The following is a 46,064-nucleotide window of genomic DNA, read 5'->3' on the forward strand; positions in this document are numbered from 1 at the left end:
TTTCAGGTAGTAGACCACCAGGCCGCCGATCATGCCGGCGATCAGCGCGCCGAAGAAGCCGGCGCCGAAGCTGTTGCCCACCCAGGCGCCGATGGCGCAGGGCGCCAGCGCGGCGCGGTCGGCGATGGAGTACCCGATGTAGGCGGCGAGAAAAGGGACCATCAGCGTCAGCCCGGCGACGCCGATGTCAAACAGCTTCTTCAGGTTGGGATCGGTGGCGGCATCGGGAACTGCGCCTTTGCCATACAACATGACGGACACCGCCAGCAGGATCCCACCGGAGACCACAAAGGGGATCATGTGTGACACGCCGGTCATCAGATGCTGGCGGGTATTTTTTAGTATTTGCACCAGTTCGTTCATTGTTTGCTCCTGAGCGCTGTAGGGCCCGTGACAGTATTGATGGCTCAACATTAGAAAAAGGGCGCCGCATAAAACAGTAGAGAAAAAGTGCATTTACTGGACATTTGTAATGTTAGAAAGGAATTGCGATCCACCTCAAATCTTAATGATGGCAGGAAGGATGAGCGCTAAATGGATGGAATTGTGATGGCGGGCATAAAAAAGTATCGTGTGTACAATAGTCCAGTAATTGCCAGTTTTATCACCTAGTCCCCGGCCCCTTCATTCATTACCTTTTGGGTAAATAATGGATTGCTCAGGAGGAAGGCGATGGCTCTGGTCATTGAGTTTACATGTGATTTGCCAAACGGCGTGCATGCGCGTCCGGCCAGTCTGGTCGAAACGCTGTGTAACCGTTTTTCATCGGCGATTGAGTGGCGCAATCTGCGCCGCGAGACCAGCGGAAATGCCAAGAGCGCGCTGGCGATCATCGGCAGCAATACCCTGAAGGGCGACGCCTGCCAGCTGGTCATTCACGGCGAAGATGAAGCTGAGGCATTCGCCGCGTTAACGGCCTTTATGCGCGATGAGTTTCCTCACTGTGACGCGCCGCTGCCCGCTGCGCATACGCTGGAGATCCAGCCGGTGCCAGAGTCGCTTTCACGGCTGAACCCGACGCTGTTTCATGCCCATCCGGTGTGCGCCGGCAGCGCGGGGGGCAGGCTAATACACCTGAAATCCCGCGATCTGCATGCGCTGGGGGAACTGCCGGGCGCCGTCGCTCCCGAACAGGAGCAGGCGGCGCTGGATAATGGCCTGCGCCTGCTGGTAAAAGACATTGAGCTGCGGCTGCTGGACAATGACGGTACCGCCAGCGCAATCCTCGATGCCCACCGCTCGCTGGCGACGGATGCCTCGCTGCGCCAGCACCTGCTCGACGGCATTCTTACCGGCCTCAGCTGCGCGCAGGCGATTGTCGCCACCAGCGACCACTTCTGCGCACGGTTCCGCGACTCCGGCAACACTTATCTACAGGAGCGGGTGCTCGATGTGCGCGATGTCTGCTTCCAGCTGTTGCAACATATCTATGGCGAAGCCCGCTTTCCGCCCCCGGGCCAGCTGCGGGAGGCCACCATTTGCCTTGCCGACGAGCTGACCCCCAGCCAGTTTCTCGAACTGGATAAAGCGCATCTCAAAGGGCTGCTGCTGCGCGGCGGCGGCACCACGTCGCACACCGTGATCCTCGCCCGCTCGTTCAATATTCCGACCCTGGTGGGGGTTGACCTCGACGCACTGTTGCCGTGGGAGGGTACCCAGGTGCAGATCGACGGCACCGCCGGACTGCTGGTGGTGGATCCGAGTCCGGCGGTGGCGCGCTACTATCAGCAGGAGGGGTGGGTTCAGGCGCAGATCCAGCAACAGCAGCAGGTATGGCTGGATAAGCCAGGGCAGACGGAAGACGGTATCCGCGTCGAGATCGCGGCGAACATCGCCCATTCGGTAGAGGCGGTGGCGGCATTCAACAATGGTGCGCAGTCGGTTGGCCTGTTCCGCACAGAGATGCTGTATATGGACCGGCCCGGCGCGCCATCGGAAGATGAGCTTTACAACATCTTCTGTCAGGCGCTGGAGCCTGCCGCCGGGCGCAGCATTATTGTGCGGACTATGGATATCGGCGGTGATAAGCCGGTGGCCTATCTCAACATTCCTGCGGAAAATAACCCCTTCCTCGGCTACCGCGCGGTGCGCATCTATGAAGAGTACCAGGCGCTGTTTCATACTCAGCTGCGGGCGATTCTACGTGCCTCGGCGCACGGCGCGCTGAAGATCATGATCCCGATGATTTCCTCCATGGAAGAGATCCTGTGGGTGAAAGAGCGGCTGGCGGAGGCCAAACAGTCGCTGCGCGTTGAACAGATCCCGTTTGATGAAAAAATCCCGCTGGGCATCATGCTGGAGGTGCCGTCGGTGATGTTCATCATCGATCAGTGCTGCGAAGAGGTGGACTTCTTTAGCATCGGCAGCAATGACTTAACGCAGTATCTGCTGGCGGTCGACCGCGATAACGCGAAAGTGACGCGCCATTACAACAGTCTCAACCCGGCCTTCCTGCGTGCGCTGGACTATGCCGTGCAGGCGGCGCACCGGCAGGGGAAATGGATCGGCTTGTGCGGCGAGCTGGGGGCCAAAGGTTCGGTGCTGCCGCTGCTGGTCGGTCTCGGTCTGGATGAACTGAGTATGAGCGCGCCGGCGATCCCGGCGACCAAAGCACGTCTGGCGCAGCTGGACAGCCGCGCCTGCCGTCAGCTGCTGAATCAGGCGATGCAGTGCCGTACCTCGCTGGAGGTGGAGCATCTGCTGGCCCAGTTCCGTATGCGCCAGCAGGAGGTGCCGCTGGTGAGCGCCGAGTGCATTACGCTCAACAGCGACTGGCGTAGTAAGGAAGAAGTGCTGAAGGGGATGACGGATAACCTGCTGCTGGCCGGTCGCTGCCGCTACCCACGCAAGCTGGAGGCTGACCTGTGGGCCCGTGAGGCGGTGTTCTCCACCGGGCTTGGCTTTAGCTTCGCCATACCGCACAGTAAATCCGAGCATATTGAGCAGTCGACCATCAGCGTCGCCCGGCTGGCGCAGCCGGTGATGTGGGGCGATGAAGAGGCGCAGTTTGTGATTATGCTGACGCTGAATAAGCACTCGGCGGGCGACCAGCATATGCGCATCTTCTCGCGCCTGGCGCGACGCATTATGCATGCGGAGTTCCGTCAAGCTCTGGTCTCCGCGCAGAGCCGCGAAGATATCGCGCAACTGCTGCGCCGCGAGCTGGAGCTATGATCGGTTTTCCGGCCAGCGGCGCTGGCCGGAGAGCGAGCTATAAATCCAGCACTAACCGGCCGCCTTTGGCGCGCGAGCAGCAGATCAGCATACTCTGTTGGCTGGCTTTCTCTTCCTCGCTGTAATACTGATCGCGGTGGTCCGCTTCCCCTTCCAGAATCATCGTTTCGCAGGTGCCGCAGACCCCTTCGCGGCACAGACATTCCACCTTCGCCGCTTTGTTATTCTCAATAACCTGCAAAATGGTCATGTCCTGCGGTACGGTAAATTCGCGGCCGGAACGCGCCAGCACCAGGGTAAACGCCTCTCCGCCTTTATCCTCAACGATAAACTGCTCAAAGTGCAGCTGACTGGCGGGCACCTGATGGCGTTCGGCGGCGGCTTTCACCGCCTCGTTAAGCGCCGCCGGGCCGCAGGTATACACGTGGGTTCCGGGCTCGAGGTCGGCGAACAGGCGCGGCAGGTCGAGACGGCTGCCGAGCGCTGATACATGAATATTGACCCGATCGCGCCACGGCGCGGCGCTGAGCGCATCGACGAAAGCATTATTGTCGGCGTCGTGGAAACAGTAGTGCAGCTGCCAGTCGGCCTGCTGTTGTTCCAGTTCCGGAATATGCGACAAGAATGGCGTAATGCCGATACCGCCGGCGATCAGCAGATGTTTTCGCGCCTGTGGTTCGATGGCGAACAGGTTGTTGGGCGTGGACACCGTCAGGGTATCGCCCGGGCGCACCTGCTGGTGCATAAAGCGCGAGCCGCCTTTGGAAGGCGACTCAAGACGCACCGCAATCTGCCAGCTGGTGGTATCCAGCGGCGAGCTCATCAGCGAATAAGCATTGCTGTAGCGCTGCTCGCCATCCTGCATCTGGACGATAATATGGCTACCGCCGCTGAATCCCGGCAGCGGGGCGCCGGTCGGCGACACCAGCGTAAAACGCTTCACCTGGGCGGTGATCTGTTCAACATCGCGAACGATCGTCTCAAACATTTGATAATCAGACATCGCTGAACTCCATCAAAAATCCCGGCGTGGCCAGAGCCGCCGCCGGGAGAATACATTTATAACCCCTGGCAGAGATACTTCATCTCCAGGTAATCTTCGATTCCGTGTTCCGAGCCTTCGCGGCCAAGACCCGACTGTTTCACCCCGCCAAATGGCGCGACTTCGTTGGAAATCAGTCCGGTATTGATGCCGACCATGCCGTATTCCAGCTGCTCGGAGACGCGCCAGATACGGGCGGCATCGTTGCTGTAAAAATAGGAGGCGAGACCGTAGATGGTGTTATTCGCCTGCTCGATGACCTGCTGCTCATCGTCAAATTTCACCAGCGCCGCCACCGGGCCGAAAATCTCTTCCTGCAGCAGCAGTGACCCCGGTTGTACGTCGCCGATCACCGTAGGGGTGAAAAAATTACCGCCCAGTGGGTGCGCTTTACCGCCGGTTAACAGCGTGGCGCCGCGGCTCAGGGCGTCGTCGAGCAGGGACTGGACTTTGCGCCCGGCGTCGGCGTTGATCAGCGGGCCAATCTGGACATCGGACTCGCTGCCATCGCCCACTTTCAGGGCGGCGACGCGGGCGACGAATTTATCGCAGAATTGGTCGTAGACGGCGCGATGAATATAGAAGCGATTGACGCAGACGCAGGTTTGCCCGGCGTTGCGGAACTTGGCGATCAGCGCTCCCTCGACCGCTTTATCGATATCGGCGTCATCAAAGACGATAAACGGCGCGTTACCCCCGAGCTCTAAAGAGAGCTTTTTGATGGATTCCGCGCACTGGCGCATCAGCACGCGGCCAACTTCGGTCGAGCCGGTAAAGGAGAGCTTACGCACCCGTTCATCGCCGGTGAACACCGCGCCAATCTCACGCGACTGTCCGGTGACAACGTTAATAACGCCCTGCGGGATCCCGGCCTGATTCGCCAGTTCCGCCATCGCCAGCGCGGTAAACGGCGTTTCGTTGGCGGGCTTTATCACCATCGTACAACCCGCGGCCAGCGCCGGGCCGGCCTTACGGGTGATCATCGCCGCCGGGAAGTTCCACGGGGTGATCGCCGCGCAGACCCCCACTCCCTGGCGGATCACCATCAGGCGTTTATCGGCGCCGGGGGAGGGGATTATCTCGCCGTTGGCACGTTTCCCTTGTTCGGCAAACCACTCGATAAATGAGGCGGCATAGGCGATTTCGCCTTCCGCTTCCGCCAGCGGCTTGCCCTGCTCGGCGGTCATTATCTGCGCCAGCGCGGTCTTGTTTTCGAGGATCAGGCGGTGCCAGTTCTTCAATAACGCGGCGCGCTGGGCGGCGGTAAGCGCGCGCCATGCCGGCAGCGCGGCAGCGGCAGCATCCACCGCCTGCTGCGCTTCCGCCCGACCCATATTGGGGATCTGGCCGAGCGTCGCGCCGGTGGAAGGGTTGCTGACGGCAAGCGTCGTGCCGTCGGCGGCGTCGCGCCAGCTTCCGGCAATCAGCGCCTGCTGGCGAAACAGATCTGAGTGAAACACGGACATAGCCAACTCCTTCAACGATTACGGCTGGAACACCTGGGCCACCAGATTGTGGAAATGCGCGATACCGTGCTCGGAGATACCGCTGCCGCTGTTATCCGCCATAATGCGCCCCTGGCCGCGATAGCCGCGGGACTTCAGCCCCTTCTGCACGCTTTCCACCAGGCGTAAATCTTCCGGGCGGAACACGTCGCGATACCACTCAATCAGCGCTTTCTGATCGTCAGTCAGCTTTTCGTTGGTGAAATAGATGTCGTAATTCTGCAGAGTGGTCTCTTCATCCACCGGGAATTCATAGATCACGGTCATCATGCCCTTGATCGGCGTCACGTTGAACATGGTGCACGGCCACAGCCAGAAACCGTGGAACGCGGCGTCGGTACCTTCTTCGAATTTAAATGACTGCTCGGACGGCTTGGCGAAGCCATACTGCAGCGTCCATTTGCCGTGCATGGTGTGCCAGTAACGGTCAACCTGTACGGAATCCGAGAAGCCCGGGTGCGCCGGGCCGCAGTGGTAACATTCCAGATAGTTATCGACGATATTTTTCCAGTTCGCCGGGGTGAGAGTGGTAAAGCGCGCCGCCAGTTTCAGATCATGCACGTCCGGGCAGGCTTCCAACACTTTGTCCTGCAGGCCCGGCAGCTGCGTTTCCACGCTCTCTGCTTGCGGGTTCATATTGATAAACACAAAGCCGGCATACTCTTCCAGGCGAACCGGCACCAGCTGCGCCTTTTCGCTATCGAAATTCGCCACGTTTTCGCAGTTGCGGGCGTGGGCGAGATTGCCGTCAAGCTTGAAGGCCCAGGCGTGATAGGGGCAGGTAATCACGTTTTTGGCTTTACCTTCACCGCTCAGCAGCTGGTGGCCGCGGTGCGGGCAGACGTTATAGAAAGCGCGCAGAATGTTGTCGCGGCCGCGGACGATAACGATATTTTCGCCAATGATCTCCCGGGTGATGTAGTCGTTCGGCCGGGCGACCTCGCTGCCGTGGGCGACGCAAATCCAGCTATTGGCGAAGATGCGCTCTTTCTCGTGTTCAAACGCCTGGCTGTCGGTATAAAAACGGGCCGGAATGGTCCAGGCATCCTGCGGATTGGCGCAAAAGTTAATCGGCAGAGTAAAGTCAGGGCTCAAATTGCTCATGTAAGGTCACCTTGTGATTATTGTCAGTAAGAGGTTTTACAGCGACTGGCCGTCGCCTTTGAGTACCGTGCCAACCGGTAGCGTCTCGGCTTTAATCATTGGCTCGGGCGTATGGGTTTCTATCTGATTGACCGGCACGTGGGCGTAGTCCTGTTTTAGCCAGCGCACGAAGCCGCCGGTTTTAATCAGTAAAATGGCCAGGAATGGTAGGGCGGTCAGCACCACGGTGGTTTTCATGGTCTCAAGCGAAGCGCCGGTAAACAGAATCGATAGCGGGATGAGGGTAATTACCACGCACCAGAACAGGCGCATGCCGCGATCCGGATCGTCGCCTTCGCGCAGGTTGCGGGTGCTGGTCGCCGCCATGGTGTAGGCCACCGCATCCATATGCGAGGCGAGGAAAACAATCATCACGAACAGATAGGCGGCGAGGAACAGCTTACCTGCCGGCAGCGACATCAGGACCTGCTGGACGGCGGTTTCGCCGCCAAGAGTTTGCATCACCTGCGGTACGTTAATCACGCCGTTAACGAACTGGTGCATGGCGTAGCTTTCCATCACCCCAAAGAAGAACCAGCAGCCGGCGGTGCTACCAAGGAGCAGTCCCCATATCACCTCTTTGATTTTGCGCCCGCGGGAGACGCGGGTGACGAACATCGCCACGCCCGGGGTATAGGAGATCCACCACAGCCAGTAGAAGACGGTCCAGTTGCGGGTAAAGGCGCCGTCGCCGAGGGGATCGGTAAACAGGCTCATCTGCAGGAAGTTCTGAGTCGTCAGGCCGACGGCGTTAATGATGTTATTGGTGATGAATTCGGTTGGGCCAACCAGTAATACCACCAACGGCAGCAGAAATGCCCCCCAGCCGACCATTTTGCTCAGGCGCTGCAGGCCGTTGTTGATGCCAATCCACGAACTCATGCAGAAAATACCGCCGGAGAGCAGGATCACAAACGCCTGCACGGTGAAGTTATCCGGCAGCCCGGTCAGCGCTGACAGGCCGCGGGTGAAGGTGGCGGCAGTGACCACCAGCGAAATGGTTAACGCGCCGACGGTAGCGATCAGGAACATCAGATCGACCAGACGGCCCCAGAAGCCCTGCGGACTCACTCCGGTGATCGCTGAAATGATCCCGGAGAGGCTGAGGCCTTTATTTTTCCGCACGTGGAAGTGATAGGCCATGATCAGCGAGGCGAGAGTGTAGGTCGCCCAGGCGCTAACCCCCCAGTGGAAGAAAGAATAAGGGATGCTGTATTCCAGCGCTTTCGGCGATTGCGGGGCAATGTTCAGGCCCGGGGTCTGGTAGTAATAAGCCCATTCGGCGACGCCCCAGTACAGCGTGGAGGAGCCGAGCCCGGCGCAGATAAACATAAACAGCCATGAGAGGGTACTGTATTCGACTTTACCTTCGCCGAGACGGATATTGCCGTATTTGCTGGTCGCCAGATAGAGCACCAGTCCCAGCGCCAGCAGCACCAGTACCTGTACCGTGGAACCCAGCAGGCGGGTCACGCCGTTAAAAATCGAATCAGCCGCCTGCGCGGTTTGCTGCGGGAAGAGACTTAATGTAGCGGCGATGAAAACAATGGCCGCCAGGCTGATGGCAATCAGCGGCACATCTTTTTTCTTTACGTTGCTCAACATGGGTGATCTCCTGGGCATGATTGCCCGTCGGTGGCTTTAGCCTGTCGTTGTTATCACGCTGTAGGGTCAAGGTTCGTAGCAAAAGCTATTAACAATCGGATTATTTCTTCGTTACATGAATTAAACAATTGGCCGTTTCGTGAAGCAATAAAACACGGAACGGAAATAATAAAAGGTGAATTGGCGCAGGTTCTGTCTTTTCAGGAATTAATAAAGTTTGACGCTGTGATGCGGTCCACTTGTCAATCGTGGGGGATTCTGCATAGCGAAAAGAGAGGGAAGTTGGCGCAGGTCTTCCCGGGTAGCGGCTGCGCCTTACCCGGGCTACGGTCCGTGCGGCCTGCCTTTAATGTATTCACCATTGTTGCTGAAACTGCCGGTGTTGGTGGCCTCAACATCGCTGAGACGTTCCCGGCAGGTCGGGGCAGCCCGCAGGGATGCGGGCTGAGGGCCGTGTTTTTACATTATTGTGCCTTTTGTAGCCCCGGTAAGCGCCGCGCGACCGGGGAGCGGCTTGGGTAATTACGCCAAAATGGCTTTGCAGATAGCGTCGCTGACCTGTTGCGTTGACGCGCTGCCTTTCATATCCGGGGTTTTCGGCCCGCTGGCAATCACCTGCTCAATCGCCGCCAGAATGCCGTTGTGCGCGGCGTGATAGCGCGCATCGCCGTTGCCGAGAAAATCGAGCATCATCGCCCCGGCCCATATGGTGGCGATCGGGTTGGCGATATTTTTACCATAGATATCCGGCGCCGACCCGTGAACCGGTTCGAACAGCGACGGGAAGGTGCGCTCCGGGTTGAGATTCGCCGATGGCGCAATACCGATGGTGCCGGTACAAGCCGGGCCGAGATCGGAGAGAATATCACCGAACAGATTGGAGCCGACGACCACGTCAAAACGCTCCGGCTGCAGCACGAAGCGGGCGCACAGGATATCGATATGCTGCTTGTCCCAGCGAATATCCGGATAGTTTTTGGCCATCTCTTCCACCCGCTCATCCCAGTAGGGCATGCTGATCGCCAGACCGTTGGATTTGGTTGCGGAGGTCAGCGTTTTGCGTGGGCGGCTTTGCGCCAGTTCGAAGGCGTAGCGCAGGATCCGGTCCACGCCGCGGCGGGTAAAGACCGACTCCTGAATCACCACTTCATGCTCGGTGCCTTCATTGGCGCGCCCGCCGAGGGCGGAATATTCGCCTTCGGTATTTTCGCGCACCACGTAAAAATCGATATCGCCGGCCTTTTTGCCCACCAGCGGGCAGGGGACGCCGGGGAACAGACGCACCGGACGCAGGTTGACGTATTGGTCAAACTCACGGCGGAACTTCAGCAGCGACCCCCACAGCGAAATGTGGTCGGGAACGGTATCCGGCCAGCCGACGGCGCCGAAGTAGATGGCATCGAAGCCCTGCAGCTGCTCGCGCCAGTCGTCCGGCATCATCTTGCCGTGATGGGCATAATATTCGCAGCTTGCCCACTCCATCTGCTCGAAGCTCAATGACAGATCCCAACGCTGTGCGGCGGCTTGCAGCACGCGAATCCCTTCAGGCAGAACTTCTTTGCCAATTCCGTCACCCGGGATGGCGGCAATACGATAGTTTTTTTTCATTCCGGTTCTCACTTTTTAGCGATGATGTTTGACCACCTGCCTATCCTATAATTGACTGGTTCATAATTAATCACGCTAACTGGTGAAACATAAAACACAGATCATGAATAATCTGCCGCTGCTAAATGATTTACGCGTCTTTATGCTGGTCGCTCGCCGGGCCGGGTTCGCCGCCGCCGCCGAAGAGCTTGGCGTATCACCGGCGTTCGTCAGCAAGCGGGTTTCGCTGCTGGAGCAAACCCTGAATGTGGTGTTGTTGCACCGGACCACCCGCCGGGTCACCATTACCGAGGAGGGGGAGCGGATCTACGAATGGGCGCAGCGCATTTTGCAGGATGTCGATGAGATGATGGACGAGCTTTCCGACGTGCGCCAGGTGCCGCAGGGAACGCTGCGTATTATCAGTAGCTTCGGCTTTGGCCGCCGGGTGGTGGCCCCGGCGCTGTCGGCGCTGGCCCTTCAGTACCCGCAGCTGGAACTGCGTTTCGATGTCCAGGACCGGCTGGTGGATTTAGTCAATGAAGGGGTGGATCTCGATATTCGTGTGGGCGATGATATCGCGCCGAATCTGATTGCCCGCCAGCTGGCGGCCAACCACCGCGTGCTCTGCGCCTCGCCGCAATTCCTTGCCCGCCATCCACCGCCGAAACAGCTGAGCGATCTGGCCGCCTTACCCTGCCTGGTGATTAAAGAACGCGATCATCCGTTTGGCATCTGGCAGTTGCACAGCAAAGAGGGGCAGCATGCGATCAAGGTGACCGGGCCGCTGTCGTCCAACCATGGTGAAATTGTGCATCAGTGGTGTCTGGACGGGCAAGGAATTGCGTTACGTTCATGGTGGGACGTCCGGGAGAATATCGCCAGCGGCCATCTGGTGCATGTGCTGCCGGAATTCTTTCAGCCTGCCAACGTCTGGGCAGTCTATGTTTCCCGGCTGGCGACGTCGGCTAAAATTCGCACCACTGTGGAGTTTCTGCGCCACTACTTTCAGCAGCACTATCCGCAGCATGAGCCGACGGCCAGCGCCGTCGGCAGAGGCGATTAAACCCCCAGGCGGTCGCGCAGACTGTAGTAGGCGGCGCCCATGGCGGTGAAGGGAATGCGCAGGCTGCGGCCGCCCGGGAACGGGTAGTGCGGCAGTTTGGCAAAGGCGTCGAAACGCTCAGCGTCACCGCGCAGCAGTTCCGAAATCAACCGTCCGGCGAGGTGGGTACAGGTGACCCCATGCCCGCTGTAGCCCTGCATGTAGTAGATGTTGGTATCGAGGCGACCAAACTGCGGCATCCTTGAGAGGGTCAACAGGAAGTTGCCGGTCCAGCGGTAGTCGATTTTCACCCCTTTCAGCTGCGGGAAGGTTTTCAGCAGCTTCGGCATAATCAGCCGTTCCACATCGTCCGGGTCGCGGGCGCCGTAGACCACGCCGCCGCCATACAGCAGGCGGTTGTCGCCGGTGAGGCGGTAGTAATCCAACAGATAGTTACAGTCTTCCACACAGTAGTTTTTCGGGATCAGCGAGCGAGCGACCTCCTCCGACAGCGGAGCGGTGGTGACCACCTGGGTGCCGCAAGGCATGCTGCGCTTCGCCAGCTCCGGCTCCAGTTTGTCGCCGAGATAGGCGTTGCCGGCGACGATCACATAGCGGGCAGTGACCTGGCCGCGGGCGGTGCTGACCACTGCCGGAGTGGAGTGCTGAATGCGGGTGACCGGCGACTGCTCATAGACCCGGCCGCCGTTCAGGCGAATGGCGTCCGCTTCGCCGATGGCGAGGTTGAGCGGATGAATATGGCCGCCGCTGTGGTCGAGCAGGGCGCCGACGTAGCGGTCGCTGTCCACTTCGCGACGAATCGCCTCTCTGTCCAGCAGCTCCAGCTGCGTGTTGCCGTAGCGCTCCCAGTTGGCTTTCTGTTCTTCCAGCGTCTCCAGCTGTTTGTGATTCATCGCCACGAACAGGCCGCCCGGGCGATAATCGCACTGGATCTGGTAGCGCTGGATACGTTCGCGAATAATATCGCCGCCTTCGAACATCATGCTGCCGAGCATTTTAGCGGCATCCGGGCCGTAGTTTTTTTCAATCACGTCGATATCGCGGCTATAGGAGTTAACCAGCTGACCGCCATTGCGGCCGCTGGCGCCGAAGCCGATGCGCGCCCCTTCCAGCACCACCACGTCGTAGCCCATTTCGGCCAGATGCAGGGCAGACGAGAGTCCGGTGTAGCCGCCGCCGACGACGCAGACGTCGCAGCTTATCGATTCGTCCAGCGTCGGAAAGGGTTCATATTTGTTGGCGCTGGCGGCGTAATAGCTGGTGGTATGTTCGGTCATGATTAAGACTCCAGGGCAATCCAGATGGTTTTCAGTTCGGTGAATTTTTCCAGCGCGTGCAGCGACTTATCGCGTCCGTTGCCGCTCTGTTTGTAACCGCCGAAGGGGACGGTCATATCACCATCGTTATAGTTGTTGACGAAGACCGAACCGGCCTTCAGGCGGCGGCTCATGCGGTGGGCGCGTGAGAGATCGCGGGTCCATACCGCAGCGCCGAGGCCGTAGTCGCTGTCGTTGGCAAGCCGCAGCGCCTCGTCTTCGCTTTTGAAGCGAGTCACCACCAGCACCGGGCCGAAGATCTCTTCCCGGCTGAGGGTGGAGGCCGGGTCGACGTCAACAAAAATGGTCGGGCCGACGGCGGCAGGCCACGGATTTTTCCGCCCGTCGAGGAACAGCGTGCTTTTGCTTTCGCCGCCGCGAATAAAACTGTGCACGCTGTCGGCATGGGTGTTGTCAATCAGCATGCCCATGGTGGTGTTTGGGTCGAGCGGGTTGCCCGGCTGCCAGTGTTGCGCTTCGGTTTTCAGTCGTGCCAGGAACTCGTCGGCGATGCTCTCCTCCAGCAGCAGGCGAGTGCCGGCGATGCACACCTGCCCCTGGTTGTAGAAGATGCCGCCGGCGGTGGCGCTGACCGCTTTTTGCAGATCCGGGCAGTCGGCGAAGACGATGTTGGCGCTCTTGCCGCCCGCTTCCAGCCACACGCGCTTCATATTGCTGTCGCCGGCGTCTTTCAGCAGCTGCTTGCCGGTGCGGGTGGAGCCGGTAAAGGTAAGGACCTCCACGTCTGGATGCAGGGCCAGCGCCTGTCCGGCTTCGTGACCAAAGCCGCTGACCACGTTCAGCACGCCGTCCGGCAGGCCCGCCTCTTTCGCCAGCCCGGCGAGGCGCAGCGCGGTGAGCGGCGATTTTTCCGAGGGCTTAAGGATCACGCTGTTGCCCGCCGCCAGCGCCGGGCCGAGCTTCCAGCAGGCCAGCAGCAGCGGGAAGTTCCACGGCACCACCGCGGCGATGACGCCAATCGGTTCGCGGACGATCATCGCCAGCTCGTTGCTGCCGGTAGGAGCCACTTCGCCATAGACTTTATCCAGCGCTTCGGCATACCAGCGGATGGCGCGGGCGGCGCCGGGAATATCGTCGCGCAGGCTGTGGCGAATCGGCTTGCCGGTATCCAGCGTTTCCAGCAGCGCCAGCTCTTCGCAGTGGGCCTCCATCAGGTCGGCAAAGCGTGTGAGAACCGCTTTACGCTGCGTGGGAGCGGCCTGTGACCAGTCGCCGTTATCAAAGACCCGACGCGCGGCCTTCACCGCCAGCTCAACGTCGGCTTTTTTGCCGCGAGCGACATGGGCTAACGTGTGCTGCGCGGCAGGGTCAATGGTTTCAAAGGTGGTATTATCGACCGCGGCGCAATATTCGCCGTTAATAAATAATCGTGTTTCAATGGCCAGGCTTTTCGCTTTTTCCTGCCAGTAAGCCAGGTGCTGAAAATTCATCATGACTCCTTAAAAAACATTATCGGCAAATTAATCACATCGGCGTTTTCAGGCTGCACGGGGGCGCTGCGCCAGGCGCAGGGCATAGTGTATCCCCGGAGTTGAATACCGTTTTATCACCCTAAATTTCGACAGGTTGTCTGCATGCCGAATAATTCAGGGGTGAGTCGCCATTCACGGCGTTAATTATTTCAGGGCCAGCAGAAAATAAGATTCCCTTCCGGCACCAACGTTATGACTGCGAGTTTTTCGCGGCGACGAAAATAAAATTTCCGCCGCCGCAGGTCTGAAGAAAGCCTGAAGCTCGTTCAGGCTAAATATTCAGAATGTGGTGGGGGTGTGGGCACTGATGATGCGGCAGATGCCTGCCGAGGTGTTGCTGAAGCTGTGCGGGATGCCGGTATTAATGGCATAGCTCTGTCCAGCCACCAGGTGGTACGACTGACCGTTAATCGTCAGCACAATCTCACCCTCCAGTATGGTGCCTATCTCCTCACCCTGATGCTTAATCCTCTCCCCGGTCGTGGTTCCAGGCTGGTAAGTTTCAAAAATCATCGCCAGCGTACGGTTCGGATTTCCGTTATGAACCAGCTTCATGGAAACGCCCTGACTGCCCATTTCGATAAGGTCATCCTGATTAATGACCACCTGGGGTTCGTCCGGCTTTTCGGGTTCAGAAAAGAATTCCGAGAGCGACAGCCCATAGACTTTCAGCAGCTTTTGCAGCGTACTGATGGCAGGACTGACTTTGTCCTGCTCTATGGTGCTGATGGCACTATGTGTTAACCCAGACAGTTCGGCGGCACGACGCTGCGAAAGACCCAGCTGTTGGCGGATCTCTGACAGACGTTTCCCTGGCGCCAGTCCGTCATCGCTCATATTTGCATTTCCTTAACGGTAGTGGTCAGCGCCGCCGCTTTTCAGCATGATGGCCCTGACAGGCGGTGATAAAACCATCAAACAACATACGCGACAGGGCGTATTCGCTACTGTTCCATTCAGGATGCCACTGTACGCCCAGCGCGAAAGGGTGATCGTTCACGCTGACCGCTTCCACCAGTCCATCCGGCGCTCGCGCCTCCACGCGCAGCTGCGGACTGAGGGTTTTTGCCCCTTGCCCATGTAGCGAGTTTACCCAAAACGTGTTGCAGCCCGGTATCAATTGCGACAGCAATCCTCCTTCCTGAACCTCAACCTGATGGGACGGCGCATACTGCTGCTCGACGGGCAGTTCAGGATCTTCGCGATGCTCCAGCAGCTCAGGCTGCTCGAACAGACGACGATACAGAGTCCCACCGGTGGCGACAACCAGTTCCTGCAGTCCACGACAGATGGCGAAAATGGGGATGCGCCTTTCAAGTGCGGCGTTAATCAGCGCCATGCTCAGAAGATCACGCCCGGGGTCGGCGTCAGGCTCATCGCCGTTTTCACCATAAAGGTGCGGCTGCACGTTACTGGGGCTGCCTGGCAGGTATATCCCATCCAGTTTATCGACTAACGCGTTCAGCAGATCCGGCTCTGCCAGCGCATGTGGCAGGGCGATCGGCAGTCCGCCGGCGTTAACAATTGCATTCAGGTACTTTTCTTGCAAGGTTTGGGTCTGGTGACCCTTAAGCCTGTTTCTACACATCACGACGCCAATAACTGGCTTGTACATTATATTTTCCATGATCGCCCTCACAAAGTGGACTAAATTATGACCGCTATAGCGGGTTTAACGGCCATATCGTTCAATATTTTCTCAATCTAGCAGTGGAAATAGCCCTTTGCAAACTTAATTTAACATTTGACAAACAATTTATTTGCATACACAGTCGATGGGGTGGACATTATATTTAACGGTCTGAGTGCAGGACCGAAACCAAACCAACGGCGGTGAATCATGGAAACCAATATCGTAGAAGTTGAGAATTTTGTTCAGCAAACGGAAGAGAGACGGGTCAGCGCGTTCGCGAAAGAAGTGAAGCGCTACCTCGAAACCTACCCTGATACCCAATATGTTGATGTCCTCCTCACTGACCTGAACGGCTGCTTCCGCGGCAAGCGCATCCCGGTTGCCGGCCTGAGCAAGCTGGAGAAAGGCTGTTATTTCCCGGCTTCGGTGTTTGCGATGGATATTCTCGGCAACGTCGTGGAAGAGGCCGGTCTGGGCCAGGAGATGGGCGAGCCGGATCGCAGCTGCATTCCGGTGCCCGGCACCTTAACGCCTTCAGCGGCCGATCCGCAGTCGATAGCCCAGGTACAGTTGACCATGGTTGATGAAGATGGCGCTCCCTTTGACGTTGAGCCGCGGAACGTACTCAACCGCCTCTGGCAGCAGTTGCGCCAGCGCGGGCTGTTCCCCGTGGTAGCGGTAGAGCTGGAGTTCTATTTACTGGACCGCAAACGCGATGCCGAAGGCTACCTGCAGCCGCCGTGCGCGCCGGGCACCGACGATCGCAACACCCAAAGCCAGGTCTACTCGGTCGATAACCTGAACCACTTTGCCGACGTGCTCAACGACATCGACGAGCTGGCGAAACTGCAGCTGATCCCCGCCGACGGCGCGGTGGCCGAAGCCTCGCCGGGCCAGTTTGAAATCAACCTCCACCATACCGATAACGTGCTGGACGCCTGCGATGATGCGCTGGCGTTAAAACGTCTCGTGCGTTTAATGGCGGAGAAGCATAAGATGCACGCCACTTTTATGGCTAAGCCTTATGAAGAGCATGCGGGCAGCGGAATGCATATCCACATCAGCATGCTGAACAATAAAGGGGAAAACGTGCTGGTGGACGGCGACGGGGAAGACTCCGCGCTGCTTAAACGCGCGCTGGCCGGGATGATCGATCTGATGCCGGCCTCGATGGCGCTGCTGGCGCCGAACGTGAACTCGTATCGCCGCTTCCAGCCAGGGATGTATGTCCCGACGCAGGCTTCCTGGGGGCATAACAACCGTACCGTGGCGCTGCGGATCCCATGCGGCGAGCGGCAGAACCACCGCGTGGAGTATCGCGTGGCGGGGGCGGACGCCAACCCGTATCTGGTGATGGCGGCGATTTTCGCCGGCATTCTGCACGGGCTGGATAACCCTCAGCTGCCTTTGCAGGAAGAGGTGGAAGGTAACGGCCTGGAACAAGAGGGTCTGCCGTTCCCGATCCGCCAGAGCGATGCGCTGTGGGAGTTTATGCAGAACGATCACCTGCGTGAGCGTCTCGGCGAGCGTTTCTGCCACGTTTTCCATGCCTGCAAGCATGATGAATTACTGCAGTTTGAGCGTCTTATCACAGAAACTGAAATTGAGTGGATGTTGAAAAACGCCTGATGGTCGCCCCGCAAGGGGCGCATGAGTTGAGTCATGAGTAGCATCATACGGCCTGAGCGGAGCCTGGTCGTCCTTTTTGCTGGGAGCCCAGCCATTTCCCGGATGTCGCGTTAAGGAGCGCAGGCGGCAACGGGGCTTCAGTTAACGACACAGTGTGTGACGAGGAAATGAGATGATGCAGATGTTCAAATATCCGCAGGGAGAGGGAGGCCGCTCAGGCCGCATTGGATGCCAGCCAGCAACCGCTCACCGGTCCGTCTTACCCTTTTATTTATGCCTTATCCCCTTGCTAAGCAGGTTTGTCACGCGAACGTTGTGTCCGCAAACTGTTATCCGCAAGGGGGGAATGGGCGATGGCTATTAATCTTCCTGCGCATAACGCCGCTCAGGCGGGCAGACCGCGTCTGCGTAAATCCCTCAAACTCTGGCAAGTGGTGATGATGGGGCTGGCCTATCTGACGCCGATGACGGTGTTTGATACCTTCGGCATCGTCTCCGGTATCAGCAACGGCCACGTCCCGGCGTCTTATTTGCTGGCGCTGGCTGGCGTGCTGTTCACCGCCATCAGCTACGGCAAACTGGTGCGCCAGTTCCCGGAAGCCGGCTCCGCCTACACCTACGCGCAAAAATCCATCAGTCCGCACGTCGGCTTTATGGTCGGCTGGTCCTCGCTACTGGATTATCTGTTCCTGCCGATGATCAACGTCCTGTTGGCGAAGATCTATCTCTCGGCGCTGTTCCCTGAGGTGCCGCCATGGGTGTGGGTGGTGACCTTTGTCGCCATTCTGACCGCCGCAAACCTGAAAAGCGTTAATCTGGTGGCGAACTTCAACACCCTGTTCGTGCTGGTGCAGATCTCGATTATGGTGGTATTCGTCATTCTGGTGGTTCAGGGGCTGCACAAAGGCGAGGGGGTAGGGACCGTCTGGTCGCTGCAGCCGTTTATCAGTCAGAATGCGCATCTGATCCCGATTATTACCGGGGCGACCATCGTCTGCTTCTCGTTTCTTGGCTTCGACGCCGTGACCACACTGTCGGAAGAGACGCCTGACGCCGCGCGGGTGATCCCGAAGGCTATTTTTCTCACCGCGATGTACGGCGGCATTATTTTCATCGTCGCGTCGTTCTTTATGCAGCTGTTTTTCCCGGATATTCATCGCTTTAAAGACCCGGACGCCGCGCTGCCGGAGATTGCGCTGTACGTGGGCGGCAAGCTGTTCCAGTCAATATTCCTCTGCACCACCTTTGTTAACACCCTGGCGTCCGGCCTGGCGTCCCATGCCAGCGTCTCCCGTCTGCTGTACGTGATGGGTCGCGATAACGTCTTCCCGGAGCGCATTTTCGGCTATGTGCATCCGAAATGGCGCACCCCGGCGTTGAACGTGATTATGGTGGGTATCGTCGCGCTGTCGGCGCTGTTCTTCGACCTGGTGACCGCCACCGCGTTAATTAACTTCGGCGCGCTGGTGGCCTTCACCTTCGTTAACCTGTCGGTGTTCAACCACTTCTGGCGTCGCAAGGGGTACAACAAAACCTGGAAGGATCGACTGCACTATCTGCTGCTGCCGATGGTCGGGGCGTTGACGGTAGGGGTGCTGTGGATCAACCTCGAGGCCACTTCCCTGACGCTCGGCCTGGTGTGGGCGGCGCTTGGTCTGCTGTATCTGGCTTATCTGACCCAACGTTTCCGTAAACCGCCGCCGCAGTTCGATGCCGCCAAGGCGGAGCAGGCCTGGGAGTCCTAGAACCTGACGCTGAAACCGAACGAAGGCAGGCCCGCAGGCCTGCCTTTGTTTTTGGTTCGGTAAGGGACAGTACAGGATGGTAAAGAAATCAGCAGAAAACGGCGGAGAACGGAAGGTATTATTTCTTCTTTTTATGGACAGGTAACTGACTGGCGCGCCGCTCTTTGAGGTACGACACCAGGCTGTAGATGGCGACGCCCAGCAGCGCCACCGCGACGATAAAGAGAATAAGACCCGACATAGACCAACCTAATATTCTGTTTAGAAAGGGAAAAAGATACAGGGCTCTGTGTGAAGATAACATCGGGATATGTCTGAAAGATGACGCCTCATCGCGAGAATATCTGCTGTCGGGGTTGTGATAAAATATTTCCCGCAGGAATGTGACAGCCTGGCTTTCAGCTGAAATGGCGTAACACTCCGTTAAGTGATTTTACAGAAGTGCGGCCAGCAACGGGTTACGCTGACCGCGAATAAGAATGATCTGAGAGTAAGACATGTATAAGACAACCCTCAGCCTGCTGGGCGTGGCGCTGGCGCTGACGGCCTTCGCCAGTCAGGCTGAAAATGAACGTCAGGCGAGCCGCGAGCGGATCGTGGAGCAGGTCCTGAAACCCTGTGAAGGCAAAAAAGCGGGCGATAAGGTAGTGATCACCGATCGCCGCGGCGGGGAGCACGAGGCGATCTGTACCCTGGCGGCGGTTCCGCTGCCGGAATAATGCCCGCCGCCGGGGCGAGTTAGCGATACCGCGGCGCCGGTTGCCCGGTTCGCGCGCTGGTAAACAGCGCCAGTCGCGTCTGCTCGAAAGCCTCCCACAGTCCCAGATCATGCACTGGCGGTAAGGTGACCTTTTCCCCCATTTCGAGTCCCCTGAGAGCGGCGTCAACCAGATCCTCGGTGGTCATTACCGTACCGGTGGGCAGGGCGTCGAGCGCCACGCCGGAGGTCGGCCACAGATCGGTGGCGGTCGCCGCCGGCAATACTGCCTGAATACGCACGCCGCTGTCGGCGAACTCATCCTGCAGGCCACGGGTAAAGCTCAACACCCAGGCTTTGCTGGCGCTGTAGACCGCGCTGCCCGGCAGCGTATGCAGCGCAAGAATAGAGGCAATATTGATCAGCGTTCCGCGGCCCCGGGGAGCGAAAGCGGCCAGTGCGGCATAGCTCAGGCGCAGAAGCGCGGTGGTGTTGAGCGTATGAATCGCCTGGTGCTCGCGCGACGTGCTGGCGAGAAAGGCCGCCATTTTTGCCGTTCCGGCGTTGTTGATGAACAGGTCAACGGCGGGATCCTGCTGCAGACGCTGCTCTACGGCTTCAATGCCTTGCTCCTCGCTCAGGTCGGCCTTGAGGATGCTGGCCCGGATGGCGTAGCGCGCCTGCAGTTGCCCGGCGAGCGCCTGCAGCCGATCTTCACGACGGGCGGCGAGGATCAGATCGTAGCCGCGGGCGGCAAGTCGTTCGGCATAGATCGCGCCGATACCTGAGGAAGCGCCGGTGATAAAAGCAGTGTGCGATGACTGGGACATGAGTATTGCCTCTTAAAAGGTTGCATTATTAAACCAAATTCAGCATGAGATATCTGGTTTAATAATGCAACCATTTTGCCGGGCTTTTTTTATTTCTGCCTGCCGCAGGGAGCGATTAGTCGTTCAGCGGGAGGGCGATGGTGATATCCGCTGGGGACAGCTCACGGCCATCGGCCGCCTGCAGCACCAGTTTACGCAGAGGCTGGCGCTGCTGGCGGTCAATGAGCCGCGTCGCCGGTTCGTCCGGGTCGAACAGATAGTCGTCCGCCCACTGGGAGAGGGCGACCAGCACGGTCTGCAGGGCGCGGCCCTTATCCGTCAGGACATACTCCTGCCAGGCGCTGCCGTCGGAGGCCGGCTGCAAATGCAGGATGCCTTCATCCACCAGCATTTTCAGGCGTCCGGCGAGCATATTTTTGGCAATGCCGAGGTTTTTCTGGAATTCGCTAAAACGGCGTACCCCGCGGAGGGCATCACGGACGATAAGCAGCGACCACCAGTCGCCGATAACGTCGAGGGAGCGGGCGACAGGACAGCAGCTGTTTTCCAGACGGGTACGTTTCACGAAAGCCTCCAGGTTAGTTGTTTCATTATAAAACTATTTGGTCGGCAGAGGAAATTTTCGGCTCCGGTCTAAGTTTGCGAGCGAATGCCAGGAAAAATGGCCTAAATCCGTCACAATTAACCCGATGATAATAAATGACTAAGGATGAAGGGATGAAAATACGTCTACTCGCCGCCGCCGTAGCCGGCGCGGTCATGTTATCCGCTGGCGCCCAGGCGCAGGACACGGCCGCCCCAGAGGGGTATCAGCTGCAGCAGGTGCTGATCATGAGTCGTCACAACCTTCGCGCGCCGCTGGCCAATAACGGCAGCGTGCTGGAGCAGTCCACCGCCAAAGCCTGGCCGCAGTGGGATGTGCCGGGCGGCCAGCTGACCACCAAGGGAGGCGTGCTGGAGGTGTATATGGGCCACTATATGCGCGAATGGCTGGCGCAACAGAAGCTGGTGACCAGCGGGGAGTGCCCGCCGGAAAACGCCGTTTACGCCTACGCTAACAGCCTGCAGCGCACCGTCGCCACTGCGCAGTTCTTTATCACCGGCGCGTTCCCGGGCTGCGGCATTGCGGTGCATCATCAGCCGCAGATGGGCACCATGGACCCGACCTTCAACCCGGTTATCACCGACGACTCCCCGGCGTTTCGCGAGAAAGCGCTGCAGGCGATGGAAAAAGAGCGCCAGGGGATGCAGTTGACCGAGAGCTACAAGCTGCTGGAGACAATGATCGATTACCGCAACTCGCCCTCCTGCAAAGAGAAGCAGGTCTGTTCCCTGAGCGAGGGTAAAGATACCTTTAGCGCCGGTTATCAGCAGGAGCCGGGGGTATCCGGGCCGCTGAAGGTGGGCAACTCGCTGGTGGACGCCTTCACCCTGCAATACTATGAAGGCTTCCCGAAAGATCAGGTGGCGTGGGGGGAGATCACCAGCGATAAGCAGTGGCAGGTGCTGTCGAAGCTGAAAAACGGCTACCAGGATAGTCTGTTTACCTCGACGGCAGTGGCGCAAAATGTGGCCAAACCGCTGGTTAAATATATCGATAACGCGCTGGTGGGTGAGGGAGCCAGCAAGGCGAAAGTCACCCTGCTGGTGGGACACGACTCGAATATCGCCTCACTGCTGACGGCGCTGGACTTTAAGCCCTATCAACTTCCTGGCCAGTACGAGCGCACGCCTATCGGCGGCAAACTGCTGTTTCAGCGCTGGCACGACAGCGGCAGCAACCGCGATCTGATGAAGATTGAGTATGTCTATCAGAGCACTGAGCAGCTGCGTAATGCCGACCCGTTGACGTTGCAGACCCCGCCACAGCGGGTCACGCTGGCGCTTAACGGCTGCCCGGTCGATGACCAGGGATTCTGCCCGCTGGAGACCTTTAAAAAGGTGATCAACGAGGCAGCGAAATAATGAAAAAACCCGGAGCAATCCGGGTTTTTAGCAGGTTAGGGTGAGACTCTGCAGGGATAAACACCCTATACGTTTTTACGCTCAATCGTCTGTTCACCCCAGAACAGCGCATCTTTATCGGTTTTGGCAAAGGCCAGCGCCAGCACTTCGTCGCTGCCTTCCTCCCAGATTTGCTCAGCCAGTTTTTCATCGTAGTGGGCAACTTCGAAAATCGCCTCGGCGATCTCCGGCGAGGTGTTACGTAAACTTGCCCATTCGCCGACGCGATGTGCTTTTGCTTCTTGAGTTGGCATAGTGCTCCTCCTGCGGAAGATTAGCCGTGCAGTTTAACGGCCAGTTTGGCGACATGTTCACCCTGATAGCGGGCGATGGCTAACTCTTCCTCGCTTGGCTGACGCGAGCCGTCGCCGCCGGCAATAGTGGTGGCGCCATAAGGCGTCCCGCCGCGGACCTGGGAGATGTCGAACAGCTCCTGTGCGCCGTAGCCAATCGGGACGATGATCATCCCGTGGTGGGCCAGCGTCGTCCAGGTGGAGGTAATGGTTTGTTCCTGGCCGCCACCGGTGCCGGTTGAGCTGAATACGCTGGCGATCTTGCCGTACAGCGCGCCGGATGCCCACAGGCCGCCGGTCTGATCGAGGAAGGTGCGCATTTGTCCGGACATATTGCCGAAACGAGTCGGGGTACCAAAGATGATGGCGTCATACTCAGCCAGCTCCTGCGGCGTGGCGACAGGCGCGTTTTGCGTTTTCCCGCCTGCTTTGGCAAACGCTTCTGCCTGCATGGTTTCCGGCACGCGCTTCACAACCACCTCAACGCCGTCCACCCGGTTCGCCCCATCGGCGACGGCGTGAGCCATGGTTTCAATGTGTCCATACATGGAATAATAAAGCACCAGAATTTTAGCCATTTCCATCACTCCTCGGTTGCATTATAAGCCAGCCAAATAGCTGGTACCTTTAAAGATAAAGCCTCTGCCGAAGAGTGCAAATCCAACGGGCATTTATTTGATTTATAACAAAATGACAAAACATTATTTACTTTTCCTTGCGCAGCGCGGCCTGAGCGGCTGAGAAGCGGGAAGCGATGCCTCCGCTATACCGGCCGGTGCGGCGAGGATGTAGCATCAGGATACATTTTTTGCTGACTATTTTTTCTTCGGCAGCAGAGCAGGTTAGCGCCATCAGGCGGCGCGAGGGGATTTTTTTCGCCAGGCTTTGTTTCTGAATGTGACATTTGCCATCGTCAGCGGCAGTCATTCACTAACCTTATAGATACGCGGCAGAACAGCGGCGTCGCCGCTCCCGCGTAATGCACTATGATGTCTAACCTAATGGAGGTCAGTAATGGCAAACCATCGTGGCGGTTCTGGCAACTTTGCTGAAGACCGTGAAAGAGCATCAGAAGCAGGACGTAAAGGTGGCCAGCATAGCGGGGGGAATTTTAAAAATGACCCTCAGCGCGCCTCAGAGGCTGGCAAAAAAGGGGGTAAAAACAGTCATGGTAGTCGTGAGAGTTAACGCGCGACTGGCACTGTTCTCTTTGATGCGGTGTTAATCTCCCCGACCCAACCGCATCGCCCTCGCCGCCGGCATCTGCCGGCGGTTTTTTTTAGCTGTCGGAGGTTGCGCTCCCGCCGGGCCGATTGCACACTGGTCGCCCGTTTATTGTCATGGCTGTCTTATGTCTTCGTTAAAATTCTCCGTTAGCCGCCAGGAAGCGCTCCTTATCATGATCACCATGTTCTGGGGAGGGACGTTCCTTGCCGTACAGTATGCGGTCAGCCTCAGTGGGCCGCTGTTTTTTGTCGGCCTGCGTTTCGCGACCGCCGCGCTGGCGGTGGGCCTGCTCTCGCTCCGCACCCTGCGCGGCCTGACGTGGCTGGAGGTGAAGGCGGGGGTGGCAATTGGCGTGGCGATTGCGCTGGGGTATGGCCTGCAGACCTGGGGGCTGCAGTCGATCTCCAGCAGCAAGTCTGCCTTTATCACGGCGATGTATGTGCCGCTGGTGCCGCTGCTGCAGTGGCTGTGCCTGGGGCGTATGCCGGGGGTGATGTCCTGCGTGGGGATTGTGCTGGCCTTTATCGGTTTGATCCTGCTGGCCGGGCCGGAAAACAATCTGTTGGCGCTTGGCGTGGGGGAGATGATCACTCTGGCGAGTGCGCTGGCGATCGCCGCGGAGATTATCCTTATCAGCGCCTGGGCCGGAAAAGTGGATGTCCGACGGGTGACGGTGGTGCAGCTGGCGACCGCGTCGCTGGTGGCTTTCGCTGCCATGAAGCCGGCCGGTGAGTCGGTGCCGCCGTTGACGCCGACGCTGCTCGGCGTGGCGTTGGGGCTGGGCATTTTCAGCGCGATCATTCAGGTGACCATGAACTGGGCGCAGCGCAGCGTCTCGCCGACGCGGGCCACGCTGATCTATACCGGCGAACCGGTATGGGCCGGTATTTTTGGCCGGCTGGCCGGCGAGCGTCTGCCGCTGCTGGCCCTCCTTGGCTGCTTCTTTATCCTCGCGGGAGTGCTGGTGAGCGAGCTGAAGTGGAAGCGCAAACCGCCGCCGAAGTTGTCAACGAATGACGATGCGCAGCCGCTCCCGGACCTGGCCGATCGTCGCGAGCCGTAATTTTACGCTTCTGATCCTACAGCGGCGCTTATCCTGGCTGGCCTGCTCGTCCGGCTCTGATCGTCTCCAGGCCCGCGCAAGCGCAGCGCCGCCTGGCAAGATATCAGGCACGGTATCCATGATTTCGCCGGGTGGCGGCTGCGCCTTACCCGGCCTACGTTCGTACGACCTGTTATTAATTTAACCACTTGCGCGACTGAAACTGCCGGTGCTGACGGCCTCAACATCGCTGAGACGTTCCCGGCAGGCCGGATGGCGGTATAAATGCCTTATCCGGCCCACCCGCTCCCTGCGCCAACGCCGCGCTAATGTGGCTTAAACCGGCGTTACTCTGGCCTCCTTCGCCTCCCGCGTCCCGCGATGAAGCAGCGCGTGCAGCAGGATCGCCCCGAAGGTGGCGGTACCAATCCCGCCCAGCGTAAAGCCGCCCAGCGACAGCGCGAAATCGCCGGCGCCCAGCACCAGGGTCACAGACACCATGATCAGATTGCTGTTCTGGCTGAGGTCGACGCGGTTTTGCACCCAGATCCGCGCCCCGGCGACGGCGATCAGGCCAAAGACCACGATCGAGGCGCCGCCGATCACCGGCCCGGGAATGGTGTGGATTAATGCGCCGAATTTCGGCGAGAAGCCCAGCAGCATGGCAATCAGCGCCGCGGCGACAAACACCAGCGTCGAGTAGACCTTGGTCACCGCCATGACGCCGATGTTCTCCGCATAGGTCGTGACCCCGCTGCCGCCCACCGAGCCGGAGAGCATGGTCGCCAGACCGTCGCCGACGAAGGCGCGCCCCATGTATGGATCCATATTGCGCCCGGTCATCCCGGCGACGGCCTTCAGGTGCCCGAGGTTCTCGGCCACCAGGATCACCGCGACCGGGGCAATCAACATCATCGCCTGGCCGTTAAAGGATGGGGGGGTAAAGTGCGGCAGCCCGAACCACGCCGCCTGGGCGAGGGGGGAGAAGTCCAGCGGTTTGCCGAGGCCAAAACCGTTAGCCAGCAGGGCGTACAGCGCGCAGGCGACGATCAGGCCGACCAGGATCAGCAGACGCTGCAGCATCCCGCGGGTAAATACCGCCACTATGCCGATACAGAGTACGGTCAACACCGCCATCCAACTGTCGAAGGCGCTGGCGGACACGCTGCGCACAGCAATCGGCGCCAGGTTCAGGCCGATAGCCATCACCACCGCCCCGGTCACCACCGGCGGCATCAGGCGCTCGATCCAGCGGGTGCCGATCTTCATCACCACCAGACCGATCAGGGTGTAGACCAGCCCGCAGGCGATGATCCCGCCAAGGGCGACGCTCAGATGAGGGTTCAGCCCCTGGCCATTAAAGCCGGTAATGGCGATCACCACCCCGACAAAGGCGGCGCTCGAGCCGAGATAGCTCGGCACCCGTCCGCCGGTGACGACAAAGAACAGCAGGGTGCCGACTCCCGACATCAGTATCGACAGGTTAGGGTCGAGCCCCATCAGCAACGGCATCAGCACCGTCGCGCCGAACATCGCAACGGCGTGCTGCACGCCCATCACCAGCGTTTGCCCGGCCGATAAGCGTTCATCGGGCGCGACGACGCCGGATTCGGCGGCGGGGGAGGTCAGCTTCCAGCGAGGAAAATCGAAGAGTGCCATGATGATATCCCGGGTTAAAGGTTAACAAGCGGGTCGCATAAGCGTGTGATAGCCGCGGTCAAACCACATCAGACCCCGGGGTTCCGGGTGACGGGTAATGGCCACGACGTGACAAAACAGGATGTCGTGCGTGCCGACGCTGACGCGCTGGTCGATGCGGCAGTCAAAGCTGACCAGCGCCGCCTCCAGCCGCGGGCAGCCGGTGGCGCCGGTCTGCCAGTCGGCGGCAGCAAAGCGCTCGTCCATCGCCGTTTTTCCGCCAAACAGCGTTGACAGCGCCTCCTGTCCCGCCGCCAGGGTATTGACGCACAGCGTGTGATGTTCGCTGAACACCGGCCACACCGAGGCCGAGCGGTTCAGGCAGACCAGCAGGGTCGGCGGCGTGTCGGTAACGCTGCAGACCGCGCTGGCGGTAAATCCCGCCCGGCCCGCCAGGCCATCGGTGGTAATAATGTTAACCGCGGCGCCGACGTGGGCCATGGCGTCACGGAAACTCGCTTTGTCCGCTAACTCCATCGTAAACTCCTTATGCCAGCAGGCAGGCTTCATCAAAGGACAGACGCGGCAGGCGGCCGTACAGTTTGCCGGGGTCGCCATAGCCGATGTTCACCAGCAGGTTGCTTTTCCAGCCATTGTCGGCGAAAAACGCCGCATCGACTTTTTCCCGGTCGAAGCCGGACATTGGCCCGGTGTCGAGGCCCAGCGCCCGGCAGGCGAAAATCAGATATGCCGCCTGCAGGGAGCTGTTGCGAAACGCGGTCTCCTCCGCCAGCTGCGGGCTGGAGGTGAACCAGCTGCGGGCGTCACCGTGGGGAAAGAGGGTAGGTAGCCGGTCGTAAAAGGCGCAGTCCCACGCCACGATGGCGGTCACCGGCGCCTGCATGGTTTTTTGCAGATTGCCGCTGGAGAGCGTCGGGCGAAGTTTCTCTTTGCCTTCCGCGCTGCGCACAAACACGATGCGCGCCGGCGAACAGTTGGCGGAAGTCGGCCCCATTTTCATCAGGTCCCAGACTGCCTGCAGCTGCGCATCGCTCACTGGCTTATCCAGCCAGCCGTTGTGGGTTCGGGCCTGGGTAAACAGCGTCTCGCAGGCCGTCTGGTTTATCGCGTCGTTCATCGGGTCTCCGTGGCGACCGGCAGCATAGCGGCCAGCCCGTCGCGTAAAATGGTATTAAAGGTATCGGCGTCGGTGACGTTACAGGCATGGCCGCCCCATGGCATTTCCACGTGCTGGCTGCCGGAGATAGCCGTCTGCAGCACGCGGGAGCAGGAGGCCGGGACCAGCAGGTCGTCAGCGGCGCTGACAATCAGCGTCGGGCAGGCGATGGCCGCCGCGCGACGCGAAAAATCAGCCTGCTTCAGGGCCTGCAGCCGCTTCAGCAGGTTCTCCTTGCCCTGAAAATGGCTGATGGCAAGCGCATCTTCCGCTTCGAGGCGCGGCAGGCGCGCGGCCATCCATTCCGCCGGGTAGAGAAACAGCGGCTGTGCTTCGACCCACGCCTGCGCGCCGCCGGCATGCAGCAGACGCTCGCGCACCAGGAAGCAGCGGCGGGTGTGCGGCGACAGCGACAGCCAGCCGTTGACCAGCACCAGGGCGCTCACCGCCTCGGGGCGATCGAGCGCCAGCTGCAGGCCAATTAGCGCCCCCAGCGCGTGGCCCACCAGCGCGAATCGGGCGATCCCCGCCGACTGCAGAGCGCTGAACAGCTCTCCGGCCATCGTCGCCATGCTGTAGTCGGCGGGCAGCGGACCGGCGTTCTCCCCGGTCCCGTTATGGTCATAACTCACCAGCTGATACTGTTCCTCCAGCGCCGCGCGCTGCGCCAGCCAGTAGCCGCCGCCGCCGCCCAGACCGGCGCTGAGGACCACCACCGGCGCGCCGGGCCATGGGGCTGGAGCAATATTGAGCCTCATCATGTCGGGGTGCCGATATGGGCGACGCTGGCGATTTCCACCAGCGCATCGGGCTTCACCAGACCGCACTGAATGCAGAAGCGCGCGGGTTTATCGCCGGGGAAAAACTCGGCGTAAACCTCGTTAATCGCGGCGTAATTTGTCCAGTCGGTGATAAAGATGCTGTTGAAAGTCACATCCGCCATACTCCCGCCCGCCGTTTCGATAACGCTCTTGATGGTCTCCAGCACGTGGCGGGTTTGCGCCTTTGGGTCGCCGATGTGCACCACATTATTTTGCTTATCAAACGGCAGAGTGCCGGAGACGTAGACCACGCCATCGGCGAGCGTCCCCGGAACAAAGGGGGCAATCGGCGTGGTAGTGCCTGGCGGAATGATCACCTGTTTAGGCATAACGTTTCTCCTTGGCTAAAGACAGCGGGGTGGCAGGGGATAGCGCGCGGCAGAAGCTCTCGACGTCGCTGACCCAGCCGAAAAAGGTTTCAATATTGAACAGCGCCGCCTGCTGGGCGAAGGCCGGGCCGGCCTGATGGGTGGCATCCTCCAGCACTACGCCGAAGTATTCGAGGAAGAAGCCATCGCGCAGCGTCGATTCGACGCAGACGTTGGTGGCGATCCCGGTGAACACCAGGTGGCGTATACCGCGGCTGCGCAAAATGCTGTCGAGCGGGGTGTTAAAGAAGCCGCTGTAGCGCGGTTTCGGCAACACGATGTCGCCTTCCTGCGGCGTCAGTTCGTCCACCAGCTGATAATCCCATCCGCCTTTCGCCAGCAGCTTGCCCTGCAGCTCCGGGCGCTGACGCATCGTTTTCAGCGCATTGGACTTGTGGTAGTTCGGCGAGCCCGGGCCGCCGGCTTCAACATACTGGTCATCCCAGCCATTCTGGAACCAGATAATCAGCATGCCCGCGGCGCGGGCGGCGGCGACGGCGGTATTAATATTGTCGATAACCGGCCGGGTGGCGGAGACGTCAAAGCCGGCAAGATCCAGATAGCCGCCCTGGCTGGCGTAGGCGTTCTGCATATCGACAACAATCAGCGCGCTCTGCTGCGGCGCGAAGGTCAGGGATTCCGGGCGAGCGGGAAGGGTAATCATCAGGCCACCTCACGGGTAACAGGAGCAATGTGGTCCCGGCAGCGCATCAGCGGCTGAATGCGTTCGCCAAAGGCGTCGATGCCGGCAAGAAAATCATCAAAGGTCAGCAGCACGCCGTCGGTGCCGGGGACGCTCGCTACTTCATCAAGCATACGGGCGACGCTGGCATACGATCCGACAAGGGTGCCCATGTTGATATTGACCGCCGAGGTTGGGTCGGCCATCTGGCGCACGTTGGTATCGCTGCCGGAGCGGGTGTCTTTCTGACTCTGCTCGGTGAGCCACGCCAGCGCTTCTTCATCGGCGCCCGCTTTGTAGTGCTCCCATTTGGCGCGCGCCGCTTCGTCGGTTTCGTCGGCGATCACCATGAACAGCACATAGGAGCCTACCTCACGGCCGGTTTTTTCCGCCGCCTGCATCATGCGCGCTGCGGTCGGCGCGAAGGCCGTCGGCGTGTTGACCCCTTTGCCAAAGCAGAAGTTGTAGTCAGCGTGCTGGGCGGAGAAGGCCATGCCGGCGTCGCTCTGCCCGGCGCAGATCACCTTCATCGGGTGCGAAGGGCGCGGGCTGACCCGGCAGTCGTTCATGGTGAAGTAATCGCCTTTGAAATCGCTGCGCCCGGTGCCCCACAGGTCGCGTAGCACCTGAACGTATTCGGTGAGATAGTCATAGCGGCTGGCGAAATAGTCATCCCCCGGCCACATGCCCATCTGGTCATATTCCGGTTTTTGCCAGCCGGTCACCAGATTGACGCCAAACCGGCCGCCGGAGATGGAATCGATGGTGGAGGCCATCCGGGCGACGATCGCCGGCGGCAGCGTAAGGGTGGCGGCGGTGGCGTAGATCTGGATCTTCGAGGTCACCGCGGCCAGGCCGGCCATCAGGGTGAAGGACTCCAGGTTGTGATCCCAAAATTCTGTTTTCCCGCCGAAGCCGCGCAGCTTGATCATGGAGAGCGCGAAGTCGAAATGGTAGTGCTCGGCTTTCTGCACGATAGCCTTATTCAGTTCGAAGGTCGGCATATACTGCGGGGCATGGGTGGAGATCAGCCAGCCGTTGTTGCCAATGGGAACGAAAACACCAATTTTCATACCTACCTCTCTACAGTCATGGAAGATGGGTTGCGGTGGTGCGGCATCCTGCCTCTCCCTGGACCACCTCGCAGAACAGGTAAAGCAAACGCGATGCCAGTTTTATAAATGCTAATGTTATTAATGTGTTGCTATTGGGTTGCTAAAAAGGACGATAAAAAAGTGGACTGGATGGTCAAAATCAGTGCACGAAAAAACGGCAGTCATGCGCAATCAGGGTGCATGGGGTCGTGTCGGCGAAGGGCTTTTGCTATGCTGGTGGCGTCAACTGAAGGAGAGGATGTATGGCACAGGGCGCGGTGAAGAAAAACGGCAAACGTTCACAAGCGGTCAGCGCCAAAAAGGAGGCCATCCTGGCCGCCGCGCTGGAGGCATTTTCGCAATTTGGTATTCACGGTACGCGGCTGGAGCAGGTAGCTGAGCGTGCCGGGGTGTCGAAAACCAATCTGCTTTATTACTACCCTTCGAAAGAGGCGCTGTACGTGGCCGTTCTGCAGCAGATCCTCGCCATCTGGCTGGCGCCGCTGAAGGCCTTTCGCGAGGATATCAGCCCGCTGGTGGCGATCCGCGAGTATATTCGCCTGAAGCTGGAGGTGTCCCGCGATCACCCCCAGGCCTCGAAGCTCTTCTGTCTCGAGATGCTGCAGGGCGCGCCGCTGCTGATGGGTGAGCTGACCGGGGATCTGAAAGCGCTGGTCGATGAGAAATCGGCGATTGTCTCCGGCTGGATCGACCGCGGCAAGCTGGCGCCGGTCGATCCGCAGCATTTAATCTTTATGATCTGGGCCACTACCCAGCATTACGCCGACTTCGCCACCCAGGTAGAGGCGGTCACCGGCGCCACGCTGCAGGACGCGGCCTTTTTTGAGCAAACGGTCGATAATGTCCAGCGGATGATTATCGAAGGCATTCGCGTCCGTTAGTTAATTGGCCGGCGGCAGCGGGCAGCTTTGATCGCCGTCCTCGCACTGCAGCAGCGAGGCGAGGAAAGATTCCCGCTCCACGCTCTTATCGGTCATGCACTGGCTCAGCAGCATCGGCTGCATGCTGCCGCCTTCGGCGCCGGACGCGAGGAAGGCGCAGTCGGCGTCGCGCAGAGCAATCCATGCCTGCTGCGCCTGTTTCAGTAATGTCTGCTGTTTACCCACCGCCCGCTGCAGAGCCTGCTGCCAGGTGTCGTTCAGTTTTTTGTCGGCCGCCTGAAACTGCGTGGCCGCGCACTGATTCATTTCGGTTTGGGTGTTGGCGTTGCTGCACTCGTCCGCCAGCGCCACGCCGCTGGCCAGCAGGGCCGCCACGGCAAATAACATGCGTTTCATTGTTCTGCTCCCATAAAAAAGGCTCCCGTCAGGGAGCCCTAATTAAGCACAGCTGACGTCGGCTGTCATTAGCTGATCGCATCGCAGATTGATTGCCCGAATGGCGGCGCACAGCGCCTTATCCGGGCTACCTCGTTGTATTGTTATGTTGTCGGGTGGCGCTACGCTTACCCGACCTACAATACTGGCCGCCCCCCGTGCCATGAGACAGGTAGCCCCGGTAAGCGCAGCGCCACCGGGGATGATCACAGCGCCGCTCTCCCGGATGGCGGCGCACAGCGCCTTATCCGGGCTACCCTTTGGCGGTGGTAGGTAGCCCCGGTAACACAGCGCCACCGGGGGGCCCGGGTTAACCGATGGTCATCAGGCTGGCGTTACCGCCTGCCGCCGCGGTGTTGACGCTCAGCGAACGCTCGATATACAGCCGCTCCAGCAGCAGATTGGTTTCGCCGCGGGCGAAGCCCTGCACGGAGACAATCGCCCCGTCGCGCGCCGCCACCTGCTCGCACAGCTCGCGCAGCTGGTCGGAATCGCCGTGATAGATAACCGCGTCGAAGGCCTGACCGGGCAACTGATCCGCTTTGGCAAAACGGATCCGCTCGCTGACGTCCCGCGGCAGTTTCTTCGCCAGATCGCGCTGCAGGGCGCTGTCCGGCCACAGCACTTCACAACCGACCGCCAGCACAGCCGCCAGCTGGATCAGCGCATCCTGCTCATTATCCGCCACGCACAGCACGCGCTCGCGGGGCATCAGCGTCAGGGTGTTGCGCTCGCCGGTTGGCCCCGGCAGCAGGCGTTGGGTGCCGCTTTGCGCCTGCTCGCTGTACTGCTGGCACAGCGCCTGCAGCTCAGGTCGGCCCGCCGCCCACTGCTGCAGCGCCTGCAGTGGTTTTTCCAGCAGCGTTTTCAGCTGGGCGTCCAGCGGACGCTCTGCATCCTGGCGGGCGAAGGTCACGCCAACGGCGCCCTGCGGTCGGCTGGAAAGCAGACGGTAAAGGTACAGCGGGCCGCCGGCTTTTGGACCGGTACCGGACAACCCTTCGCCGCCGAACGGCTGCACGCCGACCACGGCGCCAACCATATTGCGGTTGACGTACAGGTTGCCCACCTTCGCGCTGCCGGTGACCTGGGCGATGGTCTCGTCGATGCGGGTATGCACGCCGAGGGTCAGGCCGTAACCGGAGGCGTTAATCTGCTCCACCAGTTTATCCAGCTCGTTACGGTTATAGCGCACCACGTGCAGCACCGGGCCGAAAACCTCTTTTTTCAGCTCGTCAAAGCTGTCGAGTTCGATAAGCGTCGGCGGCACGAAGGTTCCTTGCTTCCATTCGCGGGCGTCTTCGCTATTCTCGCGCACCGCCTGATAGACGGTGCGGCCTTTGGCGCGCATCGTCTGAATATGGCGTTCGATATTCTCTTTCGCTTCTGCATCGATAACCGGACCGATATCGGTGGTCAGGCGGCCCGGATTGCCCATGCGACACTCGCTCATCGCGCCCCGCAGCATGGTTAAGGTGTGGTCGGCTACCTCTTCCTGCAGGCAGAGGACGCGCAGGGCGGAGCAGCGCTGGCCGGCGCTGTCGAATGCGGAGGCCAGGACGTCGATCACCACCTGCTCGGTGAGCGCCGACGAGTCGACGATCATCGCGTTCATCCCGCCGGTTTCGGCGATCAGCGGCGTCGGGCGTCCCTGAGCGTCGAGGCGGCTGGCGATATTGCGTTGCAGCAGGGTGGCCACTTCGGTGGAGCCGGTGAACATCACGCCGCGCACGCGCTCATCGGATGTCAGCGCGGCGCCGACGGTTTCCCCGCGGCCCGGCAGCAGTTGGATCACCCCTGGCGGCACGCCGGCTTCCAGCAGGATCGCCACGCCCTGGGCGGCGATCAGCGGCGTCTGCTCGGCCGGTTTCGCCAGCACGCTGTTGCCGGCCGCCAGCGCGGCGGCAATCTGCCCGGTGAAGATCGCCAGCGGGAAGTTCCACGGGCTGATACAGACCACCGGACCCAGCGGACGGTGGGTTTCATTATCGAAATCGTCGCGCACCTGGCCGGCATAGTAGTGGAGGAAGTCAACGGCTTCGCGCACTTCGGCGATGGCGTTGCTGAAGGTTTTACCCGCTTCGCGCACCAGGATCCCCATCAGGGTCGGCATCTGGCTTTCCATCAATACTGCGGCGCGCTCGAGAATGGCGGCGCGCTCCTGCGGCGGGGTGGCGAACCAGATTGGCGCGTTGTTGATAGCGCTGGTCAGCGCCTGCTGCACTTCCTCATCGCTGGCTTCGCGGACGTAGCCGACAATGTCCTTTGGCTCAGCCGGGTTGACTACCGGCTGCATCTCGCCTTCGGCTACCGGCTGCTCCAGCATCGGCAATGCCTGCCATTTATGCAGGGCGCTGTTGAGCAGGGAAGAGGAGAGGGAGGCCAGACGATGCTCGTTAGCCAGATCCAGACCGGCGGAGTTGCTCCGGCCGCTGCCGTAGAGATCGCGCGGCAGCGGGATTTTCGGATGCGGCAGGCCGGCCTGGCCTTCCTGCTGCGCCAGTTTTTCTACCGCGCTGACCGGGTCGGCCACCAGCTCGTCCAGCGGCAGGGTATTGTCCGCAATACGGTTGACGAAGGAGGTATTGGCGCCGTTCTCCAGCAGACGACGCACCAGATACGCCAGCAGCGTCTCGTGGGTGCCCACCGGGGCGTAGATCCGGCACGGCCGGTTCAGTTTGCCGTCGGCGACTTTGCCCACCACCTGCTCGTACAGCGGTTCGCCCATGCCGTGCAGGCACTGGAACTCATACTGGCCAGGGTAGTAGTTCTGGCCCGCCAGCTGGTAGATAGCCGCCAGGGTATGGGCGTTGTGGGTGGCGAACTGCGGATAAATCAGGTTCGGCACCACCAGCAGCTTTTTCGCGCAGGCGAGATAGGAGACGTCGGTGTAAACCTTGCGGGTGTAGACCGGATAGCCTTCGAGACCTTCCATCTGCGCGCGTTTGATTTCGCTGTCCCAGTAGGCGCCTTTCACCAGACGGATCATCAGGCGACGGCGGCTGCGGGTGGCGAGGTCAATCAGGTAATCAATGACAAACGGACAGCGCTTCTGGTAGGCCTGAATCACGAAGCCAATCCCGTTCCAGCCCGCCAGCTCCGGCTCGAAGCACAGTTTTTCCAGCAGGTCGAGAGAGATCTCCAGACGGTCCGCTTCTTCGGCGTCGATGTTAATGCCGATGTCATACTGGCGCGCCAGCAGGGTCAGCGATTTCAGACGCGGGTAGAGCTCTTCCATCACCCGGTCATACTGGGCGCGGCTGTAGCGTGGGTGCAGAGCCGACAGCTTAATGGAGATGCCCGGCCCTTCATAAATGCCGCGGCCGTTAGAGGCTTTGCCGATGGCGTGGATCGCCTGCTGATAAGAGACCATATAGGCCTGGGCGTCGGCGGCGGTCAGGGCCGCTTCGCCTAGCATGTCGTAAGAGTAACGGAAACCTTTATCTTCCAGCTTGCGGGCGTTGGCCAGCGCTTCGGCGATGGTTTCCCCGGTGACGAACTGTTCGCCCATCAGTCGCATCGCCATATCCACGCCCTTGCGGATCAGCGGTTCGCCGCTCTTGCCGATGATGCGGTTCAGCGAGCGGGAGAGGCTGGTTTCGTTGTGGGTGGAGACCAGTTTGCCGGTGAACAGCAGCCCCCAAGTGGCGGCGTTGACGAACAGCGACGGGCTGCGGCCAATGTGCGACTGCCAGTTGCCGTTGCTGATTTTGTCGCGGATCAGCGCATCGCGGGTAGCTTTATCCGGAATACGCAGCAGGGCTTCCGCCAGACACATCAGCGCTACCCCTTCCTGTGAGGAGAGAGAGAACTCCTGCAGCAGACTCTGCACCATGCCGGCGCGGCCGCTGGCGGTCTTCTGGTTGCGTAGTTTTTCCGCCAGTTGATACGCCAGCTTATGCGCCTGCTCGCCCAGCGGCTGCGGCAGTCGGGCCTGCTCCAGCAGCATCGGCACCGCGTCGGTTTCCGGGCGACGCCAGGCGGCGGTGATCGCCGCGCGGCTTACCGACTGTGGCAGGATCTGCTCTGCGAACTCGAGGAACGGCTGATACGGCTCTTCCGTTAATACGCTGGCGTCATCGCTTTCGTTGGCGGCCCCGGAGAGCAGCGCCGGTAGCTCGGGCAGCGTCTCATCGTTCTCCAGTTTTTCCAGATAATTGAAGATGGCCTGCTTAATCAGCCAGTGCGGCGTGCGGTCAATGCGGCTCGCGGCGGACTTAATGCGCTCGCGGGTTGCGTCGTCAAGCTTAACACCCATGGTGGTGGTGCCCATGCTCAAAACTCCTGTCATTTATCGTTAGCTTATGCGGTTGCATGGAAATATCCACTATGTTGCAACTTTGTGCAACCATGTTAATTATGGCTTGTGACGAAAGCCGTGAAATGGCGGATTTGTTAAAAATAATGCCTAAAATAGCAGAATTTTAACCCCGGGCTCATAGGGTATTTGTATGCGTGAGTTAACACTTTTGTTTGGTGCAACCTTTAAAAACGTGAGAGAGTGCAACCTCTCGCAAATTGACGTTTTGCGCCGTCGGATTTTCGTGTAAATGCTGTGTTAAATCGTTTGTGAAAAACCGAAGCTTCCGTCAGGATACGGTCGCCCAATTAAACAATGCGCCATTACCCCGTTCCGGTAGTGGAAAAAAACGACGAAGTTGGACGCTGTCGATAAAAATTCTGGAGACTTTGCATGGCTATTAGCACACCGATGCTGGTGACATTTATTGTTTATATTTTTGGTATGGTATTGATAGGGTTTATTGCCTGGCGTTCGACCAAAAACTTTGATGATTATATTCTCGGGGGACGGAGTCTGGGGCCATTTGTGACCGCGCTTTCCGCCGGGGCCTCGGACATGAGCGGTTGGCTGCTGATGGGCCTGCCGGGCGCCATTTTCCTCTCCGGGATTTCCGAAAGCTGGATTGCCATCGGCTTAACGTTGGGGGCGTGGATTAACTGGAAGCTGGTCGCCGGGCGCCTGCGCGTGCATACCGAGGTGAATAATAACGCCCTGACGCTGCCTGATTATTTTACCGGCCGTTTTGAAGATAAAAGCCGGGTGCTGAGAATTATTTCGGCGCTGGTTATTCTGCTGTTCTTTACTATCTATTGCGCCTCGGGAATTGTGGCGGGGGCGCGTCTGTTTGAAAGCACCTTTGGCATGAGTTATGAAACCGCGCTGTGGGCCGGCGCGGCGGCGACAATTATCTATACCTTTGTCGGCGGCTTCCTCGCCGTCAGCTGGACGGATACCGTGCAGGCCAGCCTGATGATTTTCGCGCTGATCCTTACCCCGGTAATCGTGATTATATCCGTCGGCGGTTTTGGCGATTCGCTGGAAGTCATTAAGCAGAAGAGCATCGAAAATATCGACATGCTGAAAGGGCTGAACTTCGTGGCGATTATTTCGCTGATGGGCTGGGGACTGGGCTATTTCGGTCAGCCGCATATTCTGGCGCGCTTTATGGCGGCGGATTCGCACCACAGCATCGTCCACGCGCGTCGCATTAGTATGACCTGGATGATCCTCTGCCTCGGCGGGGCGGTGGCCGTCGGCTTCTTTGGCATCGCCTACTTCAATAACAACCCGAGCCTGGCGGGCGCGGTTAACCAGAACGCCGAACGCGTGTTTATCGAGCTGGCGCAAATCCTGTTTAACCCGTGGATTGCCGGGATCCTGCTGTCGGCGATTCTGGCGGCGGTGATGTCCACCCTGAGCTGTCAGCTGCTGGTTTGCTCCAGCGCGATTACTGAAGATCTGTATAAAGCCTTCCTGCGCAAAAACGCCGGTCAGAAAGAGCTGGTCTGGGTGGGCCGTATGATGGTGCTGGTGGTTGCCCTGGTGGCCATTGCCCTGGCGGCCAACCCGGAGAACCGCGTGCTGGGTCTGGTGAGCTATGCCTGGGCCGGTTTCGGCGCCGCCTTTGGCCCGGTGGTGCTGTTTTCGGTGATGTGGTCGCGTATGACCCGTAACGGCGCGCTGGCCGGGATGGTGATTGGCGCCCTGACCGTGATCGTCTGGAAGCAGTTTGGCTGGCTGGGCCTGTATGAAATTATTCCGGGCTTTGTCTTCGGCAGCATCGGGATTGTGGTCTTTAGCCTGCTGGATAAAGCGCCGTCAGCCAGCATGCAGCAGCGCTTCGCTGAAGCGGATGCCCACTACCATACGCCGCCGCCGGTACGCGCCACGGCTGAGTAAGCTCATCTGACGCTCACGAGCCCGCCGCTGGCGGGCTTTTTATTGCCTGTTGCCGGGCCGGAATATTATAACCCTTGCTAATTATTTGAAAATCCGCTGATATTTCCTGACTAATAACAATGAGGATAGCAAAGATGACGTTCAGACAGGGTGCAATGGCGCTGGTGCTGGCAGGGTTACTCAGCGGCTGCGCGGCGGGTGGAAGTTCATCGACCAGCGCGCCGAAGCCCGGCGCCTGCCCGGCGGATCAGTCCATGGTGCAAACCACGCTTTACTTCGGTCTGAGCCGCCCGGCGGGGAAAGACATCACCGCTGAAGAGTGGCAACAGTTTGTCGACCGCGACGTCACGCCGCGCTTTCGCGACGGGCTGACGGTGTTTGATGCCCACGGCCAGTGGCTTGGCCAGAATGGTCAGGTGGTGCGGGAGCAGAGCAAGGCGCTGATGGTGATCCATGGCCACGACGCGCAGAGCGAGACCGGTATTGAGGCCCTGCGCGAGGGCTATAAATCGCGCTTCGCGCAGGAGTCGGTGATGCGTGTCGACCAGCCGGTCTGCGTGCAGTTCTGAGTAAACGGCGGGGGCAGCCCCGCCGTTTGTCTTACAGCACCAGCCCGGCGAAGCTGGCGGAAAGCAGGCTCACCAGCGTGGCGCTAAACACCAGCCGCAGGCCGAAGCGGGAGACGATATTGCCCTGCGGTTCATTCAGGCCTTTGATCGCCCCGGCGATAATGCCGATTGAAGCAAAGTTAGCAAACGACACCAGGAAGACCGAGAGAATGCCGAGCCCGCGCGGCGTCATGCTGGCGGCAATCTTTTGCAGCTCAATCATCGCCACAAATTCGTTAGCGACCAGCTTGGTGGCCATGATGCTGCCGGCGTTCAGCGCATCGCTCAGCGGAATGCCGATAAGCCAGGCTAACGGATAGAAGACGTAGCCGAGGATCTGCTGGAAGCTGAGGCCAAACAGGGTAGCGAACAGCGCGTTAATGGCGCTGATCAGGGCGATAAAGCCGATCAGCATCGCCAGAATAATCATCGCCACTTTAAAGCCGGCCAGAATATATTCCCCGAGCATTTCAAAGAAACTCTGTGATTCATGCAGCTTCTCCAGCTTTATTTCCTGCTCGCTGCCCGGCCGCGTCGGGTTAATCACCGACAGCACGATAAAGGTGCTGAACATATTCAGGATCAGCGCCGCGACGACATATTTGGCGTCCAGCATGGTCATATAGGCGCCGACGATCGACAGCGATACGGTCGACATGGCCGTCGCCGCCATGGTGAACAGACGCCGTGAGGAGAGGTCGCCTAGTACGCCTTTGTAGGCGATGAAGTTTTCCGACTGGCCGAGGATCAGGGAGCTGACGGCGTTAAAAGATTCCAGCTTACCCATGCCGTTGACCTTCGACAGCAGGGTGCCAATCACGCGAATAAAAATCGGCAGGATCCGCCAGTGCTGGAGAATACCAATCAGCGCGGAAATAAACACAATCGGACACAGGACGCCAAGAAAAATAAAGGCTAAGCCTTTATCGCTCATGCCGCCAAAGACGAAATTGGTCCCTTCGGCGGCAAAGCCTAACAGCGAAGCAAAAAAGCCGGAAATATTTTTTACCAGCCACAGCCCGCTTTCGGCGTGCAGGAAAAAGAAAGCGAGCGCTATTTCTATAATAATCAACTGAAGAATATAACGAATACGAATTTTTTGTCTGTCGTAGCTGACAAGCCAGGCCAGGGCGAGGATCACCGCCAGCGCCAGCAGGAAATGAAAAAATGCAGTCATGTTGTTCTTTTCGCAGGTCAATAAGGCCGCCATTTAGCCATAGCCGCCGCGACGGGTAAATATCTGGCGTAAAAAATCCTTTGCTTATTCTTTTCCCTCATACCAGGCGAATATTTTCATAAGTCATTATTTGCCAGCGATTTATTTACAGATAGTCATCATTCTCTAAACATTTCGCTTGTGTTTCTGAGTATTGTAATGATAATCACTATCATAAATATTACCTGTTTTTGCATTCGTTGACGGTGCTTTACATTTAAGGGTATTGGCATGTTTGTCCCATTTCTCATTATGTTACGCGAAGGCCTGGAGGCGGCGCTGATTGTCAGCCTGATCGCCAGCTATCTGAAACGCACCCAGCGCGGCAACTGGATTGGCGTGATGTGGATTGGCGTGATCCTCGCAGCGGCGCTGTGTCTTGGCTTAGGCATCTTTATCAACGAAACCACCGGGGAATTTCCTCAGCGCGAACAGGAGCTGTTCGAAGGGATCGTCGCGGTCATTGCGGTGGTGATCCTGACGTGGATGGTCTTCTGGATGCGCAATGTCTCACGCAACGTCAAGCAGCAGCTGGAGCAGGCCGTGGATAAGGCGCTACAGCGCGGCAATCACCACGGCTGGGCGCTGGTGATGATGGTCTTTTTCGCGGTCGCCCGTGAGGGGCTGGAGTCGGTCTTCTTCCTGCTGGCGGCATTCCAGCAGGACGTTGGCATCTGGCCGCCGCTGGGGGCGATGCTGGGGCTGGCCACGGCAATCGTGCTGGGTTTCCTCCTCTACTGGGGCGGTATCCGTCTCAACCTTGGCGTGTTCTTCAAATGGACCAGCCTGTTTATCCTGCTGGTGGCCGCTGGCCTGGCGGCGGGGGCGATCCGCGCCTTCCACGAGGCGGGCCTGTGGAACCTGTTCCAGGAGACCGCCTTCGATCTGAGCACTGTGCTGTCGACGCATACGCTGTTCGGCACGCTGCTGGAAGGGATCTTCGGCTACCAGGAGACGCCAAGCGTCAGCGAAGTGGCTGTCTATCTGCTTTATCTGATCCCGGCGCTGGTGCTGTTTGCGCTGCCGCCGCGAAATAATACGACTGCCTCGCGGGCTGCCTGACCGGGCGCTGCGAGCTTATAAGCGACACTCTACTTACCGAAAGGGATGATCATGATGATTCATTTTCGCCGTAATGCGCTGCGGGTGACCGTGGCCGCGCTGCTCAGCTCTGCATTCGGTGCTCAGGCTGCGGATATCCCGCAGGTCAAAGTCACCGTCAACGACAAACAGTGCGAGCCGATGCAGGTGACCGTTAACGCGGGTAAAACCCAGTTTATTATTCAGAACCACAGCCAGAAAGCGCTGGAGTGGGAGATTTTGAAAGGGGTGATGGTGGTGGAAGAGCGCGAAAACATCGCGCCGGGCTTTACCCAGAAGCTCACCGCAAACCTGCAGCCGGGCGAATATGACATGACCTGCGGTCTGCTCACCAACCCGAAAGGCAAACTGATCGTCACCGGCGCCGCCACCAAAGACGCGGCGAAAGCGGATGCGGTGCTGAGCCTCGGCGAAGCGATCACCGCTTATAAAGCCTATGTGACGGCGGAAACCGCGCAGCTGGTCAGCGGCACCAAAGCCTTTACCGACGCGGTGAAAGCTGGCGACATCGAAAAAGCGAAAGCGCTGTACGCCCCGACGCGCCAGCATTACGAGCGCATTGAGCCGATTGCTGAGCTGTTCTCTGACCTTGACGGCAGCATCGACGCCCGCGAAGACGATTTCGAGAAAAAAGCGGAAGATCCGAAATTCACCGGATTCCACCGTCTGGAAAAGGCGCTGTTTGGCGATAACAGCGTCAAGGGCATGGAAAAATATGCCGATCAGCTGAACAGCGATGTGCTGGAGCTGCAAAAGCGCATCAGCGAGCTGGCGTTCCCACCGTCAAAAGTCGTGGGCGGGGCGGCAGGATTAATTGAAGAAGTCGCAGCCAGCAAGATCAGCGGTGAAGAAGATCGCTACAGCCATACCGACCTGTGGGACTTCCAGGCCAATATTGACGGCGCGCAGAAAATTGTCGATCTGCTGCGCCCGCAGCTGCAAAAAGAGAACAGCGCACTGCTGGCTAAAGTGGACGCCAACTTTAAGAAAGTGGACAGTATCCTCAGCAAATACCGCACCAAAGAGGGTTTCGAAACTTACGATAAGCTGACCACCGCTGACCGTAATGCGCTGAAAGGGCCGATCACCACCCTGGCGGAAGATCTGGCTCAGCTGCGCGGGATCCTGGGTCTGGACTAAGTCGATGGCACAACAGAAACCACACGACGTGAACGAGCCGTCACGTCGTCGCTTACTGAAAGGGATCGGCGCGCTTGGCGGCGCGCTGGCCATCACCGGCGGCTGCCCGGTAGCGCATGCGGCAAAAGCGGAAAGTTCCCCCGGGACGCTCACACCTGACGCGCGCCAGGAAAAACAGCCATTCTATGGCCCGCATCAGGCGGGTATTCTGACGCCGCAGCAGGCCTCGATGATGCTGGTGGCGTTCGATGTGCTGGCGTCAGATAAAGCCGACCTCGAGCGTCTGTTTCGGCTGCTGACCCAGCGTATCGCCTTTTTAACCCAGGGCGGCCCGGCGCCGGATACGCCTAATCCGCGTCTGCCGCCGATGGATTCCGGCATCTTAGGGCCGTGGATTGCCCCGGATAATCTGACCATCACCGTCTCGGTCGGCCATTCGCTGTTTGATGAGCGCTTTGGTCTTGCGGATAAAGCGCCGAAAAAGCTGCAGCCGATGACTCGCTTCCCCAATGATTCACTGGATGCCGCCCTGTGCCATGGCGACCTGCTGCTGCAGATCTGCGCCAATACTCAGGACACGGTGATCCATGCCCTGCGCGATGTCATCAAACATACGCCGGATTTGCTCAGCGTGCGCTGGAAGCGGGAAGGGTTTATCTCCGATAGCGCGGCGCGCAGCAAAGGCAAAGAAACCCCCATCAACCTGCTGGGTTTCAAGGACGGTACCGCTAACCCGGCGAGCCATGACAGCGCGCTGATGGATCAGGTCGTGTGGGTCACGGCGGATCAGGACGAGCCGGCCTGGGCGGTGGGCGGCAGCTATCAGGCGGCGCGCATCATTCAATTCCACGTCGAGTTCTGGGACCGGACGCCGCTCAAGGAGCAGCAGACCATCTTCGGCCGCGACAAGCACACCGGTGCGCCGCTGGGGATGAAAAACGAACACGATACCCCGGATTACAGTAAAGATCCTAACGGCGAGACGATCGCGCTGGATAGCCATATTCGTCTGGCCAACCCTCGCACGCCGGAAACCCAGTCCAGCCTGATGATGCGCCGCGGCTACAGTTATTCGCTGGGAGTCACTAATGCCGGGCAGCTGGATATGGGGCTGTTGTTCGTTTGCTATCAGCACGATCTGGAAAAGGGTTTTCTGACGGTGCAGAAACGGCTTAACGGCGAGGCGCTGGAGGAGTACGTCAAACCCATCGGCGGGGGCTACTTCTTTGTTTTACCCGGCGTGGTGGATGATAAGCACTACCTGGGACAGACGCTGCTGCAGGCTTGATACCGACCCTGTCCGCAAGGGCAGGGCGTTTTCTGCTGTTTTTCTCTTTTTTATTATATTTCCTGCCATGTGTTATATTTCTGTAATACAAATGACCGATAGTCTCCTACACTTGCTTAAGAACTATTTGTTGCGTCATTGTGAAAAATAAGTTGCATTAAGAATCTTTTTTGATGTACTTATTACATACGCGGTAGTTCCCGGCAGTGTGACGTTTCACTATGGAGATCGCGAATGGTAAGGTCCCGTACCGGACAACGTAAAACCACAGACCGTACTCTTCAGCACGGAAGCCCCGCTTCCGGCAGCGATTTTCTCACTCTTTCTCCCTCCGCTTCGAATTATTACCACCTTGGCAGGGTACGCGGTGCGCGTAGCCGCGACTCGTTGTCAGTTCTACCGGCAAGCAATGGCTTACAAGGAAGCCAAACCTCAATCGTTCGTGCGCATAGTCGCGTCGATGTTGACGCGTGTGATGTAAACCTACAACGCAAGGTGCTATCCATGGGAAGACAAAAAGCAGTGATCAAAGCTCGTCGTGAAGCAAAACGTGTGCTGAGACGGGATTCACGCAGCCATAAGCAGCGTGAAGAAGAATCGGTCACATCGCTTGTGCAAATGAGTGGCGTAGAAGCAATTGGCATGGCGCGGGACAGCCGTGATACTTCCCCAATTGAGGCGCGCAATGAGGCTCAGGCGCATTATCTGAATGCCATCGACAATAAACAGCTGATTTTCGCCACCGGCGAAGCCGGATGCGGCAAGACCTGGATCAGTGCGGCGAAGGCAGCTGAAGCGCTGATCCATAAGGATGTGGACAGAATTATTGTTACCCGTCCCGTTCTGCAGGCCGACGAAGATCTCGGCTTCTTACCGGGAGATATCGCCGAGAAGTTCGCGCCCTATTTCCGACCGGTTTACGACGTGCTGGTGAAAAGGTTGGGAGCTTCCTTTATGCAGTACTGCCTGCGTCCGGAAATCGGCAAGGTGGAAATCGCGCCGTTCGCCTATATGCGCGGACGTACTTTTGAAAATGCGGTGGTGATTCTGGACGAGGCCCAGAACGTGACCGCAGCGCAAATGAAGATGTTTTTAACCCGCCTCGGGGAGAACGTGACGGTCATCGTCAATGGCGATATCACCCAGTGCGACTTGCCCTCAGGGGTGCGGTCCGGCCTGAGCGATGCGCTGGCGCGTTTTGAGGAAGACGAGATGATCGGCATCGTGCGTTTCACCACCGATGACTGCGTGCGCTCGGCCCTCTGCCAGCGGACGCTGAAAGCCTATTATTAATCGTCATACTGTGAGCAAGGCCCGGGCGAGCCCGGGCTTTGTTGTTTTGAACCTTGCGATAGTCTGAAGTGCCGATAAAGTTTCTGTTGTGAGGGATCCATCGCTGTATGTAATAGAATTTCTTCTCTGTAATACAAGAATATCTGCTTTGCTATGCATAAGCGCCTTTCTAATAATTTCTTTCGTCTTAAACCGTGTTACTCATTTAATTGTATGGATACTTGTAAGGGAAGCACTATGGTGGTATATGGGAAAGTTATCAAGTTATTAATTACTATTTTGATGTTGGGGTTGTCATCCGCTGCTTATAGTCAAGATTATCAGGCAGGGAAAAACTTCACTGTTATTGATTCTCCTGTTAAGCAATCGCCGCAACTGGTTGAGTTCTTTTCCTTCTACTGCGGACCTTGTTATGCGTTTGCAGAGCGCATCAATGTTGATACAGCTATCAGAAAGCGCCTGCCCGACGATATGAAACTGGAAAAATACCACGTCAGCCAGATGGGACCATTAGGACCGGCCTTAACAGAAGCATGGGCTGTAGCACAATATGCTGGGGTAGATGACAAGGTGGAAAAGTTATTGTTTGAAGGTTTACAGGTTAAGCGTGATATTAAAACGGCAGCTGATATTGTTAAGGTATTTAATCAACTTGGCATTACGTCAGAGAAATACGCTAAAATGCAAAATAATTTTATGGTAAAAGCTTTAATTGCCAGACAGGACAATCTGGTCGAAAAACTGAAAGTAAGTGGCACGCCTTCTTTTTATGTTTCAGGAAAATATCATATTAACAATGCATCACTCGCGCAAGGTGACTATGATACCTATGCAGAGGATATGGCGAATCTGGTTTTATTTTTGCTTAACAAATCCCAGTGACGTGAAGTGAGATAGTTTCATTCGGATTGTCTTTTTCGTTCTGTCCAGGTGGCTGCGCCAGTTGTCGAACCCCGGTCGGGGGTTCTCATCCCCCCGGCGGGGGCCACATGCCAAAAAAAAACCCGTACTTTCGTACGAGCTCTTCTTAAAATATGGCGGTGAGGGGGGGATTGACTCGCTTCGCTC

At 58.7% G+C, this 46,064-nt stretch carries 42 protein-coding genes (1 of these 42 cut by a window edge); 16 read left to right on the forward strand and 26 right to left on the reverse strand.

Translation table 11 applies throughout. From position 1 onward, the window contains the following. On the reverse strand, positions 1-363 hold the beginning of the coding sequence (locus ABLV64_RS24345) for a PTS fructose transporter subunit EIIC (protein WP_004201464.1). Its footprint begins 714 nt before the window's first position; the window shows 363 of its 1,077 coding nt (coding positions 1-363); the start codon lies at positions 361-363; its stop codon lies off the left edge, out of view. A 309-nt stretch (positions 364-672) separates the two neighbouring features. Between ABLV64_RS24345 and ptsP the strand changes: the two genes are divergently transcribed. Next, a complete protein-coding gene (ptsP, locus tag ABLV64_RS24350; protein ID WP_017899477.1) occupies positions 673-3,174 on the forward strand; it encodes a phosphoenolpyruvate--protein phosphotransferase in 2,502 nt (833 codons plus the stop codon). Between the two features lie 37 nt (positions 3,175-3,211). Here the strand turns inward: ptsP and ABLV64_RS24355 are convergent, their stop codons facing one another. The 5 genes from ABLV64_RS24355 to ABLV64_RS24375 all read right to left on the reverse strand — a co-directional run bounded on the left by ABLV64_RS24355 (position 3,212) and on the right by ABLV64_RS24375 (position 10,077). Beyond that, on the reverse strand, positions 3,212-4,177 hold the full coding sequence (locus ABLV64_RS24355) for a PDR/VanB family oxidoreductase (protein WP_017899478.1): 966 nt from the start codon (positions 4,175-4,177) through the stop codon (positions 3,212-3,214). A 56-nt stretch (positions 4,178-4,233) separates the two neighbouring features. After that, positions 4,234-5,682, reverse strand: a complete 1,449-nt coding sequence (locus tag ABLV64_RS24360) for an NAD-dependent succinate-semialdehyde dehydrogenase (protein ID WP_004201467.1) — start codon at positions 5,680-5,682, stop codon at positions 4,234-4,236. 18 nt (positions 5,683-5,700) lie between these two features. Beyond that, positions 5,701-6,825 carry a carnitine monooxygenase, oxygenase subunit YeaW gene (yeaW, locus tag ABLV64_RS24365; protein ID WP_094309339.1) on the reverse strand — a complete coding sequence of 375 codons (1,125 nt, stop codon included), beginning with the start codon at positions 6,823-6,825 and terminating at the stop codon, positions 5,701-5,703. A 36-nt stretch (positions 6,826-6,861) separates the two neighbouring features. Then, entirely contained in the window at positions 6,862-8,469 is a 1,608-nt protein-coding gene (locus ABLV64_RS24370) for a BCCT family transporter (RefSeq protein ID WP_004201469.1), read from the reverse strand. Positions 8,470-8,991: 522 nt separating this feature from the next. Beyond that, positions 8,992-10,077, reverse strand: a complete 1,086-nt coding sequence (locus ABLV64_RS24375) for a tartrate dehydrogenase (protein WP_217325004.1) — start codon at positions 10,075-10,077, stop codon at positions 8,992-8,994. A gap of 82 nt (positions 10,078-10,159) precedes the next feature. On the opposite strand from ABLV64_RS24375, the gene ABLV64_RS24380 reads away from it, so the two are divergent. Further along, positions 10,160-11,122 (forward strand): LysR substrate-binding domain-containing protein, encoded by a 963-nt coding sequence (locus ABLV64_RS24380; RefSeq protein ID WP_008805923.1) that lies wholly within the window; start codon positions 10,160-10,162, stop codon positions 11,120-11,122. On the opposite strand, the gene ABLV64_RS24385 is transcribed toward ABLV64_RS24380, so the two are convergent. From ABLV64_RS24385 to puuD, 4 genes are all read right to left on the reverse strand, one after another. Continuing rightward, the gene (locus ABLV64_RS24385) at positions 11,119-12,399 is read right to left on the reverse strand and encodes an FAD-binding oxidoreductase (RefSeq protein WP_004201473.1); all 1,281 of its coding nucleotides are present in this window, start codon (positions 12,397-12,399) and stop codon (positions 11,119-11,121) included. The two genes, ABLV64_RS24380 and ABLV64_RS24385, sit on opposite strands and share 4 nt — an antisense overlap. Positions 12,400-12,401: 2 nt before the next feature. Further along, positions 12,402-13,889: an aldehyde dehydrogenase PuuC gene (gene puuC / locus ABLV64_RS24390; RefSeq protein WP_048294461.1), complete on the reverse strand. Its 1,488-nt coding sequence runs from the start codon at positions 13,887-13,889 to the stop codon at positions 12,402-12,404. A gap of 321 nt (positions 13,890-14,210) precedes the next feature. Further along, on the reverse strand, positions 14,211-14,768 hold the full coding sequence (gene puuR, locus ABLV64_RS24395) for an HTH-type transcriptional regulator PuuR (protein ID WP_002898590.1): 558 nt from the start codon (positions 14,766-14,768) through the stop codon (positions 14,211-14,213). A gap of 25 nt (positions 14,769-14,793) precedes the next feature. Continuing rightward, on the reverse strand, positions 14,794-15,546 hold the full coding sequence (puuD, locus tag ABLV64_RS24400) for a gamma-glutamyl-gamma-aminobutyrate hydrolase (protein ID WP_025999163.1): 753 nt from the start codon (positions 15,544-15,546) through the stop codon (positions 14,794-14,796). A 225-nt stretch (positions 15,547-15,771) separates the two neighbouring features. Here puuD and ABLV64_RS24405 point away from each other — a divergent pair, with 225 nt between their 5' ends. Together ABLV64_RS24405 and ABLV64_RS24410 are read left to right on the forward strand one after the other, a co-directional pair. Further along, positions 15,772-17,193 (forward strand): glutamine synthetase family protein, encoded by a 1,422-nt coding sequence (locus ABLV64_RS24405; protein WP_002898595.1) that lies wholly within the window; start codon positions 15,772-15,774, stop codon positions 17,191-17,193. A gap of 353 nt (positions 17,194-17,546) precedes the next feature. Next, positions 17,547-18,938 (forward strand): APC family permease, encoded by a 1,392-nt coding sequence (locus ABLV64_RS24410; protein ID WP_004201476.1) that lies wholly within the window; start codon positions 17,547-17,549, stop codon positions 18,936-18,938. A gap of 118 nt (positions 18,939-19,056) precedes the next feature. Here the strand turns inward: ABLV64_RS24410 and ABLV64_RS24415 are convergent, their stop codons facing one another. Next, a complete protein-coding gene (locus ABLV64_RS24415) occupies positions 19,057-19,179 on the reverse strand; it encodes a small membrane protein (protein WP_002898600.1) in 123 nt (40 codons plus the stop codon). Positions 19,180-19,435: 256 nt separating this feature from the next. Here ABLV64_RS24415 and ABLV64_RS24420 point away from each other — a divergent pair, with 256 nt between their 5' ends. Next, entirely contained in the window at positions 19,436-19,657 is a 222-nt protein-coding gene (locus tag ABLV64_RS24420; RefSeq protein ID WP_004201478.1) for a hypothetical protein, read from the forward strand. A gap of 19 nt (positions 19,658-19,676) precedes the next feature. Here the strand turns inward: ABLV64_RS24420 and ABLV64_RS24425 are convergent, their stop codons facing one another. After that, on the reverse strand, positions 19,677-20,465 hold the full coding sequence (locus tag ABLV64_RS24425) for an SDR family oxidoreductase (RefSeq protein WP_186997670.1): 789 nt from the start codon (positions 20,463-20,465) through the stop codon (positions 19,677-19,679). A 115-nt stretch (positions 20,466-20,580) separates the two neighbouring features. Next, positions 20,581-21,030, reverse strand: a complete 450-nt coding sequence (locus ABLV64_RS24430; protein ID WP_004201482.1) for a helix-turn-helix domain-containing protein — start codon at positions 21,028-21,030, stop codon at positions 20,581-20,583. Between the two features lie 152 nt (positions 21,031-21,182). On the opposite strand from ABLV64_RS24430, the gene agp reads away from it, so the two are divergent. Further along, positions 21,183-22,430, forward strand: a complete 1,248-nt coding sequence (agp, locus tag ABLV64_RS24435; RefSeq protein WP_023317888.1) for a bifunctional glucose-1-phosphatase/inositol phosphatase — start codon at positions 21,183-21,185, stop codon at positions 22,428-22,430. 65 nt (positions 22,431-22,495) lie between these two features. Here the strand turns inward: agp and ABLV64_RS24440 are convergent, their stop codons facing one another. The 3 genes from ABLV64_RS24440 to ABLV64_RS24450 form a co-directional block, all read right to left on the reverse strand. Next, the gene (locus tag ABLV64_RS24440) at positions 22,496-22,723 is read right to left on the reverse strand and encodes a YccJ family protein (RefSeq protein ID WP_008805934.1); all 228 of its coding nucleotides are present in this window, start codon (positions 22,721-22,723) and stop codon (positions 22,496-22,498) included. A 20-nt stretch (positions 22,724-22,743) separates the two neighbouring features. After that, positions 22,744-23,340, reverse strand: coding sequence for an NAD(P)H:quinone oxidoreductase (gene wrbA, locus ABLV64_RS24445; RefSeq protein WP_002898704.1), 597 nt, complete (start codon positions 23,338-23,340; stop codon positions 22,744-22,746). Positions 23,341-23,467: 127 nt separating this feature from the next. Then, entirely contained in the window at positions 23,468-23,689 is a 222-nt protein-coding gene (locus ABLV64_RS24450; protein ID WP_126065488.1) for a hypothetical protein, read from the reverse strand. Positions 23,690-23,776: 87 nt separating this feature from the next. Between ABLV64_RS24450 and ABLV64_RS24455 the strand changes: the two genes are divergently transcribed. After that, positions 23,777-23,950: a general stress protein gene (locus tag ABLV64_RS24455; protein ID WP_002898708.1), complete on the forward strand. Its 174-nt coding sequence runs from the start codon at positions 23,777-23,779 to the stop codon at positions 23,948-23,950. 163 nt (positions 23,951-24,113) lie between these two features. Beyond that, positions 24,114-25,052: a DMT family transporter gene (locus tag ABLV64_RS24460; protein WP_032455806.1), complete on the forward strand. Its 939-nt coding sequence runs from the start codon at positions 24,114-24,116 to the stop codon at positions 25,050-25,052. A 315-nt stretch (positions 25,053-25,367) separates the two neighbouring features. Here the strand turns inward: ABLV64_RS24460 and rutG are convergent, their stop codons facing one another. The 7 genes from rutG to rutA are packed head-to-tail and all read right to left on the reverse strand — an operon-like array spanning position 25,368 to position 30,790. After that, positions 25,368-26,690, reverse strand: a complete 1,323-nt coding sequence (gene rutG / locus ABLV64_RS24465) for a pyrimidine utilization transport protein G (protein ID WP_004204500.1) — start codon at positions 26,688-26,690, stop codon at positions 25,368-25,370. 21 nt (positions 26,691-26,711) lie between these two features. After that, the gene (gene rutF, locus ABLV64_RS24470) at positions 26,712-27,206 is read right to left on the reverse strand and encodes an NADH-dependent FMN reductase RutF (protein ID WP_117131553.1); all 495 of its coding nucleotides are present in this window, start codon (positions 27,204-27,206) and stop codon (positions 26,712-26,714) included. A gap of 10 nt (positions 27,207-27,216) precedes the next feature. Further along, the gene (locus ABLV64_RS24475; protein WP_064187610.1) at positions 27,217-27,807 is read right to left on the reverse strand and encodes a malonic semialdehyde reductase; all 591 of its coding nucleotides are present in this window, start codon (positions 27,805-27,807) and stop codon (positions 27,217-27,219) included. Then, on the reverse strand, positions 27,804-28,607 hold the full coding sequence (rutD, locus tag ABLV64_RS24480; protein ID WP_348843074.1) for a pyrimidine utilization protein D: 804 nt from the start codon (positions 28,605-28,607) through the stop codon (positions 27,804-27,806). Before rutD ends, ABLV64_RS24475 begins: the two co-directional genes overlap by 4 nt. Beyond that, a complete protein-coding gene (gene rutC / locus ABLV64_RS24485; protein WP_004204505.1) occupies positions 28,604-28,996 on the reverse strand; it encodes a pyrimidine utilization protein C in 393 nt (130 codons plus the stop codon). The genes rutD and rutC overlap by 4 nt, the downstream gene beginning before the upstream one ends. Next, on the reverse strand, positions 28,989-29,699 hold the full coding sequence (gene rutB / locus ABLV64_RS24490) for a pyrimidine utilization protein B (RefSeq protein WP_004204506.1): 711 nt from the start codon (positions 29,697-29,699) through the stop codon (positions 28,989-28,991). Before rutB ends, rutC begins: the two co-directional genes overlap by 8 nt. Beyond that, positions 29,699-30,790: a pyrimidine utilization protein A gene (gene rutA / locus ABLV64_RS24495; protein WP_348843073.1), complete on the reverse strand. Its 1,092-nt coding sequence runs from the start codon at positions 30,788-30,790 to the stop codon at positions 29,699-29,701. Before rutA ends, rutB begins: the two co-directional genes overlap by 1 nt. A gap of 284 nt (positions 30,791-31,074) precedes the next feature. Between rutA and rutR the strand changes: the two genes are divergently transcribed. Next, a complete protein-coding gene (gene rutR / locus ABLV64_RS24500) occupies positions 31,075-31,713 on the forward strand; it encodes an HTH-type transcriptional regulator RutR (RefSeq protein WP_004204508.1) in 639 nt (212 codons plus the stop codon). Here rutR and ABLV64_RS24505 read toward each other — a convergent pair whose 3' ends face one another. Further along, positions 31,714-32,109, reverse strand: a complete 396-nt coding sequence (locus ABLV64_RS24505) for a lysozyme inhibitor LprI family protein (protein WP_064794423.1) — start codon at positions 32,107-32,109, stop codon at positions 31,714-31,716. A 349-nt stretch (positions 32,110-32,458) separates the two neighbouring features. Further along, positions 32,459-36,421, reverse strand: coding sequence for a trifunctional transcriptional regulator/proline dehydrogenase/L-glutamate gamma-semialdehyde dehydrogenase (gene putA, locus ABLV64_RS24510; RefSeq protein ID WP_348843072.1), 3,963 nt, complete (start codon positions 36,419-36,421; stop codon positions 32,459-32,461). A gap of 420 nt (positions 36,422-36,841) precedes the next feature. Between putA and putP the strand changes: the two genes are divergently transcribed. Both putP and ABLV64_RS24520 read left to right on the forward strand, forming a co-directional pair. Then, positions 36,842-38,350, forward strand: coding sequence for a sodium/proline symporter PutP (gene putP, locus ABLV64_RS24515; protein WP_004147889.1), 1,509 nt, complete (start codon positions 36,842-36,844; stop codon positions 38,348-38,350). Between the two features lie 134 nt (positions 38,351-38,484). Next, entirely contained in the window at positions 38,485-38,919 is a 435-nt protein-coding gene (locus ABLV64_RS24520; RefSeq protein WP_023317897.1) for a DUF3574 domain-containing protein, read from the forward strand. A gap of 31 nt (positions 38,920-38,950) precedes the next feature. Here the strand turns inward: ABLV64_RS24520 and ABLV64_RS24525 are convergent, their stop codons facing one another. After that, a complete protein-coding gene (locus ABLV64_RS24525) occupies positions 38,951-40,135 on the reverse strand; it encodes a nucleoside transporter C-terminal domain-containing protein (protein ID WP_025999331.1) in 1,185 nt (394 codons plus the stop codon). 270 nt (positions 40,136-40,405) lie between these two features. On the opposite strand from ABLV64_RS24525, the gene efeU reads away from it, so the two are divergent. From efeU to ABLV64_RS24550, 5 genes are all read left to right on the forward strand, one after another. Then, positions 40,406-41,236 (forward strand): iron uptake transporter permease EfeU, encoded by an 831-nt coding sequence (gene efeU / locus ABLV64_RS24530; protein ID WP_004204515.1) that lies wholly within the window; start codon positions 40,406-40,408, stop codon positions 41,234-41,236. A gap of 51 nt (positions 41,237-41,287) precedes the next feature. Then, complete coding sequence (gene efeO, locus ABLV64_RS24535; protein ID WP_017901109.1) at positions 41,288-42,415, forward strand: iron uptake system protein EfeO; 1,128 nt, start codon at positions 41,288-41,290, stop codon at positions 42,413-42,415. A gap of 4 nt (positions 42,416-42,419) precedes the next feature. Continuing rightward, on the forward strand, positions 42,420-43,703 hold the full coding sequence (gene efeB, locus ABLV64_RS24540) for an iron uptake transporter deferrochelatase/peroxidase subunit (protein ID WP_048323645.1): 1,284 nt from the start codon (positions 42,420-42,422) through the stop codon (positions 43,701-43,703). A gap of 504 nt (positions 43,704-44,207) precedes the next feature. After that, positions 44,208-44,996: a phosphate starvation-inducible protein PhoH gene (phoH, locus tag ABLV64_RS24545; RefSeq protein WP_002898923.1), complete on the forward strand. Its 789-nt coding sequence runs from the start codon at positions 44,208-44,210 to the stop codon at positions 44,994-44,996. A gap of 237 nt (positions 44,997-45,233) precedes the next feature. Further along, entirely contained in the window at positions 45,234-45,878 is a 645-nt protein-coding gene (locus ABLV64_RS24550; RefSeq protein ID WP_231793180.1) for a DsbA family protein, read from the forward strand. The last annotated feature ends 186 nt before the right edge of the window (positions 45,879-46,064 follow it).

Origin of the sequence: Klebsiella sp. JB_Kp031 (genome assembly GCF_040064295.1) — a bacterium.
Classification (GTDB): Bacteria; Pseudomonadota; Gammaproteobacteria; order Enterobacterales; family Enterobacteriaceae; genus Klebsiella; species Klebsiella quasipneumoniae.

Bases quoted from the DNA above. Each gene is read 5' to 3' on its own strand.
- ptsP (WP_017899477.1), top strand. From the start codon at position 673: ATGGCTCTGGTCATTGAGTTTACATGTGATTTGCCAAACGGCGTGCAT.
- ABLV64_RS24355 (WP_017899478.1), bottom strand. From the start codon at position 4,177: ATGTCTGATTATCAAATGTTTGAGACGATCGTTCGCGATGTTGAACAG.
- ABLV64_RS24360 (WP_004201467.1), bottom strand. From the start codon at position 5,682: ATGTCCGTGTTTCACTCAGATCTGTTTCGCCAGCAGGCGCTGATTGCC.
- yeaW (WP_094309339.1), bottom strand. From the start codon at position 6,825: ATGAGCAATTTGAGCCCTGACTTTACTCTGCCGATTAACTTTTGCGCC.
- ABLV64_RS24370 (WP_004201469.1), bottom strand. From the start codon at position 8,469: ATGTTGAGCAACGTAAAGAAAAAAGATGTGCCGCTGATTGCCATCAGC.
- ABLV64_RS24375 (WP_217325004.1), bottom strand. From the start codon at position 10,077: ATGAAAAAAAACTATCGTATTGCCGCCATCCCGGGTGACGGAATTGGC.
- ABLV64_RS24385 (WP_004201473.1), bottom strand. From the start codon at position 12,399: ATGACCGAACATACCACCAGCTATTACGCCGCCAGCGCCAACAAATAT.
- puuC (WP_048294461.1), bottom strand. From the start codon at position 13,889: ATGAATTTTCAGCACCTGGCTTACTGGCAGGAAAAAGCGAAAAGCCTG.
- puuR (WP_002898590.1), bottom strand. From the start codon at position 14,768: ATGAGCGATGACGGACTGGCGCCAGGGAAACGTCTGTCAGAGATCCGC.
- puuD (WP_025999163.1), bottom strand. From the start codon at position 15,546: ATGTACAAGCCAGTTATTGGCGTCGTGATGTGTAGAAACAGGCTTAAG.
- ABLV64_RS24405 (WP_002898595.1), top strand. From the start codon at position 15,772: ATGGAAACCAATATCGTAGAAGTTGAGAATTTTGTTCAGCAAACGGAA.
- ABLV64_RS24410 (WP_004201476.1), top strand. From the start codon at position 17,547: ATGGCTATTAATCTTCCTGCGCATAACGCCGCTCAGGCGGGCAGACCG.
- ABLV64_RS24415 (WP_002898600.1), bottom strand. From the start codon at position 19,179: ATGTCGGGTCTTATTCTCTTTATCGTCGCGGTGGCGCTGCTGGGCGTC.
- ABLV64_RS24420 (WP_004201478.1), top strand. From the start codon at position 19,436: ATGTATAAGACAACCCTCAGCCTGCTGGGCGTGGCGCTGGCGCTGACG.
- ABLV64_RS24425 (WP_186997670.1), bottom strand. From the start codon at position 20,465: ATGTCCCAGTCATCGCACACTGCTTTTATCACCGGCGCTTCCTCAGGT.
- agp (WP_023317888.1), top strand. From the start codon at position 21,183: ATGAAAATACGTCTACTCGCCGCCGCCGTAGCCGGCGCGGTCATGTTA.
- ABLV64_RS24440 (WP_008805934.1), bottom strand. From the start codon at position 22,723: ATGCCAACTCAAGAAGCAAAAGCACATCGCGTCGGCGAATGGGCAAGT.
- wrbA (WP_002898704.1), bottom strand. From the start codon at position 23,340: ATGGCTAAAATTCTGGTGCTTTATTATTCCATGTATGGACACATTGAA.
- ABLV64_RS24450 (WP_126065488.1), bottom strand. From the start codon at position 23,689: ATGACTGCCGCTGACGATGGCAAATGTCACATTCAGAAACAAAGCCTG.
- ABLV64_RS24455 (WP_002898708.1), top strand. From the start codon at position 23,777: ATGGCAAACCATCGTGGCGGTTCTGGCAACTTTGCTGAAGACCGTGAA.
- ABLV64_RS24460 (WP_032455806.1), top strand. From the start codon at position 24,114: ATGTCTTCGTTAAAATTCTCCGTTAGCCGCCAGGAAGCGCTCCTTATC.
- rutG (WP_004204500.1), bottom strand. From the start codon at position 26,690: ATGGCACTCTTCGATTTTCCTCGCTGGAAGCTGACCTCCCCCGCCGCC.
- rutF (WP_117131553.1), bottom strand. From the start codon at position 27,206: ATGGAGTTAGCGGACAAAGCGAGTTTCCGTGACGCCATGGCCCACGTC.
- ABLV64_RS24475 (WP_064187610.1), bottom strand. From the start codon at position 27,807: ATGAACGACGCGATAAACCAGACGGCCTGCGAGACGCTGTTTACCCAG.
- rutD (WP_348843074.1), bottom strand. From the start codon at position 28,607: ATGATGAGGCTCAATATTGCTCCAGCCCCATGGCCCGGCGCGCCGGTG.
- rutC (WP_004204505.1), bottom strand. From the start codon at position 28,996: ATGCCTAAACAGGTGATCATTCCGCCAGGCACTACCACGCCGATTGCC.
- rutB (WP_004204506.1), bottom strand. From the start codon at position 29,699: ATGATTACCCTTCCCGCTCGCCCGGAATCCCTGACCTTCGCGCCGCAG.
- rutA (WP_348843073.1), bottom strand. From the start codon at position 30,790: ATGAAAATTGGTGTTTTCGTTCCCATTGGCAACAACGGCTGGCTGATC.
- rutR (WP_004204508.1), top strand. From the start codon at position 31,075: ATGGCACAGGGCGCGGTGAAGAAAAACGGCAAACGTTCACAAGCGGTC.
- ABLV64_RS24505 (WP_064794423.1), bottom strand. From the start codon at position 32,109: ATGAAACGCATGTTATTTGCCGTGGCGGCCCTGCTGGCCAGCGGCGTG.
- putA (WP_348843072.1), bottom strand. From the start codon at position 36,421: ATGGGCACCACCACCATGGGTGTTAAGCTTGACGACGCAACCCGCGAG.
- putP (WP_004147889.1), top strand. From the start codon at position 36,842: ATGGCTATTAGCACACCGATGCTGGTGACATTTATTGTTTATATTTTT.
- ABLV64_RS24520 (WP_023317897.1), top strand. From the start codon at position 38,485: ATGACGTTCAGACAGGGTGCAATGGCGCTGGTGCTGGCAGGGTTACTC.
- ABLV64_RS24525 (WP_025999331.1), bottom strand. From the start codon at position 40,135: ATGACTGCATTTTTTCATTTCCTGCTGGCGCTGGCGGTGATCCTCGCC.
- efeU (WP_004204515.1), top strand. From the start codon at position 40,406: ATGTTTGTCCCATTTCTCATTATGTTACGCGAAGGCCTGGAGGCGGCG.
- efeO (WP_017901109.1), top strand. From the start codon at position 41,288: ATGATGATTCATTTTCGCCGTAATGCGCTGCGGGTGACCGTGGCCGCG.
- efeB (WP_048323645.1), top strand. From the start codon at position 42,420: ATGGCACAACAGAAACCACACGACGTGAACGAGCCGTCACGTCGTCGC.
- phoH (WP_002898923.1), top strand. From the start codon at position 44,208: ATGGGAAGACAAAAAGCAGTGATCAAAGCTCGTCGTGAAGCAAAACGT.
- ABLV64_RS24550 (WP_231793180.1), top strand. From the start codon at position 45,234: ATGGTGGTATATGGGAAAGTTATCAAGTTATTAATTACTATTTTGATG.